The sequence below is a fragment of the Pseudomonas sp. LS_2 genome (assembly GCF_042709235.1).
GTDB lineage: Bacteria > Pseudomonadota > Gammaproteobacteria > Pseudomonadales > Pseudomonadaceae > Aquipseudomonas.
In genome coordinates this window covers 108,702-162,960 of record NZ_JAVAYC010000006.1, presented here as the reverse complement: position 1 = coordinate 162,960, position 54,259 = coordinate 108,702, and the positions used below count along the sequence as shown (strand labels likewise).

Annotated in this window: 58 protein-coding genes (3 of these 58 cut by a window edge); 33 read left to right on the top strand and 25 right to left on the bottom strand. The window is 65.6% G+C overall.

From position 1 onward, the window contains the following. Positions 1 to 138 carry the 3' end of a histone deacetylase gene (locus RAC97_RS08080; RefSeq protein WP_375098735.1) on the top strand. The gene continues 777 nt to the left of window position 1, outside the view, so 138 of the gene's 915 nt are visible here — the last part of the coding sequence; its start codon lies off the left edge, out of view; the stop codon is at positions 136 to 138. Between the two features lie 148 nt (positions 139 to 286). Next, positions 287 to 1,528: a TIGR03862 family flavoprotein gene (locus RAC97_RS08075; RefSeq protein ID WP_375098601.1), complete on the top strand. Its 1,242-nt coding sequence runs from the start codon at positions 287 to 289 to the stop codon at positions 1,526 to 1,528. A gap of 115 nt (positions 1,529 to 1,643) precedes the next feature. Here the strand turns inward: RAC97_RS08075 and RAC97_RS08070 are convergent, their stop codons facing one another. From RAC97_RS08070 to RAC97_RS08055, 4 genes are all read right to left on the bottom strand, one after another. Then, positions 1,644 to 2,957, bottom strand: a complete 1,314-nt coding sequence (locus tag RAC97_RS08070) for a DEAD/DEAH box helicase (protein ID WP_375098600.1) — start codon at positions 2,955 to 2,957, stop codon at positions 1,644 to 1,646. A gap of 63 nt (positions 2,958 to 3,020) precedes the next feature. Beyond that, positions 3,021 to 3,920 (bottom strand): drug/metabolite exporter YedA, encoded by a 900-nt coding sequence (yedA, locus tag RAC97_RS08065; RefSeq protein ID WP_375098599.1) that lies wholly within the window; start codon positions 3,918 to 3,920, stop codon positions 3,021 to 3,023. 115 nt (positions 3,921 to 4,035) lie between these two features. Further along, on the bottom strand, positions 4,036 to 4,515 hold the full coding sequence (locus tag RAC97_RS08060; protein WP_375098598.1) for an NYN domain-containing protein: 480 nt from the start codon (positions 4,513 to 4,515) through the stop codon (positions 4,036 to 4,038). Positions 4,516 to 4,577: 62 nt separating this feature from the next. Further along, entirely contained in the window at positions 4,578 to 5,291 is a 714-nt protein-coding gene (locus tag RAC97_RS08055) for a DUF2076 domain-containing protein (protein WP_375098597.1), read from the bottom strand. 163 nt (positions 5,292 to 5,454) lie between these two features. Here RAC97_RS08055 and RAC97_RS08050 point away from each other — a divergent pair, with 163 nt between their 5' ends. Both RAC97_RS08050 and RAC97_RS08045 read left to right on the top strand, forming a co-directional pair. Beyond that, entirely contained in the window at positions 5,455 to 6,111 is a 657-nt protein-coding gene (locus tag RAC97_RS08050; protein WP_375098596.1) for a YciC family protein, read from the top strand. 106 nt (positions 6,112 to 6,217) lie between these two features. Next, positions 6,218 to 6,721, top strand: a complete 504-nt coding sequence (locus RAC97_RS08045; protein ID WP_375098595.1) for a hypothetical protein — start codon at positions 6,218 to 6,220, stop codon at positions 6,719 to 6,721. A gap of 57 nt (positions 6,722 to 6,778) precedes the next feature. Here RAC97_RS08045 and RAC97_RS08040 read toward each other — a convergent pair whose 3' ends face one another. Beyond that, on the bottom strand, positions 6,779 to 8,230 hold the full coding sequence (locus RAC97_RS08040) for an HD domain-containing phosphohydrolase (RefSeq protein ID WP_375098594.1): 1,452 nt from the start codon (positions 8,228 to 8,230) through the stop codon (positions 6,779 to 6,781). Positions 8,231 to 8,341: 111 nt separating this feature from the next. Here RAC97_RS08040 and RAC97_RS08035 point away from each other — a divergent pair, with 111 nt between their 5' ends. Further along, on the top strand, positions 8,342 to 9,115 hold the full coding sequence (locus tag RAC97_RS08035) for an alpha/beta hydrolase (protein ID WP_375098593.1): 774 nt from the start codon (positions 8,342 to 8,344) through the stop codon (positions 9,113 to 9,115). Between the two features lie 54 nt (positions 9,116 to 9,169). On the opposite strand, the gene hrpB is transcribed toward RAC97_RS08035, so the two are convergent. Then, entirely contained in the window at positions 9,170 to 11,689 is a 2,520-nt protein-coding gene (gene hrpB / locus RAC97_RS08030) for an ATP-dependent helicase HrpB (RefSeq protein ID WP_375098592.1), read from the bottom strand. Between the two features lie 372 nt (positions 11,690 to 12,061). Between hrpB and RAC97_RS08025 the strand changes: the two genes are divergently transcribed. The 13 genes from RAC97_RS08025 to RAC97_RS07965 all read left to right on the top strand — a co-directional run bounded on the left by RAC97_RS08025 (position 12,062) and on the right by RAC97_RS07965 (position 20,739). Beyond that, positions 12,062 to 12,985, top strand: coding sequence for a sigma 54-interacting transcriptional regulator (locus tag RAC97_RS08025; RefSeq protein WP_375098591.1), 924 nt, complete (start codon positions 12,062 to 12,064; stop codon positions 12,983 to 12,985). 93 nt (positions 12,986 to 13,078) lie between these two features. Then, a complete protein-coding gene (locus RAC97_RS08020) occupies positions 13,079 to 13,288 on the top strand; it encodes a hypothetical protein (RefSeq protein WP_375098590.1) in 210 nt (69 codons plus the stop codon). Positions 13,289 to 13,346: 58 nt separating this feature from the next. Then, positions 13,347 to 14,264, top strand: coding sequence for a type III secretion protein (locus RAC97_RS08015; protein WP_375098589.1), 918 nt, complete (start codon positions 13,347 to 13,349; stop codon positions 14,262 to 14,264). 45 nt (positions 14,265 to 14,309) lie between these two features. Continuing rightward, positions 14,310 to 14,684, top strand: coding sequence for a type III secretion system inner rod subunit SctI (gene sctI / locus RAC97_RS08010; RefSeq protein WP_375098588.1), 375 nt, complete (start codon positions 14,310 to 14,312; stop codon positions 14,682 to 14,684). A 14-nt stretch (positions 14,685 to 14,698) separates the two neighbouring features. Next, the gene (gene sctJ, locus RAC97_RS08005) at positions 14,699 to 15,583 is read left to right on the top strand and encodes a type III secretion system inner membrane ring lipoprotein SctJ (protein ID WP_375098587.1); all 885 of its coding nucleotides are present in this window, start codon (positions 14,699 to 14,701) and stop codon (positions 15,581 to 15,583) included. Continuing rightward, positions 15,580 to 16,173: a type III secretion protein gene (locus tag RAC97_RS08000; protein WP_375098586.1), complete on the top strand. Its 594-nt coding sequence runs from the start codon at positions 15,580 to 15,582 to the stop codon at positions 16,171 to 16,173. The genes sctJ and RAC97_RS08000 overlap by 4 nt, the downstream gene beginning before the upstream one ends. After that, on the top strand, positions 16,151 to 16,744 hold the full coding sequence (sctL, locus tag RAC97_RS07995) for a type III secretion system stator protein SctL (protein WP_375098585.1): 594 nt from the start codon (positions 16,151 to 16,153) through the stop codon (positions 16,742 to 16,744). Before RAC97_RS08000 ends, sctL begins: the two co-directional genes overlap by 23 nt. A gap of 158 nt (positions 16,745 to 16,902) precedes the next feature. Beyond that, entirely contained in the window at positions 16,903 to 17,127 is a 225-nt protein-coding gene (locus RAC97_RS07990; protein WP_375098584.1) for a hypothetical protein, read from the top strand. Then, positions 17,114 to 17,551, top strand: coding sequence for a type III secretion system chaperone (locus RAC97_RS07985; protein WP_375098583.1), 438 nt, complete (start codon positions 17,114 to 17,116; stop codon positions 17,549 to 17,551). Before RAC97_RS07990 ends, RAC97_RS07985 begins: the two co-directional genes overlap by 14 nt. Beyond that, on the top strand, positions 17,544 to 19,691 hold the full coding sequence (gene sctC / locus RAC97_RS07980) for a type III secretion system outer membrane ring subunit SctC (protein WP_375098582.1): 2,148 nt from the start codon (positions 17,544 to 17,546) through the stop codon (positions 19,689 to 19,691). The genes RAC97_RS07985 and sctC overlap by 8 nt, the downstream gene beginning before the upstream one ends. Beyond that, positions 19,688 to 19,897: an HrpT family type III secretion system protein gene (gene hrpT / locus RAC97_RS07975; RefSeq protein ID WP_375098581.1), complete on the top strand. Its 210-nt coding sequence runs from the start codon at positions 19,688 to 19,690 to the stop codon at positions 19,895 to 19,897. Before sctC ends, hrpT begins: the two co-directional genes overlap by 4 nt. A gap of 6 nt (positions 19,898 to 19,903) precedes the next feature. After that, positions 19,904 to 20,281, top strand: a complete 378-nt coding sequence (locus RAC97_RS07970) for a transcriptional regulator (protein WP_375098580.1) — start codon at positions 19,904 to 19,906, stop codon at positions 20,279 to 20,281. An 8-nt stretch (positions 20,282 to 20,289) separates the two neighbouring features. After that, on the top strand, positions 20,290 to 20,739 hold the full coding sequence (locus RAC97_RS07965) for a type III secretion system chaperone (protein ID WP_375098579.1): 450 nt from the start codon (positions 20,290 to 20,292) through the stop codon (positions 20,737 to 20,739). A gap of 56 nt (positions 20,740 to 20,795) precedes the next feature. Here RAC97_RS07965 and RAC97_RS07960 read toward each other — a convergent pair whose 3' ends face one another. The 12 genes from RAC97_RS07960 to sctW all read right to left on the bottom strand — a co-directional run bounded on the left by RAC97_RS07960 (position 20,796) and on the right by sctW (position 31,826). Then, on the bottom strand, positions 20,796 to 20,966 hold the full coding sequence (locus RAC97_RS07960; RefSeq protein WP_375098578.1) for a hypothetical protein: 171 nt from the start codon (positions 20,964 to 20,966) through the stop codon (positions 20,796 to 20,798). Between the two features lie 465 nt (positions 20,967 to 21,431). Further along, entirely contained in the window at positions 21,432 to 22,532 is a 1,101-nt protein-coding gene (gene sctU / locus RAC97_RS07955) for a type III secretion system export apparatus subunit SctU (RefSeq protein WP_375098577.1), read from the bottom strand. 15 nt (positions 22,533 to 22,547) lie between these two features. Then, complete coding sequence (sctT, locus tag RAC97_RS07950; RefSeq protein ID WP_379671407.1) at positions 22,548 to 23,345, bottom strand: type III secretion system export apparatus subunit SctT; 798 nt, start codon at positions 23,343 to 23,345, stop codon at positions 22,548 to 22,550. Continuing rightward, positions 23,345 to 23,599 (bottom strand): type III secretion system export apparatus subunit SctS, encoded by a 255-nt coding sequence (gene sctS, locus RAC97_RS07945; protein ID WP_379671406.1) that lies wholly within the window; start codon positions 23,597 to 23,599, stop codon positions 23,345 to 23,347. The genes sctT and sctS overlap by 1 nt, the downstream gene beginning before the upstream one ends. A gap of 10 nt (positions 23,600 to 23,609) precedes the next feature. Further along, positions 23,610 to 24,263 carry a type III secretion system export apparatus subunit SctR gene (sctR, locus tag RAC97_RS07940; RefSeq protein ID WP_375099264.1) on the bottom strand — a complete coding sequence of 218 codons (654 nt, stop codon included), beginning with the start codon at positions 24,261 to 24,263 and terminating at the stop codon, positions 23,610 to 23,612. Beyond that, complete coding sequence (locus tag RAC97_RS07935; RefSeq protein ID WP_375099263.1) at positions 24,260 to 25,366, bottom strand: FliM/FliN family flagellar motor switch protein; 1,107 nt, start codon at positions 25,364 to 25,366, stop codon at positions 24,260 to 24,262. The genes sctR and RAC97_RS07935 overlap by 4 nt, the downstream gene beginning before the upstream one ends. A 1-nt stretch (position 25,367) precedes the next feature. Next, complete coding sequence (locus tag RAC97_RS07930; RefSeq protein ID WP_375099262.1) at positions 25,368 to 25,928, bottom strand: type III secretion protein; 561 nt, start codon at positions 25,926 to 25,928, stop codon at positions 25,368 to 25,370. Next, complete coding sequence (locus RAC97_RS07925) at positions 25,921 to 26,340, bottom strand: hypothetical protein (RefSeq protein WP_375099261.1); 420 nt, start codon at positions 26,338 to 26,340, stop codon at positions 25,921 to 25,923. Before RAC97_RS07925 ends, RAC97_RS07930 begins: the two co-directional genes overlap by 8 nt. Next, the gene (locus RAC97_RS07920; RefSeq protein WP_375099260.1) at positions 26,327 to 27,685 is read right to left on the bottom strand and encodes a FliI/YscN family ATPase; all 1,359 of its coding nucleotides are present in this window, start codon (positions 27,683 to 27,685) and stop codon (positions 26,327 to 26,329) included. Before RAC97_RS07920 ends, RAC97_RS07925 begins: the two co-directional genes overlap by 14 nt. Then, positions 27,685 to 28,578 (bottom strand): FHA domain-containing protein, encoded by an 894-nt coding sequence (locus RAC97_RS07915; RefSeq protein WP_375099259.1) that lies wholly within the window; start codon positions 28,576 to 28,578, stop codon positions 27,685 to 27,687. Before RAC97_RS07915 ends, RAC97_RS07920 begins: the two co-directional genes overlap by 1 nt. A 60-nt stretch (positions 28,579 to 28,638) precedes the next feature. Beyond that, positions 28,639 to 30,726 (bottom strand): type III secretion system export apparatus subunit SctV, encoded by a 2,088-nt coding sequence (gene sctV, locus RAC97_RS07910; protein WP_375099258.1) that lies wholly within the window; start codon positions 30,724 to 30,726, stop codon positions 28,639 to 28,641. Further along, positions 30,723 to 31,826, bottom strand: a complete 1,104-nt coding sequence (gene sctW / locus RAC97_RS07905) for a type III secretion system gatekeeper subunit SctW (protein ID WP_375099257.1) — start codon at positions 31,824 to 31,826, stop codon at positions 30,723 to 30,725. Before sctW ends, sctV begins: the two co-directional genes overlap by 4 nt. 339 nt (positions 31,827 to 32,165) lie before the next feature. Here sctW and RAC97_RS07900 point away from each other — a divergent pair, with 339 nt between their 5' ends. Together RAC97_RS07900 and RAC97_RS07895 are read left to right on the top strand one after the other, a co-directional pair. Then, positions 32,166 to 32,702 carry an RNA polymerase sigma factor gene (locus RAC97_RS07900; RefSeq protein ID WP_375099256.1) on the top strand — a complete coding sequence of 179 codons (537 nt, stop codon included), beginning with the start codon at positions 32,166 to 32,168 and terminating at the stop codon, positions 32,700 to 32,702. Then, positions 32,699 to 33,289, top strand: a complete 591-nt coding sequence (locus RAC97_RS07895) for a GNAT family N-acetyltransferase (RefSeq protein ID WP_375099255.1) — start codon at positions 32,699 to 32,701, stop codon at positions 33,287 to 33,289. Before RAC97_RS07900 ends, RAC97_RS07895 begins: the two co-directional genes overlap by 4 nt. 50 nt (positions 33,290 to 33,339) lie before the next feature. Here RAC97_RS07895 and RAC97_RS07890 read toward each other — a convergent pair whose 3' ends face one another. Continuing rightward, positions 33,340 to 34,569, bottom strand: coding sequence for a cytochrome P450 (locus RAC97_RS07890; protein WP_375099254.1), 1,230 nt, complete (start codon positions 34,567 to 34,569; stop codon positions 33,340 to 33,342). 145 nt (positions 34,570 to 34,714) lie between these two features. Here RAC97_RS07890 and RAC97_RS07885 point away from each other — a divergent pair, with 145 nt between their 5' ends. Continuing rightward, positions 34,715 to 35,872 (top strand): serine hydrolase domain-containing protein, encoded by a 1,158-nt coding sequence (locus RAC97_RS07885; protein ID WP_375099253.1) that lies wholly within the window; start codon positions 34,715 to 34,717, stop codon positions 35,870 to 35,872. A 7-nt stretch (positions 35,873 to 35,879) separates the two neighbouring features. On the opposite strand, the gene RAC97_RS07880 is transcribed toward RAC97_RS07885, so the two are convergent. After that, entirely contained in the window at positions 35,880 to 36,935 is a 1,056-nt protein-coding gene (locus tag RAC97_RS07880) for a transglycosylase SLT domain-containing protein (protein ID WP_375099252.1), read from the bottom strand. A 221-nt stretch (positions 36,936 to 37,156) separates the two neighbouring features. Here RAC97_RS07880 and RAC97_RS07875 point away from each other — a divergent pair, with 221 nt between their 5' ends. The 4 genes from RAC97_RS07875 to RAC97_RS07860 all read left to right on the top strand — a co-directional run bounded on the left by RAC97_RS07875 (position 37,157) and on the right by RAC97_RS07860 (position 41,311). Further along, the gene (locus RAC97_RS07875; RefSeq protein ID WP_375099251.1) at positions 37,157 to 37,636 is read left to right on the top strand and encodes a CesT family type III secretion system chaperone; all 480 of its coding nucleotides are present in this window, start codon (positions 37,157 to 37,159) and stop codon (positions 37,634 to 37,636) included. A 10-nt stretch (positions 37,637 to 37,646) separates the two neighbouring features. Continuing rightward, positions 37,647 to 39,770 carry a type III effector gene (locus tag RAC97_RS07870; protein ID WP_375099250.1) on the top strand — a complete coding sequence of 708 codons (2,124 nt, stop codon included), beginning with the start codon at positions 37,647 to 37,649 and terminating at the stop codon, positions 39,768 to 39,770. Positions 39,771 to 39,996: 226 nt separating this feature from the next. After that, on the top strand, positions 39,997 to 40,416 hold the full coding sequence (locus tag RAC97_RS07865; RefSeq protein ID WP_375099249.1) for a polyribonucleotide nucleotidyltransferase: 420 nt from the start codon (positions 39,997 to 39,999) through the stop codon (positions 40,414 to 40,416). A gap of 25 nt (positions 40,417 to 40,441) precedes the next feature. Then, positions 40,442 to 41,311, top strand: a complete 870-nt coding sequence (locus RAC97_RS07860) for a cation diffusion facilitator family transporter (RefSeq protein WP_375099248.1) — start codon at positions 40,442 to 40,444, stop codon at positions 41,309 to 41,311. A 21-nt stretch (positions 41,312 to 41,332) separates the two neighbouring features. Here the strand turns inward: RAC97_RS07860 and RAC97_RS07855 are convergent, their stop codons facing one another. Then, positions 41,333 to 42,172 (bottom strand): DUF6515 family protein, encoded by an 840-nt coding sequence (locus tag RAC97_RS07855; protein ID WP_375099247.1) that lies wholly within the window; start codon positions 42,170 to 42,172, stop codon positions 41,333 to 41,335. Between the two features lie 398 nt (positions 42,173 to 42,570). Between RAC97_RS07855 and RAC97_RS07850 the strand changes: the two genes are divergently transcribed. Beyond that, a complete protein-coding gene (locus RAC97_RS07850) occupies positions 42,571 to 43,047 on the top strand; it encodes an Lrp/AsnC family transcriptional regulator (protein WP_016712159.1) in 477 nt (158 codons plus the stop codon). Between the two features lie 18 nt (positions 43,048 to 43,065). Continuing rightward, positions 43,066 to 43,269, top strand: a complete 204-nt coding sequence (locus tag RAC97_RS07845) for a DUF2788 domain-containing protein (protein WP_375099246.1) — start codon at positions 43,066 to 43,068, stop codon at positions 43,267 to 43,269. 34 nt (positions 43,270 to 43,303) lie between these two features. Here RAC97_RS07845 and RAC97_RS07840 read toward each other — a convergent pair whose 3' ends face one another. The 4 genes from RAC97_RS07840 to RAC97_RS07825 form a co-directional block, all read right to left on the bottom strand. After that, complete coding sequence (locus tag RAC97_RS07840; protein WP_375099245.1) at positions 43,304 to 43,933, bottom strand: pseudouridine synthase; 630 nt, start codon at positions 43,931 to 43,933, stop codon at positions 43,304 to 43,306. Between the two features lie 6 nt (positions 43,934 to 43,939). Then, on the bottom strand, positions 43,940 to 45,403 hold the full coding sequence (gene amn, locus RAC97_RS07835; protein WP_375099244.1) for an AMP nucleosidase: 1,464 nt from the start codon (positions 45,401 to 45,403) through the stop codon (positions 43,940 to 43,942). A 157-nt stretch (positions 45,404 to 45,560) separates the two neighbouring features. Then, entirely contained in the window at positions 45,561 to 47,204 is a 1,644-nt protein-coding gene (locus RAC97_RS07830) for an acyl-CoA dehydrogenase family protein (protein WP_375099243.1), read from the bottom strand. A gap of 90 nt (positions 47,205 to 47,294) precedes the next feature. Then, on the bottom strand, positions 47,295 to 49,289 hold the full coding sequence (locus RAC97_RS07825) for a 7TM diverse intracellular signaling domain-containing protein (RefSeq protein WP_375099242.1): 1,995 nt from the start codon (positions 49,287 to 49,289) through the stop codon (positions 47,295 to 47,297). Positions 49,290 to 49,554: 265 nt separating this feature from the next. Here RAC97_RS07825 and RAC97_RS07820 point away from each other — a divergent pair, with 265 nt between their 5' ends. After that, on the top strand, positions 49,555 to 50,352 hold the full coding sequence (locus RAC97_RS07820) for a hydroxymethylpyrimidine/phosphomethylpyrimidine kinase (protein WP_375099241.1): 798 nt from the start codon (positions 49,555 to 49,557) through the stop codon (positions 50,350 to 50,352). Positions 50,353 to 50,366: 14 nt separating this feature from the next. After that, entirely contained in the window at positions 50,367 to 50,990 is a 624-nt protein-coding gene (thiE, locus tag RAC97_RS07815; RefSeq protein WP_375099240.1) for a thiamine phosphate synthase, read from the top strand. A gap of 17 nt (positions 50,991 to 51,007) precedes the next feature. Beyond that, the gene (hemL, locus tag RAC97_RS07810; RefSeq protein ID WP_375099239.1) at positions 51,008 to 52,291 is read left to right on the top strand and encodes a glutamate-1-semialdehyde 2,1-aminomutase; all 1,284 of its coding nucleotides are present in this window, start codon (positions 51,008 to 51,010) and stop codon (positions 52,289 to 52,291) included. A gap of 168 nt (positions 52,292 to 52,459) precedes the next feature. Next, positions 52,460 to 53,011 (top strand): tetratricopeptide repeat protein, encoded by a 552-nt coding sequence (locus RAC97_RS07805; RefSeq protein ID WP_375099238.1) that lies wholly within the window; start codon positions 52,460 to 52,462, stop codon positions 53,009 to 53,011. 250 nt (positions 53,012 to 53,261) lie between these two features. Then, a protein-coding gene (locus tag RAC97_RS07800; RefSeq protein ID WP_375099237.1) for a PhoH family protein crosses the window boundary here: on the top strand, positions 53,262 to 54,259 show its 5' portion. Its footprint extends 1 nt past the window's final position; the window shows 998 of its 999 coding nt (coding positions 1-998); its start codon is at positions 53,262 to 53,264; the stop codon is cut by the window's right edge — 2 of its three bases fall inside, at positions 54,258 to 54,259. After that, positions 54,253 to 54,259: the 5' portion of an rRNA maturation RNase YbeY gene (gene ybeY / locus RAC97_RS07795; RefSeq protein ID WP_375099236.1), read on the top strand. It continues 467 nt past the right edge of the window; the window shows 7 of its 474 coding nt (coding positions 1-7); its start codon is at positions 54,253 to 54,255; the stop codon falls past the right edge of the window. Before RAC97_RS07800 ends, ybeY begins: the two co-directional genes overlap by 8 nt.

The following is a 54,259-nucleotide window of genomic DNA, read 5'->3' as shown; positions in this document are numbered from 1 at the left end:
TTGCGCCACTGCCTGGGCCGCGACATTCCTGTGATGGGGGTGATCGGCGGCGGCTACAGCAAGGACCGCAAAGCCTTGGCGCGCCGTCACGGCATCCTCCACCACAGCGCTGCACGGGTACTAGGTTGTGCACAATGACTGTGGAACCGCCTGTGGATAACCTGCGGGAAAGCGGCTACAGCCCTTTAACTGCCTGATCCGCAAGGGTCTGTTCATTTTTTGTACAGTGCCTGCACGCCCATGGCTGGGGTAGAATGCGCGCTCTTTTCCACAGCCTGCCGCCGCCATGACCGACCCTCGCTCCCCTACCCGCCCCTTGGTTGCCGTGATCGGCGGCGGCCCCGCCGGCCTGATGGCCGCCGAGACCCTGGCCCAGGCCGGGGTGGCGGTCGAAGTGTTCGATGCCATGCCCTCGGTGGGGCGCAAGTTCCTGCTGGCGGGCGTCGGCGGCATGAACATCACCCACTCCGAGCCCTACCCGGCGTTTGTAGCGCGTTATGCCGCACGCAGCAGCGAGGTGGATGCCCTGCTGCAAGGCTTCGACGCCGATGCCCTGCGCCAGTGGATTCACGGCCTGGGTATCGAGACCTTTGTCGGCACCTCCGGCCGGGTGTTCCCCCGCGACATGAAAGCGGCGCCGCTGCTACGCGCCTGGCTCAAGCGCCTGCGCGATGCCGGGGTGGTTATCCACACCCGTCACCGCTGGCTGGGCTGGAACGCCGATGGCTCGCTGCGGGTGGCTTATCCACAGGGTGAACTACAGGTACGCGCCGATGCCGTGGTGCTTGCCCTGGGCGGCGCCAGCTGGGCGCGCCTGGGTTCGGACGGCGCCTGGCTGACGCCGCTGGCCGAGCGGGGTGTGGATATCTCGCCGTTGCAGCCGAGCAACTGTGGCTTCGAGGTGGCGGGCTGGAGCGAGGTGCTGACCCGTAGGTTCGCCGGTGCGCCGTTGAAGAACATCGCCTTGAGCCTGCCTGGCACGGCGCCGCGCAGGGGTGAATTCATCCTGACTGCGCAGGGTGTGGAAGGCAGCCTGGTATATGCCTGGTCGGCACCGCTGCGCGAAGCGATCAACCGCGACGGGCGGGCAACGCTGTTGCTCGACCTGCTGCCGGACCGGCCTGTGGACAAAATCGCCCAGGCCCTGGCCAAGCCGCGCGGTTCACGGTCGATGGCCAAGCATCTGCAGGGCCAGTTGGGTATCGATGGGGTGAAGGCGGCGCTGCTGCGCGAGCTGACCGGCCCCGAGACCTTCGCCGACCCGCTGCGCCTGGCCCAGGCGATCAAGGCATTGCCGATGGAGCTGGTGCGCACGCGGCCGCTGGACGAGGCGATCAGCACGGCGGGCGGGGTGCGCTTCGAGGCGCTGGATGAGGGGCTGATGCTGCGCCATTTGCCGGGGGTGTTCTGTGCCGGGGAGATGCTGGACTGGGAGGCGCCGACGGGGGGTTATCTGCTGACGGCTTGCTTTGCCAGCGGTTTGAAAGCCGGGCGGGCGGCGGCGGCTTGGCTTGAAGGGAAAGGCTGAAAAAACCCAGCGGCTTCTTCGCGGGTAAACCCGCTCCTACAGGTATTGCGCCGCTCTCAAGGGCAGTGCAGAACCTGTGGGAGCGGGTTCACCCGCGAAGAAACCAACACCAACCTCAAGGCTTGCGCTTGTTGAAACTCGGCACCTTGCGCACCGCCTTCACTGGCGCCGCCGGCTCGGCACTGCTGTCCATCCACTTGCCCAACCCACGCTTGGCGCTGTTCTCCTTGGGCTTCTTGGGCTTTTTCGGTTTCTTCAGTACCTGGCCATTGGCATCGGTCTGCGGCACCCGGTGATCGGGAATGAAATCCGGTTCTTCATGGCGCGGCAGGGTCTGGCGTGTCAACGTCTCGATCGCGGCCAGCAACTGCACCTCGTCGGCACACACCAGGGAAATCGCTTCGCCCTTGTTGCCCGCCCGCCCGGTACGGCCGATACGATGCACGTAGTCTTCAGCGTTGATCGGCAGGTCGAGGTTGACCACCAGCGGCAGGTCGTCGATATCCAGGCCTCGGGCAGCCACGTCGGTCGCCACCAGCACCTGGATTTCACGGGCCTTGAAGGTATCGAGCGCACGCTGGCGGGTCGCCTGGGGCCGGTCGCCATGAATACCGTCCGCGTTCACGCCCTCGCCCAGTAGACGCTCCACCAGCTGGTCCACGCCGTTGCGGGTCTTGGCGAACACCAGCACCTGCTTCCAGCGCTGCTTGCGCATCAGGTGCACGAACAGGTCGGCCTTGCGCTTCTTGTCCACCGGCACCAGCCATTGCTTGACGGTGCTGGCGGCGGCGTTGCGCGGGCTTACCTCGATGCTCAGCGGGTCGTTCAGGGCAAGCCCGGCGAGCAGGCGGATCTGCTCGGAGAAGGTGGCCGAGAACAGCAGGGTCTGGCGCTTGCGCGGCAGCGCGGCGTACACCGCCTGCAGCTCTTCGGCAAAGCCCAGGTCGAGCATGCGGTCGGCTTCGTCGAGCACCAGGGTCTGCACCTGACCGAACTTCACGGCGTTCTGGCGGAACAGGTCGAGCAGCCGGCCAGGGGTGGCCACCAGCAGGTCGACGCCGCGGCGCAGACGCATCATCTGCGGATTGAGGCTGACACCGCCGTACACCGCGTAAGTGCTCAGCGGCAGGTTCTCGGCGTACTGGCGGATATTGGCGTGCACCTGCTCGGCCAGCTCGCGCGTCGGCACCAGCACCAGCGCGCGGATCGAGTTGCTGGCCACCTTCTCACCTTCCAGGGCCAGGCGTTGCAGCACCGGCAGGGCAAAGCCCGCGGTCTTGCCGGTGCCGGTCTGGGCGGCGGCCATCAGGTCGCGGCCGGCCAGTACGGCGGGAATGGCCTGGGCCTGGACCGGGGTCGGGGTGGTGTAGTCCAGCTGCTGCAAGGTGCGCAGCAGCGGTTCGATCAGGCCGAGCTTGGCGAAATTCATGGCAATACCGTGTAGGGGTTCAGCGACGGCGCGCAGTGTACCTGAGGGCCGCGCTTCGCGCCCCTACGAGGCACGAACGGCAGGTACCTTGCGCCACTGCGGCAGGCCGATCAGGACCACCGCGCCGACGATCACCGCCATGGCCATGCACTCCTCGGCACCAATGTGCTCGTCGGCGAAGGCGATGCCCAGCAGCACCGCCACCACGGGGTTGACGTAGGCATAGCTGGTAGCAGCTGCAGGGCGGACGTTCTTGAGCAGATACAGGTACGAACTGAACGCGACGATCGAGCCGAACAGCACCAGGTAGGCCAGTGCGCCCCAGCCCGCTGCGGTGGGCATCTGGGTCAGGCGCTCGCCGCTGAGCGCACTGCCCAGCAGCAGCGCGGCGCCGCCTACCAGCATCTGCGCGGCGCTGGCCATGGCGCCCTGGGGCAGCGGCAGGCTCTTGCTCCACACCGAGCCAAAGGCCCAGGCAGCTGCCGCGAACAGGATAATCGCCGCGCCCATGGGGCTGGCCTGCAGGTTGGAACCGAGATTGAGCAGGCCGATGCCGGCAAGGCCGAGGAAGATGCCAGCCCACTCCAGGCGCGAGTTGCGGTGCCCGAACAGCAGGCCGAACAGCAAGGTGAACAGCGGCACGGTCGCCACCGCCAGGGCCGCTACGCCCGAGGCCACACCGGCATGCTCGGCCAGGGTCACGCCGCCGTTACCGCAGCTGAGCAATAAGAAGCCGATCGCCCCTGCCGAGCGCCACTGCGGCCAGGTCGGGGCCGGCACACCGCGCCAGCGCAGGAAGGCGTACATCAGGCTACCCGCGATGACGAAACGCACCCCAGCCATCAACAGCGGCGGCCACGACTCGATACCGATGCGAATGGCCAGGTAGGTGGAGCCCCAGACCAGGTACAAGGCCAGGAAGGCGCCAATCAACAGCAGCGGGAAACGACGGGGGGCAGTCATGCAGGGTCACTCGAAATCCGTTTACAGGTGACCCAGTTTAAGAAGGGCATGACGCAAAATTAAGTTACAAAACCGGTTTAAAACACCGCAACACTTTGCAGGTGAACACAGGCACTCAGTGACGCAGCAACAGCTTGCCCTCGATCGGCACGTAGCGGTTGGCCGCACGGATCAGAGAAAGCGCGGTCAGCCCCGGCACCCCGTACACCACCGTCTCGGTGCCATGGCGTTGCACCACACGCTCCATCAGCAGGTCGAAATCGCCATCACCGGAAGCCAGCACCACCTGGTCGACCCGCGCGGCGGCATCGATCACATCGAGGGTGATACCTACGTCCCAATCGCCTTTGGCCGAGCCATCGCTGCGCTGGATGAAGGGTTTCAGGCGCACATCGAAACCCAGGTTGCGCAGGATGCGCTGGAACTGCTGCTGCTTGCTGTCGCCGCGGTCGATGGCATAGGCCACCGCCTCGACGATCTCGCCTTCGCGGCTGACATCGGCCCACAGGGCGGTGTAGTCGAAATGGCAGCCGTGGGCCTGGCGCACGGTGTAGTAGAGGTTCTGCACGTCGGCGAACAGCGCGATCTTCTTCAACCCCAGGCACCTCGTTGCACGAAGAAAGGGGCGCAAAGCGCCCCTGGATGCCACGCAGTATGTCAGACGAAGCTGTCGTCGTCCGAGAAGAAGTCGCCGCCGCTGTCGTAGTCGGTGTCGGCCAAACCGCCCTGGTCAGCGTTCCAGTCTTGCTGGTCGGCGACCTGCTGTTGGCCGCCCTGCTCATTCCAGCCACCGCTGTCGCTGGCGGGAGCGGGCTCCTCGCGGATCACCTCGGTCACTTCTTCAGGTTGTGATGGGTGCCTGAACAGGCTGCTGATGCCCTGCGCCAGCAACACCCCACCGGCCACGCCCGCCGCCGTCTGCATGGCGCCGCCGAGAAAGCTGCTGGCACCGCCACGGGCCGGGGCGGCGTTGAACGCCTGCTGCTGTGGCGGCTGCGCTTGAACGGGGCGCTGGGGCGTATCGCGCCAGCCACCCGCGCTGGGCGGCGCCACCGAACGCTGGGGCTCGGCTGCGCGGTTGCTGCTGCCGAAGATGCTTGAAAGGAAACCACCCCCGGAAGGGGCGGCCGGCTGCTGCGCGCGGGCCTGCTGGAGCTCGGCCTGAAGCTGCTTGTTCTGCTCGTCCAACTGCTTGAGCGCCGCTTCCTGTACCAGGATTGCCTGGGCCATGTAGTACGGCGCCGCGGGCTGCTGGCGCAGATGCTCCTCGATACGCGCCTGGGCCTGCGCATCGCGCGGCTGGCTGGGGTTCTCGGCCTGCTTGATGCGGTTGAACAGGCCGTCGATCAGGGTTTGTTCTTCAGTATTCATGGCTACCTCTCGTGCCGGGCGAAACGGCGGACAAGGTCAAAGATGGGGGGCCTGCTACAGGGATTCAATCACGCTCCTGATGAAACTTTCTTCAGCAGACCGTGCGACCAGGCCTGCTACTGGGCTAAAGTTAGGCCCTGCTTTTTCCATACGATGTAGACCCATGAACCCGCTGAACATCCTGCGCGACTCCCTGTATTTCTTCCGCCGCCACCTCGCCAGCATCGTCCAGCTGTGCCTGCCGCTGGTGGTGCTCGAGGCCCTGAGCACCCAGCTGCTGTACAGCCAGCTGGGCGAGCAGGCCTCGCCCGCCTACGGCATGCTGCTGGGCGTGCTGTTCTATCCGCTGTACAGCGCGGCGTTGATCCTCTACCTCGATACCCGCAGCAACGGCCAGGACACCCGCAAGCGCGACCTGTTCGCCCGGGCCGTGCAGCTGTGGCCAACGCTGGCCTTGCTGATTCTCATCAGCTCGCTGCTGATCGTGGCGGGCCTGGCGCTGTTCGTGCTGCCCGGTATCTGGGTGATGATCAACCTGGTGTTCGCCGAGTACCTGCTGGTGCTACGTGGCTTCCCGGTGCTCCAGTCGATGCGCGAGAGCGCGCGCATGACCAGCGGCAACTTCATGCGCATCCTGCTGCTGGTGCTGGCCGTGCTGGCGCCGCTGTGGCTGCTCGACGGCCTGCTGCTGGCCGCCTTCAGCGAGCCGCAACCAGCGGTACAGCTGGCCCTGAGCAGCCTCAGCGGTTTCCTGCAACTGTTCAGCACCGTGGTGTTGTACCGCCTGTTCATGTTGCTCGAGGGCCAAGCCGGCGCCTGAGCCGGTACCCTCAGGGGTGCTGTTTCCAAATCGTCTCGTCCAGGCCGGCCCGTACTCTGGACGCGGGTCGGCGAAGCCTTCGCCGACATCGCGCAGAGGTATCACGATGGACGACGAATGGACGAATTTCTGGGCGCGGCACGACGACAGCTTTCTCGGCAGGATCTACACGCGGGAAGCCCCGTCCCGCGACAGGGCGGTCTACCTGAGCCGCTTCACCGACCGTGTTGGCAAGGCGGTCATAGGGCAAAGCGACTGGGTGATCGCTGGCCTTGAACAGCAAGCCTATACGTTTCGCTTCACACTGCATTCGCAGAGCGCGGATCGCTTGCACTTCATGATCACCGGCAGCGGCGCCGACCAGGACAAGAAGCTGGGAATCAGCCGCAATGGCTACCTGGGCCTGTATTACTACGCCGATGTCACGGACTTCCTGAAACTCGAGGCGCTGGAATGGCAAGACCACGGGGTGCTTGGCCGCCTGCGTGACCATCTGGGCCACCAGGTCAAGGCGACCCACGACCCCAATGTCGCGACCCCGCGCTTTTCCTACTTGAATGTTCAGCAGGGCGAGCCCCTGACCTTCTTCATCGAGCGGGTGCTCACCTGACCCGCCTACCTCGCCTTCCAGCCATAACGGGCCGTGCATCACGGCCCATCGTGCCGGTCACAGCAGGCCCAGCGTGAGCGCCTTGAGGGTCGCCGCCGCACGGGTCGTGCACTCGAGCTTGCGGAAGGTGCTTTCCACATGGGTACGCACGGTACTGGGGCTGATACCCAGCAAGCGCGCGGTTTCCTTGTTGCTGTTGCCCAGGCTGATCAGCCGCAGCACCTCGCTTTCACGCTCGCTCAGCACGCCATTGCTCGCCTTGCCCACCTCCAGCTGACGCTCGCCACGCGCGGCAGCAATCACCGCTTCGCAGCACTGGGCATCGAAACGGCCCTTGCCTGCTTCATCCCGTAGCACCTGGGCAGCCGTGTGCTCGTCGAACGCCGGGCGCCAAGGCCGCTCGCCACGCAAGGCCTGCCAGGCCAGGGTCGCCGCCAGCAGGCGGTGCTCTGGTTGCAGGCTCTCGGCGCCCACGCCCCGAAAATAGCCACTGCCATCGAGCCTTTCATAGGCATGGGCGGCCAGTGGCCCGATATCGGCAAGTGCCGGCACCTGGGCACACACGCGCTGGGTCCAGTAGGGCACCAGGTGAGTCTGGTCGCGGTCGCTTTCCAGCAGGCTGCCCGGCGTGTTCCACAACCGGTTGGGCACCGCTGCGCGGCCCATGCCGTGCACCAGCGCCGCTCGGCCCAGGCGCTCGCCACTGGCTTGTGACAGATGCAGCAGGTCGGCCGCCTGGCGGGCCAGTTCGGCGGCGGCGCGTGAGTAGCCTGCCAGCCATGACAACTTCAGGTCGATGACATCGCCCAGCAAGGTCAGGCGCACCGGCGCCGGCGTGCCGCTCGCGGCCACGGCCTGGCCAGGTGCCTGCAAGCTGTGCAGCCAGTCCTCGGCATGGCGCGAGAGTTCGGCCACCAGGGTGGCCGGGTAGCGCCGGTCGGCCTGTTCGGCGATCCACGCCAACGCGGCCTCCACACCATGCACGCGCGAGAGAATTTCCAGATCCCCCGCCAACACTACCTGGTAGACCACCTCGGGAATCTGCGGGTGGCTCAGCCCGTAGGGCCGGCCGCTGCCATCGAAATGCTCGAACACATGCCGCAGGCCCTGCTCTACCGGCTCGGCCAGCGCCAGGGCCACTGCTACCTCACCGGCCACCTCGCAGTGCACCCGGGCCAACGGCGAAGTCTTGCGCATCGCTCGCTGCCCGGCAGGGCCGAGGGTCTGGCTAAGCATGGCCTGGCGCCCCAGCACGTCGTCACCGAGCAAGCGGGTGAAGCCTTCGGCGTTGGCCGTGCAGCCCGACCAGCGCAGCAAGGCGACGTGGTCGGCCACCTGCAAGTGCTCGCCGGCGCCGGCACAGTTGTGGGCCAGCAAGCGCGCAAGTCGGGCGGTGCGGCGCGACTGGTCGATGGGTTGGCCCATGCTCAGGTCGCCGACCATGGACAGCGCCAGCAGGGCGTCTTCGAGGGGGATGCTATCAATGGCAGGCAATGAGGTATCGGACATGAGGCTTCCATGGGTTCACGGTCGATCGGTAGCCAGGCTCGGACAATCGACCGATACCCAGGCAAGCGCGCACTCCCGACAATCACCACATCAACCACAGGAGGCACCGCCATGTTCCGATTCAAAACGCTTGCAGCCGCAATGGCAATGACCGCGTCGATCTTCACCGTGGCGGCCAGCCACGCCGACACCGCCAAACCCTCGGTGGTAATCGTCCACGGCGCCTTCGCCGACGGCTCCGACTGGGCCAAGGTAGTGCCGCTGCTGCAGGCCAAAGGCGTCAAGGTCACCGTCGTGCAGAACCCGCTGACTTCGCTGGCCGAGGACGTCGCCGCCACCCGCCGCGTGCTGAACAACCAGGACGGCGACGTGGTGCTGGTCGGCCACTCGTGGGGCGGCACGGTCATCAGCCAGGCAGGTACCGACGCCAAGGTACGTGGGCTGGTGTACGTCGCAGCCTTCGCCCCGGACGCAGGCCAGGCCACCGGCCAACTGGGCAAGGGCTACCCGACCCCGTCCGGCATCGCGCAGATCACCCCTGACCGCAACGGCTACCTGTACCTGACTCCGCAAGGCATGGCGACCGACTTCGCCCAGGACCTGAGCGCCGCGCAGACCGCCATCATGACCGCCACCCAGGGCCCGATCCGCGCCTCGGCGTTCGAAGACAAAACCAGCGCCGCGGCCTGGACCGGCAAGCCGTCCTGGTACCTGGTGGCCGGTGAGGACCGCATGATCGACCCAGGCCTGCAGCGCGACTTCGCCAAGAAGATCAAGGCCACCACCACCGAGCTTGCCACCAGCCACGTACCGCAGCAGTCCAAGCCTGCGGAAACGGCCCAGGTGATCCTCGATGCCGTGAACAAGGTTGGCCAAGGCAAGTGATGCCTGGCCCAGGGGCCCCTCGATGCATCGCGTCGCGGGGCCCCGTCACATTCCTCAACGCGGCCTGGGCTTGGCCCGTGCGGTGGCCTCGGCCACCAGCGGGTCGTCCGGCCAGTAGTGCTTGGGGTAGCGGCCCTTGAGATCCTTCTTCACTTCGGCATAGGTGGTGCGCCAGAAGTTGGCCAGGTCCTGGGTTACCTGTACCGGTCGACGTGCTGGCGACAGCAGGTGCAACTTGACCTGCTGACGGCCCTGGGCGATGCGCGGTGTATCAGCCAGGCCGAACAGCTCCTGCAAGCGCACGGCGAGGACCGGCGGATGCTCGCTGTAGTCCAGGCGGATGTTCGAGCCCGATGGCACTTCCAGGGTTTGCGGCGCTTGCGCCTCCAATTGCTGAGGCAGCGGCCAGGGCAACAGGTTGCGCAGTATCGACGACAGGTCCAGCTGGGCGAAGTGGCTCAGGCGCGAGACCTTGCCCAGGTAGGGCTGCAACCAGTCTTCCAGGGTCGTCAGCAGTGCGTCGTCAGCCAGGTCCGGCCAATCGCTGTGGCCGAGCTGTTCGAAGTCCAGCCCGCGCAGCAGCGCCACGCGCGCCTGCCATTGGCGCAATTCCGGGGTCCAGGGCAGCAGAGCCAAGCCCTTGCGCCGCACCAGGCCGACCAGGGCCTTGGCGCGGGCTTCGTCGTTCAGGCCCGGCAGCGGCTCGCGGCTGAGCACCAGTTCCCCTACTCGACGCTGGCGTTCGGCGCGCAACACCTGCTCGCGTTCATCCCAATCGAGCACATCGAGGTGCTGCACCTGCTCGGCCAGTACGCCATCGAGCAGTGTCGGGTCGAACTCGGCGGCCAGGTAGATACGCTCCTCGCGTTGGCCCTGGCGACTGCCCAGGTCGGCCACGACCAGCCAGGGGCATTTCATCAACGCATCGACGTCGCCGAACAGCGCCGCCCGGCCATTGGCCAAGCGGTATTCGGCACCGCCTTCGCGGCGTTGCTGGGCGACGCGGTCGGGGTAGGCCAGCGCCAGCAGCGCGCCCAGCCAGCGCGGATGATCGGGCTCGGCCACCGGCGTTACCGGCTGGCCGCGCAGCAGGCTGCGATATTGCCGTGCCAGCTGTCGCGCACGTTGCACGCCGCCACGGCTACCTTTGGACTCACCACTGAGCAGCGCCAGGCGCGTGTGCAGGTCGGCGCCACCGCCGCGCTGGATATCGCGCTCGCCCAGCAGCGCGGCGACGTCGCAGGCCATGGCGACCAGGCCCAGGGCCTGGCCGCGCAACAGCAAGTGGGCGATGCGTGGGTGCGCAGGCAATTCGGCCATCGCCTGGCCGTGGTCGCTGAGGTTGTCGCGGCTGTCCGCGCGCAGCGCGCCAAGCCGCGCCAGCAGGTCATGGGCCTGGGCGTAGGCAGCAGCGGGTGGCTGGTCGAGCCAGCGCAGCTGGTCAGGGGCAACGCCCCAGCGCGCCAGTTGCAGCGCCAGCCCGGCGAGGTCGGCTTGCAGGATCTCGGCACTGGCGTGGGCGGCCAGTTGCTCGTGCTGGGCTTCGGACCACAACCGGTAGCACACCCCCGGCTCCAGGCGCCCGGCACGTCCAGCGCGCTGGGTGGCGCTGGCGCGGGAAATACGCTGGGTGTCCAGACGGGTCATGCCACTGCCGGGGTCGAAGCGTGGCACGCGCGCCAGGCCAGCGTCGATAACTACCCTTACGCCTTCGATGGTCAGGCTGGTTTCCGCGATATTGGTGGCCAGCACCACCTTGCGCAGGCCTTTGGGCGCAGGCTCGATGGCTGCGCGCTGGGCATCGAGGTCGAGTTCGCCGTGCAATGGGCACAGCAGCACGTCACCGCGCCCGCCGAGGGCCTCCTGCAACGCCTGGTGCACGCGACGAATCTCCACCTGGCCGGGCAGGAACACCAGCAGGCTGCCGGCTTCATCGGCCAGCGCCAGCAGCACGCAGTCGACCACCCGCGGCTCGATGAACTCGCCCGGCTGGAACGGTCGCCCCCACTGGATGACCACCGGGTGCATGCGCCCTTCGCTGCTGACCACCGGGGCGTCGTCGAGCAGACGCGACAGGCGCTCGCCCTCGAGCGTGGCCGACATCAGCAAGATCTTCAGCGGCGGCTCGTCGCGCAGCAGCTCGCGGCCATTGAGGCTCAGGGCCAGGGCCAGGTCGGCGTCCAGACTGCGCTCATGAAACTCATCGAATATCAGCAGGCCCACGCCTTCGAGCGCCGGGTCGCTTTGCAGGCGGCGGGTGAGTATGCCTTCGGTGACCACTTCGATTCGCGTGTTCGGGCCGACCTTGCTGTCCAGTCGGATGCGATAGCCCACGGTCTCGCCGAGCTTTTCTCCCAACTCGCTCGCCATACGCTGCGCGGCAGCTCGGGCAGCGAGACGGCGAGGCTCGAGCATGACGATGGTCTGGCCTTCAAGCCACGGCTCATCCAGCAAGGCAAGGGGCACGCGGGTGGTTTTACCTGCGCCAGGCGGTGCCTGGAGCACGACCTCATCACGCTCGTTCAGGGCTTTAAGAAGGGCCGGCAAGGCGGCATCGATTGGCAACGAACTCATAGGGTCTCCCGAAGAACCGCGCGAGTATATCGAATCGGAAGATGGCGACTTGCCTCAGCCCTGGCCCCAGCGTTGACCGGTCGTCAGACGGGCTCGACGCCGTGCAAGGGCGTCTGCCTGCCCTGCCAACCCGCCAGGCCAGGGCCTGCCGCGGCTTTCGCACAATCGGGGTTATAGCGTCAAGCTGCCGTTTAGCTGAAACGATGAACTTCTGCCGCTCAAGCATGAACTTTTTTTTAATCGAGTCTCTAACCCTGCGTGGAAAACCGAAGGTGGTCTCAAGTCGATCATGCCGCGGCGCGGGAAATTTCTACGCGCCTTTGATCCTGAAATTGTCGACCTCCTAGTAGAACAAGAATGGAGTCGCCAGGGATGCAAAAGATGCTTTGCGCTGCACTTTCCGCTACCCATAAAGAGGATGATCTCAACCTGGAGGCCTTCGCCCAAAGCGTGGCGCCGCTGATGGTCGACGTGCTCTTGCGTGGCGAAACCGGCACCGGAAAAGACACGCTGGCGGAGAAAATCCACCGCATGTCCGGCCGCTCCGGCAAGTTCGTCGCCATCAACTGCGCAGCCATTCCCGAGAGCCTGGCAGAGAGCCAATTGTTCGGGGCCAACTCCGGTGCGTTTACCGGTGCCAGCCAGAGCCGCGCCGGGTTCATCGAGGCTGCGCACAATGGAACGCTGTACCTGGACGAGGTCGACAGCATGCCCCTGACGCTGCAAGCCAAGCTGCTGCGTGTGCTGGAATCCAGGACCGTCCAACGCCTGGGCTCGACCCAGAACATCCCGGTGGACATGCGGGTGATCGCCTCCGCCCAGTGCCCTCTGGGAGAGATGGTCGAACGAGGCGAATTTCGCCGGGACCTGTACTTCCGGCTGAACATCGTCAGCCTCAAGCTGCCGCCGCTGCGTAGCCGCCGCGAGCGTATCGTGCCGCTGTTCCAGTCACTGGTGCAGCGCGAATCCAAGGCCCTGGGCAAGCCTCACGTCGCCCCGTCGCCGGGGCTGCTGTGCCACCTGATCGGCTACGCCTGGCCTGGGAACATCCGCGAACTGCAATCGGCCGCCAAGCGCTACGTGCTCGGCCTGCCGGCGCTTCCCCGCGCCGAACAGTCGGAGCCCTGCAGCACTACGTTCAACTTGAAGGAACAACTGCAGCAGTTCGAGAAAGTGCTCATCGAAGACTGCATGCGCCGCCACCATCGTCATATCGACAAGGTCATCGCCGAACTGGGCATCGCCCGCCGCACGCTCTACTACCGGATGAAGTGCCTGGAAATATCGATGGGTTGAGTGCCCGGCATGGAACCGTTTCCACCCACGCCGCCACCTAACACTCGAGACACTCACAAGCGTCTTGCCATTCCAGAATCCGGAGATACGACTATGAGTTTTGGTGGAGCTTCTCTTGCCGCCTCCATGGCGGCCATGCAGCAGATGGACCAGACCGCGGCCGCGATGACGACCATGAAATCCCAATTCGACCAGGCGAAACTGGTCGCCGACACCATGAACGCCATCTCGGCCGAGTCCATGGACAGTGCCACCAAGGCCATTACGGCCATGGGGGAGGCGTCCAAGAACATACGATACTGACAATCCGCTGCAAGCCCCGCCGCGGCGGGGTCTCTTCAAGCGCGATGAGATCAGGCCCATGTATATCGATCGGCTGAACAGCCTTCGTCCTTCCGCAACCCTGTCCCGTGACGACCCCACGCCGCGCCGTGCCTCGATTCTCCAAGGCCTGGCAGACGCGCTGAGCGAGCACCTGACGCAGCATGCAGGCAGCGACCGGTTAAAGGAGTCGCTGGTGCGCTGGAGTGCCGAACATGGCTCGGCAGGCGGGCGCTCGCCCTTCGGCTGGCAACCCCTGCAGCACGATCTGGATGCGCCAACGCAAAGCCCGCTGAACCAGGTACTGACCGACATCCTGGAAGAGATCAATGGCGGCACCGGCCAGAACCTGGAAGTCGATATCGACGACGCCTATCGCGATGAAGACCTGCTTGGCGACCTGGCGCAGATGTTCGCCCATCGCCGGACGCCCATCGGCGGCAACGACATCGGTAACCAGAGCGATTTCGGCAGTGCGAACAACCCCTTCTGCGGTGCCCTGTTCGGCGACTGGGAATCCTATGGCCCGCTCGATCGGCGTAACGCGAGCCTGCGCCTGTTGCTCAGGCTCGTCGCGGTCCTGGGCCGACGCAAGCTCTTGACCTTGCTGGACATCGACGACAGCGCGGGCCAGGCGCGCTACGCGCCGGACGACCAGGACCTGCTGTTCGAGGTTGCCAGCTTCATGGATCAACACCCGCTGCGCTACCCACCGCCGATCGACGACGACGGCCAAGCCTGGACATGGACCGACCGCATCGCCCTTGGCACGCCGTTGCAAGCCCGCGAAACCCGGCTGTTCCAGCTGGCCCTGGAACAACTGGACCTGGCGCTGGCTCGCCTCGCCGGCCAATACCCGGCCACACGTCGGCGAGCCAGGCGCAGCCGCGAGGAAATCGAGTTTCACCTGAGCGTCACCGGCAGTACCCGCAACGTTCTGCGGTTGATGTGCGCCTGAAGGCATCCGCCCCTTTTGATTCGCCCCTCTAGATTGGAGAAGCCCATGGAAATACAAGCCGTCGACGCCAGCCAGCTGGCCTCCTCCGCCGCCAAGACTGGCGCAAGGCCACAGCCCAGCGCCGAGAGCAGCGACGTGAGCTGGTTCAACGCCCAGATGCAAGAGAAAGCGCCGGCGCCGACCAGCGAAAACAACGTCGCGGCACGCATCATCGATTCGCTGTCGAGCCGCTCCGGCGAGCTGAAGCGACTGGACGAGCGCGCCAACCGCGACATGCTCAAGGCCATCCGCACCGCCGACCCACAGGACATGTTGCAGTCGAACCGGTCGTTGTCGTCGTTCCATCTGGAAAGCCTGATGACCGCGAAGCTGGTCAGCAAAGGTTCCCAGGCGATCGAGAAGCTCACCAACCTTCAGTAAAGGAAATGCCGGCCATGTTCATGCGCGCATGCTCATCGTTGTTACTGTGCCTGCTGCTCACCGCTTGCGAGGAGCGCTCGGCGCTGCACAGCCGCCTCTCCGAGCAGGATGCCAACGAAGTGATCGCGGCGTTGGCGGACAAGAACGTCCACGCGAGCAAGCAAGTCGACAAGGACGGCATGACCGTCCTGGTCGAGCCCGCCGACATGAACAGCGCCGTCCACGTACTCGAAGCTGCCGGCCTGCCGCGGCGCTCGCGCTCGAGCCTTGGGGATATCTTCCGTAAAGAAGGGGTCATTTCCACGCCGCTGGAAGAGCGGGCCCGCTACATCTATGCATTGTCCCAGGAGCTGGAATCGACCCTGTCGCAGATCGATGGCGTGGTGCTCGCCCGGGTCCATGTGGTGCTGCCGGAGCGGGTCGCGCCCGGCGAACCGGTGCAACCGGCGTCGGCCTCGGTGTTCATCAAGCACACCGGGGCGCTGGAGCCCGACAGCATCACGCCACGGGTGCGCAACCTGATCGCCAGCGGGATCCCGGGCATGGCCGATGCGGCTCACAAGGCGAGCAAGTTGTCGGTGGTATTCGTGCCCACGGCGCCCTATCAGGAGCGGCGCAAGATGGCGCAATTCGGGCCGTTCATCATGCAGGCCGAGGAAGTTGCCTATTGGCGAACGGTCACGCTGGCGACGGGCATCATCTTGCTGAGCCTTCTGCTGGGCGCCGGCTATGGTCTTTACCGCTTGTGGCGCAAGGGCGCGCTGACACTGCCGCGGGCCCTGCAACAGAAACTCTTCCGGCCGGGCGCACCCGCAGCGCCAGCGGGCAGCGCAGCGGCGCCGCTGTTCGCGGTCAAGGCACCGGGCACGAGCGCTCATGACAAAGGGGCTGCGGCATGAGCACCGCGCTGGAGTGGGTGCACTGGTGGCACCACGCCTGGCGCCAGGCAGCCGCCGAATGGCAGCCTCCCGGCCTCGAACGGCTGGGCGCCTCACACCTCGACGCCCTCGCCCGCGGGCACCACGCTGCGCTGGCACGGTGCTTCGGCGTGACACCCTGCACGCCACCCAAGCCGAACCCGGCGATGCAAACCGTGCTGTGCGCGCCGGCTACATTGGCACTGGCCTGTGAACTGGTGGCAGCCACCTGTTCGCCGCTGGCGCCAGCCCCGGCACTGTCGTCGCAGGACCGCGCCTGGTGTGAACGCACGGCCAAGGCACTGCGCCCCGGTCACTGGCTCGAGCCGCACCAGGACCCGCTCGCGCTGCTGCGAGCCTGGCTGGGCGAACCGACCTGGCAACGCGCGCGCCTGGCGTTCCCTCGCGCAAGGGTCATGGCCGTCGAGCGCAGCGCCGCGCCGCAACCGCCCGCAGCCCGGCTCGATACACTCTGGCAGTCCGCCTGCTGGAAAGCCGGGCAAAGCCTGGCGCCCCCCGCCCCCACCGGCAACGACAAGGAGATGCACGATGCTCGCCCGGCGCTCGCTTGAACTACGCCCCGACGGTCAGGGCCTGTTGCAGCCCTATATCGCGCGCGAAACCCTGCTCGACTGCGCCCGTGCGCAACGTGTCATCGAACACGCCAGGGAGCAGGCCGCGCAGTTGCTGGAGCAGGCCAGCGCAGTGGCCGAGGCCAGGGTACTCGAGGCCCAGGCGCAATTCTGGGAAAGCGCCCATACCCTGCTCGCCACCTGGGAAACGCAGCGCCAGGCGATGTGGGAGCAGATCGAAAGCAGCGCTGCGCGGCTGGTCAACGAGGCGCTGCAAACGCTTCTGGACGAGGTGCCTGAAGCCGCGCGCATCGACGCACTGGTGCGCCAGCTCAGCTGCGGGCAGCGCGATCCGAGCGATGCCACCCTGCACTGTCATCCCGACGACCTGGCGAGCCTGACCCGCAGCCTCGGCAAGGCCGAGCCCCAGCCCTGGACGCTGATGGCAGATGCCAGCCTGGGCCGTCAACAAGTCAAACTGCAGACCCCTGGCGGCACCTTCCAGCTCGACTGGCCCAGCGCCGTGCAAGCGCTGCGCCTGCCAGAGCCGCAACCCGACACGCACCCCTGACCTGTGCACCCCTGACCTGTAGCAGCGGGCTTGCCCGCGAAGGGATGCAACGCGTCCCCAGTTCGGCTTGAAGCCGTCGTCTTTTCTCTCCTGCGCGGAACCGCCTTGGGCGTTACCACCACTCATCGAGTGAACCCGCCCAGCCCGGAGATCCGTTCATGTCTTCTATCGATGCCCTGCAACGCCGCCTCGACACCTACTTCCAGCGCGCGACCGACAACGTCAACAACGCGGCGCTGAACGCTGCGCAAACGCAGTCCCTGGACGACCTGCACACCTTTCACGCCAGCATGAACGGGATGTCGGTCGCGGTGACGGCAGCCACCCAGCAGACCTCGGCCCACCACAACCTCGCCAAGGCGATCATCGATGCAATGCCATGAGCTGCGTGCGCAGCTCATCCGCTGGAGCACCGGCGCCGACGAGCCCGCACCCTTGAGCCTGGTCATCGACGACGGCGACGTCACTTTCGAAAAACTCGAAGACGCGTTGCTGCTGTCGGTCGAGCTGCCCGCCGGCGTGTCCGGCGAGGCGTCCCTGGAAGAGATGCTCCGGCTGGCCCACCCGAGCCTTTCGCGATTCCCCGGTGCACTGGCGCGCTCTCCCATCGATGCACGGTTGTGGCTGATGGCGCAGTCGGCCCCTGATGGGCACGTCGACGACCTGGTCGAATTGCTCGAAGCGTTGCTCAACCAGCGCGACACCTGGCAATCGATTCTGCAAAAAAAACCACGTGGTGCGGCGACGACCGTGGCGCAACGGCCATCGCACGCTCACTTCCTCAACACAGGACTCCGACATGCCTAACCCGTGGTTCATGCCCTTGCGCCTGCTCACCGAAGGCAACGCTCGCCTTCGCCAGTCGATCGCGCAGCGCTGGGCGTCACCCTCGCTGGTCGCCCTGCTGCTGGCCGGCTCGCTTGGCCTGGCAGGGCCGACACAGGCGGCCGTGCCTACCGATTGGAAGAACACCCCCTATGCCTACGACGCCCAGGCCACGCTGCTGGCCAAGGTCCTCGACGACTTCGCCAATACCTTCGGCGTGCAGCTGGTGATCGACGGCACGGTCAACGGCACGGTGGACGGCCGGATGCGTGCGGAAAGCCCCCAGGCGTTCCTCGACCGGCTCGGGTTGGAAAATCGCTTCCAGTGGTTCGTGTACGGCAGCAGCCTGTACGTCAGCCCCTTGCAGAACCAGCGCTCCAAACGCCTGGAGGTGTCCGCCGATGCGGTGTCGGACATGAAACAGGCGCTGACCGACATCGGTCTGCTGGACCCGCGTTTCGGCTGGGGTGAATTGCCCGATGAAGGCGTGGTGTTGATTACCGGCCCCGAACGCTACGTGCGCCTGGTGACGCAGTTCGCCAGGGCGCGCAAGACCCCCGAGGAGAAACAGGAAGTCATCAGCTTCCCGCTGCGCTACGCCAGCGCGGCCGACCGCAACATCAAATACCGCGGCGACACCCTGGTCATCCCCGGGGTCGCCAGTATTCTCCAGGGCCTGCTGGAAAACCGCGGCTCGACCTCCGGCGTGGCGCCAACGGCCCTGCCCAATGGGGCCTTCCAGAACATGCAGAACCACCAATCGATGGCCATGGGCAATATCGAACAGTTGGCCTTCAACGGCATGGGGCGCCCGAACACCAGTCGTGTGCAGCCTGGTCAGAGCAAAGGCGGTGGCCGCGGCAAGATCCGCGTCGAAGCCGACGTACGCAACAACGCCGTGCTCATCTACGACGCACCGAAGCGACGGGCAATCTATGCACCTCTGATCCGCGACGTGGACGTGCCGCGCAAGTTGGTGGAGATCGACGCGATCATCCTGGATATCGACCGCACGCAACTGGCCGAGCTGGCCGCCAACTGGAACGTCGAGAGCGGCGACCTGATCGGCGGCGCCTCGATGCTGCGTCCAGGTGCAAGCTCGACGGTGTTCATCCAGGACTACGGCGACTTTTCTGCGCAACTGCGCGCGCTGGAAGGCCGCGGCCTCGCCTCGGTGGTCGCCAACCCTTCGGTACTGACCTTGGAGAACCAGCCAGCGGTGATCGACTTCAGCCGTACCGAGTACCTGTCTGCCATCGGCGAACGGGTGGCCAACATCGAGCCCATCACCGCCGGCACCAGCCTGCAAGTGGTGCCGCACGCCATCGAGACCCGCGGGCACAAGCAGATCCAGATGGCCCTGGACATCGAAGACGGCCGCATCGAGCCCTCCGAAGTAGGCCAACAAACGCCCAGCGTGCGCCGTGGGGTGGTCAGCACCCAGGCGGTGGTCGGCGAAAGCCGCTCGCTGGTGGTGGGCGGTTTCCACACCGAGGAAACCGGCGACAACCTGGAGCGGGTGCCGTGGCTGGGACGCATCCCGCTGCTGGGGCCGCTGCTGTTCTCGTCGACCACCCGCCAGACCAGCCGCCGCGAGCGGGTGTTCATCCTCACGCCACGGCTGATAGGCGACCAGGTGGACCCGGCCCGCTACATCTCCACCCTCGACCGCCAGCAGGTCGACAGCGCCATGGCGCGTGTACAGGAGCGGCGCAACGGCAAGCGCCCGGTCGGTCGCCTGGAGGTCGGCGAAGTGCTCGCCAGCCTGGCCGACGGCAACATCCCGGCCTCGTTCAAGCAGGCCGATTCGATTCCCTACGCCCCCGAGACGCTTTGCGCCTTGCCAGCCGGGCTGACGCTGGACGCCTCGCGCGCCCAATGGTTCGCCGGCCCCGACTACGGCATCGCCGTGGGCGTGGTGCGCAACGAGGGCGAGCGGCGGTTGCGCTTCGATGAGGCGAGCTGCGGTAGCCGCTGGACCCTCGCGGCCTCTGCCTGGCCGAGAGTGTGGCTGGAGCCCGGCGAGGAAACCGAAGTGTTCGTGGTCATGAACCAGCCCGCTCGCGTGCCGGGCGGTGGACGCCCGTCCCTACTGCAAACCACTGCGAGGATGACCCCATGAGTCGTACACCGCTGCTGCTCGCCGTTTTCCTGAGCCTTCCGGTATTCGCCGGCTGCGCGAGCCGCTCGGGCTGCCAGGCCGACGCCTGTGAGCGTGCCGAGCCCGACCACGCGCGCATCGTCGTCTGGTGGGCGCCCGACATGCGCGGCGGCCTCGGGTCCCCGGAAAACCCACTCGACCACAGCGTCGTCCCCTTGGAGAACTGAATCGGCATGACTTTCTCGGTGCACAGCGCAAGCACTCGCCAAGCTTTTCAAAAGAACATCATCGCCGGCATCGCGACGTATTGGGAGATTGCCCCCGGCATCGAGTTCGGCTTGAGACGCGAGCCCCACAGCGTGGGGCTCGCACTGCAAGTACAAAGCCAGGTGCTACGCGCCAACCAGATCCAGCAAGCGCTCGAACGGCGTTTCGCCAACCCGTTGGAATACGCCCATCTGTCCGTGTTCCTCGACCCACAGCGCGCGCTCGTGGTGTGGCAGGCGCTGCCGGACTCGGCCATCACCGCTGAACTGCTCGACCAGATCCAGTCCCGCCAGCTGTCGCTGCTGGGCCTGGAAGACCTCGACGAGCGTCCCGCCACCTACTGAGGTTAATCATGACCGCCGCACCGCTCGCCCAACGTTTGATCTCGGCCCTCTCCGACCACCTGCATGCGGACTTGCAACTGGAGCAAGGCGTGTGCGCGCTCTATGACAAGAGCAACCGCGAGGCGGTGGTCATCGAGTTGCCCGAACACAGCGACATGGCCATCCTGCATTGTGCGATCGAGGTGACGGCCCACGCCCCAGGCCTGCACAAGCGCCTGCTGGAGCTCAACTTTCGCCTGGACCTGCTCGGCGGCAGTTGGCTTGCCCTGGACGACAAGGCCTGTGTTCGCCTGTGCGCCCACAGCATGTTGTCGGCCCTCGACGAGACCCGCTTCTGTCACTGGGTGGTGGGCTTCGTCGCCCAGGTCAACGACGTGCGCCCTCGCATCCTCGAGCTGGCCAAGCCTGGCGAGCCGCGTCCGGCAAGCCTGGCCATGAACCGCACGCGCCTGGGTTGACGCGCGCCATAGAGCCCCCCAGGCAAGCCTGGCGGGGCCGTGGTCCACGTCGGAGCTCAACGCAGTTTCATGGCGTCGCCACCTTTCTCCATGACCTTCTTGGCGCTGTCCATGAAGCCGTTGGTGATCTCCGCCAACGTGTCGCTCATGAGTTTGGTCATGTCGGCAGCCGTCTTCACTTCCAGCATCGCTGCCTGGTAGTTGCTCGAAATTGTCTGGAGCTTCATCTGACGCTCCATCAACTGGTGCTGATGGAGCTCCATGTCGTGCATGAGCGTCTGCTCGGAGGTGGGCGCTACCGGATCCGTTGCGGCAAATGGCCTTGGTTCAGGGGAGTGGGACCTGGCACGGGGTACGCGGTTGTCCTCACGCGTGCGGGTTCGACCGCGCTGATGCAACTGGGGCGGCGTCGAGGACGCGCGCCCTCGTGCCCCCAAGCTCTGGGTAGCGAAGCGTTGCTGGGCCTCGAGGCGCTGCTGATGCAACGAGGATGAGTGGGACAACGGAGGGTTGTCGACCCCGCGCAGGGCGCCTGTACTTCCGACAGGGCTTGAACTAAGGGGCATGGGGGATTCTCCTGTGAGTCGTTCAGGGAAGGTTGGCGGGCAACAACGGCAAGCCGGCAGCGCCCGGACGAATCCGGCTCATCCCCTGAGTGGCAGCCACCGGTGCATCGGTTCCTTCGCGGGGCCTCAGCGCAGGTTCAACTCCGGAATCTCGATCACCTCGTCCTTGGCCTCGTCGTCCAGTTCGCGCAGCACCCGGTAGATGTGCGCCACGGCCTGCAGCGTCTCGCGGGGGATCAAGCCTCCGACGTCCTCGCGGTAGATCGTGCGGGCCAGCCAGATGCACTGGATAACCGGGACCCGCGCCGCCTTGGCCCGCTCGATCAGCGCGCGCGCCTCGGCGTCCACGCCTTTGACGATGAGCTGCGGCAGCGCCGTCTCCTCTGGCCGGTAGCGCAGCGCGACGGCGAAGTGAGTGGGGTTGACCACCAACATGTCGGCGTCTTCCACCGGCTTGGTTTCCTTTTCCTCGGATTGGCCGGCCAACTGCCGGGCCAGGCTGCGGCGATGCATCTTGACGTGCGGGTCGCCCTCCATTTCCTTGAACTCCTTGCGCACCTCTTCCTCGCTCATGCGCAGGCGCTTGAAGAAAAAGTATTTCTGCAGGCCGAAGTCGATGATCGCCAGCACCAGCAACACCGCCAGGCAGGTATGCATGATGTGCCGGAACAGGCTGGCCAACCCGCGCCAGTAGGTTTGCAGGTCGCTGTTGACCAGGCTGATCAGTCCCCCCAGCGCAGGCATGGTGATCAGGTACAACACGGCGGCGATGAACACGGCCTTGAGCAACCCCATGAGCACGTTGATCAGCGCCTGACCGGAAAACATCTGCTGGGCCTGGTTCAGCGGGTTCAGGCGATTCGGGTCAGGCCGCAGGGCCTCGGGGGAAAACAGGAAACCGAACTGTATCCAGCCAGCCACCAGGCGCGTGGCGATCGCCAGCCCTACGGTCATCAGGGTGAAACCGAGCAACACGCTGCCGGCGTGGGCCAGGGTTTCCTCGAAAGCCCGCGTGAAGTCTTGATCCAGCCGGTGCAGCGGGAAAGCCACCAGGTCCTGCAGCGTCTGCATGCTGTCGTCGGCCAGCGTCAATGCCACCTCGGTGACCGCCGCGAGCACCAGCAAGCTACTCAGGTCCTGGCTCTGGCCGACCTGGCCTTTGTTGCGGGCGTCGCGAATCTTCTTCGGTGTCGCGCTCTTGGTTTTCTCGCCACTGTCTTCGCTCATCGACGCGCTTCTCCCTCAGGGCGCCTGCAGCAGCAGGTCGAGCAGGTGACGGATTTCCCCATAGCGCATGAGACGGCCGGTCATCGCGTCCCATAGCGTGGGCAGGTAGAACAGCAAGAAGGCCAGACCGATCAGGCTCTTGGCCGGCATGGCGAGGATGAACACCTGCAGCTGCGGGCTGTACAGGCTCAGCAGCGCCAGGCTGAATTCCACCAGCAACAGCAGGGCAATGAAGGGCGCGGCGTACAGCAGCATGTGCATGAACATCTCGGCGAGCAGGCCGAGGAACACGCCGAAGCCATCCGCCCCGGGCAACGGGAACCAGGTCGTGGGCGACCAGACCAGGTAACTGTCCCAGATCACCTGGGTCAGGGTGCCGAGGCCCAACGTGGCGACCAGCAGCAGCACGAGCATCTCCTTGAACAGGTGGCCCAAGGGCGTGGTGTCGGTACCCAGCGCCGGGTTCAACTGGCCGCCGATCAGCGCACCGCGCTGGTTGTCCAGCAAGGCCCCTACCGATTCGTACAGCCAGAACGGCATCGCCAGCAACACCCCGAGCAACAAGCCCAGCACCAGTTCCTTGAGCATCAGGCCGCCCAGGGACAGCCAGTTGGCCTGAGCGTCGAGCAGCGCCTGGCGGATACCGGGGGCCGGCAACATGGCCAGGGCGAACACCACGGCATGGCGTGGCAGGCCGCGCAGGTGCTGGAAGCAGAACACCGGCACCAGGTAGGCGACCGGATAGATGCGCGCCATGCCGAGCGCCACCGACAGCAACAGGTCGAAATAGGACTGGAACGTCGAAGCCACCATCAGGTATTGGCCATCATGACAAAGGCCCGGCGCAGCAGGCCCAAAAGCTCCCCGCCCACCCAGCGCCCGGTCACCAGCAGCGTCAGCCCCACCGCCACCAGCTTGATGCCGAACGGCAGGGTCTGGTCCTGGATCTGCATCAGCGCCTGCACCAGCGAAGTCAGCACGCCGACCAGCACCGCCACGATCAGCGGCGGCGCGGAAAGCAGGACCACCAGCAACATGCCTTCCTTGAACAGCGTCATCGCGTCCATCGCAGGGTCCTCACAGGTAGGAATAGAAGAGGCTGTCGAGGAGCTGCGTCCAGCCCTGGGCAAGCACGAAGACCAGCAACTTGAGCGGCAACGAGATGGTCATGGGCGCAACCATCTGCATGCCGAGCGCCAGCAGCAGGTTGGACACGATCAGGTCGATGACGATGAACGGTATGTAGATCAAAAAGCCCATCTGGAAGCCGGCCTCCAGCTCCGACAGCATGAACGCTGGGATCAGCAGCATCAGGTCATCGCGACTGGCTTGCTCGGCGTGTTCCTTGGGCCACATGCGCTGGGTGTTCTCCAGCAGGTGGGTAAGGATGTCCGGGTTGGTGTTGCGCGCCATGAACGCTTGCAGCGGCTTGATGGCATTCAGGGCCGAATCCTGCAATGCCTCGGTGTTGCTGAAGTCCAGCGGCCGCTCTTTGAGCGCCTGGGCAACGTTGTGGCCTACCGGCGCCATGATGAACAGGGTCGCGGCCAACGCGATGGCATACAGCGCCATGTTCGGCGGTACCTGCTGCACCCCGATGGCGTTGCGGGTGATCGACAGCACGATGGCGATCTTGAGGAATGCGCTGCAGATGATCAGCAGCAGCGGAACCAGGGAAATCCCCCCGATGAACAACGCCAGCAGGAAGGGGTCGACCCCGTGGAAGCTCATCCAGCCACATCCATGCGGACGATCTGCAGGCCCAGCCGGCCATCGATCTCCACCAGCTCGCCATGGGCCACGGGCCGCTCGCCATAGAACAAGACCCCGGCCCCCGCCGCCACGCCTTGTACTTGCAGCACGGCGCCGGGGGCCAGGTTGCGCAGCTCACCCAAGCTCAGTTGCAGATGACCGCAACGCACCGTGAGCGCCAGGGGCAAGTCGTCAAAACGTGCATGGCCATCGACAACGGGCTGCCGCGCAGCCGATGGCTCCGCGGTCTCGAGCTCGGCCTGGGCCAAGGTGGCCGGGTCGAATGCCCCGGCGTCCTGTTCGTCATGGACAGCGTGGGAGCTGTCGTCCCATTCGGGTGCCAGGATGTCGGTGTCGGCAGTGCTGCTCATAGCGGTCTCCTCAAGCGCGAGTACGGTCAGGTGCAACGGCGCGGCAGGGTCGTGCACCTGCACATGCAGGCAATGGCGGCCCAGGCGAACCAGGCCTTGGCCGGATGAATCGAACAGGTGTGTCTCAGGTATCAGCACATCGCCGGGGCGCAGGGCGGCGAGCTGTGCGCTGGCCAGTACCAGGTGCCCGACCAGCAGCGGCACGCGGCACACGAAGCGCTCGCTCCAGGGCGGCGCCTGGCGCTGCCAGGGGGCGGCATCGAGCAGGCCCAGCAGGGTCTGGCCAGGCACCTCCAGGTGACTGGCTACGCGCGCGTCCCCCAGGCGCACGTCGAGCCGACAGGCGATGCCGCCGACCCCGGTCGCAGCCAGCGGCGTGAGAAAACCGAAGGCCAGGCGCAAGGGCTCGCTCAGGCACTGGTGGAACAGCGACCAGAACCACTGGTCATCCGGCCCCGGCTCGGCGGGCAAGGCCACCGGGCATTCCCCGAACAGGCTCAGGACCGGGCCGGGCTCGCCCAGGAGCAAAGCCCCATGGGCGCATTCGAGCACCGCTGGCGCCGTGCTCGCGGGGCCGTTGCCCAGGGTCAGCAGCAGCCGCCCCGCCTGCCCCGCTACCGCGAACGGCAACTCGACGCCAGCGCCCAGCCGTTGGCGGGCCACGGCTTCTCCAGCGCTGACCGATGGCAGCGACAATGCACAGACGCTCATGTCAGTCGTGCTCCTCTATGCGTGCCACATGCACGCTTACCGGTTGTCCCAGGCTCTGTGCCAAGGCGTCTTCGAGGTGGCCGCGTCGGCTCGACAAGCGCGCCTGCACCTCGGCGCTTTCGCTGCTCAGGCCGATGTCCCAGCCGGGGCCGGCGTCCGGCCGTCGTGCCAGTACCTTGATCCGCCCCAACTGCGGCAGGTGCAGCAACAGCTCCAGTTGCAGGTCCTGGGTGGCGCCCAGACGCGGCGCGAGCTGGTCGACGAATGCCTCTTCGAGGCTGCCCTCAAGGCTCCCCAGGCGCGACAGCGAACCCGCCCCGGCGGTGTCCTGCTGCAAGCTGCCCTCGGGCGCTTCGACCCATTGGCGAAACCAGTAGCCGTCGCTGCGAGCGACAGGGGCCTCGGGATCGCGATCGGTGCCGGGCGTGACATCGCGCGACGTCAAGCGTGCCGCCCGGCTTGCCTGGGGCGGCGGCTCGTGGCCGCGCAGCGGGTGACGCCCCCCTGTGCTCGGCGGTTCGTGCCGAGGCGAAGGTTGATGACGTACGGGACGTTCATTCATCGCATGGCTCCTGCGTCACGCGCTCCATCAATGCCTTGAGCTTTTCCAGGTCGCGGCGCCGCCCACGCAGGCGCTGCTGGGCCGCCTCGGTATCCTGGGCCTGTCGCGCCTGGGCTGCCTCCAGCGCCTGCACACCTTGGGCTTGCTCGGCCAGCTCGGCCATCAGGCGGCGCTCCTGGGTACTCCAGGCATTCAACTCGACCATGCTCAACGCCCGCCCCCGGTGTTCGTCGCACAATGCCGCGCGCTGCGCAGCCTGGCGCTCGGAGGTGGCCTGCCATTGCGCCCGCGCCGCCGCCGCGATGGCTTCGCGTTCGCGCAGCAGCTCACGGGCTTGTCGCCACGCCCGCTCGGCCTGCGCTTCACGGTGACGACGCACCGGCGCCAGGGCATCCAGGTCAGCTAGGGACATAGGCGGTCAACTGCTGCAGGTGAGCGAGGGTCGAGGGCATTGGCTCCGGCTCGCGAAGGTCCTGGCGCAGAAAGCCGTCCAGGGCCCCGCGTGACTCCACGGCCAGGTCGGTCAGCGGGTCGGCGCCGGCCTGGTACTCGCCCAGGCGCAGCATCAGTTCGATCTGGTCGTAGGCCGACAGCAACCGGCGCAGGTTGATGCCCGCGCGCAGGTGCTCGGCCTCGGCCACATTGGCCAGGGTCCGCGACAGGCTGGCCAGCACGTCGATGGCCGGGTAGTGCCCGCGCTCGGCCAGTTTTCGCGACAGGACGATGTGGCCGTCGAGCAACGAGCGCACTTCGTCGGCCACCGGGTCGTTCATCGAGTCCTGCTCGATCAGCACGGTATACAACGCGGTGATGGCGCCGTCGTTGGTCAACCCCGCCCGCTCCACCAGACGCGGCAGCAGGCTGTACACCGACGGCGGCAGGCCACCACGCCCCAGCGGCTCACCGGCAGCCAGGCCGATTTCCCGCTGGGCGCGGGCAAACCGGGTCAGCGAATCGATCAGCAACAGGACACGCCGGCCGTCGGCGCGAAAACCCTCGGCCAGTGCCGTCGCCGTGAAGGCTGCGCGGGCGCGCTCCATGCTGGAGCGGTCGGAGGTGGCGCACACCAGCACCGCCCGTGCCCGTAGCTCGTCGTCGAGTTCGTGATCGAGGAACTCGCGCAGTTCGCGCCCGCGCTCGCCAATCAGGCCGAACACGATCACGTCGCAATCGACGTTGCGGGCGATTTCCGCCAGCAGTGTGGTCTTGCCGCAGCCGGCGCCGGCGAACAACCCCACGCGCTGGCCTTCGCCAAGGGTCAGAGGCCCGTCGATGGCGCGCACGCCGGTGGTCAGGGCGTGCTGGATGCGAGGCCGAGCGGTGGGCGCGGGGGCTTCGCCGATCACCACCGAGGCGTGCAACACGGACGCATCGGCAAACGCCCCGGCACCACCGTCCACCAGCGGTCGGCCAAACCCATCGAGGACCTGGCCCAGCAATTGCGAACCCACCTGTACCCGGTGCGGCATGCCCAGGGGTTCCACCGAGGCACCGACCCGCACGCCTTCCAGGCCGCCCAGCGCACTGAGCAAGGCATCGTGCTGGTCGAAGCCAACGATCTCGGCGAGCAGTGGCTCGCGGGCATCGCGCTCTACCCGGCAAAGATCGCCGATCTGCGCCTCGGGCAGGCGGCATTGCAGCAGGATGCCGTTGACCCGTTGCACCCGCCCGCGCACCGCGACCGGGGCAAACCGTTGCAGGCGCGCTCGCTGTACGCTTTCCCAGGCCTGCAAACGTGCGGCCGCCGCAGGCGCCATCACCAGGTGACCTCGTAGCGCTGGTCACCTTCGAAGGTCACCTTGTCATTGCCAATAGCGGTCAGGCGCAAGCCGTCGATCTGGTCGCCGAGAAACAACCGGCGGCCATCGGAGGTGACGACATGGCCGCGCTTGCCGCCGACGATCTGGGTGATCTGGAACGGCAACTGCGTTTGCTGTTCCCGCACATTGGCGGTGACCGCCACCGAGGTTTGGTAACGCTCGTTGAAACGCTCGACCAGGCGCTCGACCACCGCCAGGCGCTGGCGTGGCAGCTCGCCCACCAGCACAAGGCGATCGTCGCGGGACTCGACCTGCACCTGCGCGGCGAGGTCGCGTTCCTGCAACATGCGGTGCAGTTCCAGGCGCACAGCCGTGAGGTTGTCCAAGGTCACCTTGCCGCGGCCCAGCGCCTGGGCCGGGCCGGTCTCCACGGGCTTCGCCGGTTGACTGGTAAAGGCCCAGGCACTGGACGCCACGGTAATCACACCGGCAGCGATGAGCAGGCGCCTGGACCATGATGGCCGGGCCGCAGGCTTCGGGTTGTCGGCGCTACCCGGCGGGGGCGTTGCGCTCTCCAGCGTCGCCTCCTGGGGCCACGGCTGCTCGGCCGGGGCGAGGCACAGCCAGATACCGGCGACGGCAAATGGGGCGTTGACCGGCAATGGCTGCGTCGGCGTCCAGGGTTGGCCCTGGGCATCGCTCGCCGCGCCGTCCAGCAGCGCCAGCCGCCACTGCTGTTCCACCCGTTCCAGGCGCAGGTGCCGGGCACAGACGCCTGGGTCGTAGAGCGCCAGGTCGGCATCCTCCGCCGCCCCGACCACCCATTGATCGCCCACCAGCGGCAAGGCCGCTCCACGGTGCAGACCACTCAATACCCTCAGCTCGAACATGGTCGATTCCTTCCCTTTCTATGTGCTGTTGCCCCGTGACGCTGCCCGAGCCGACGGCGATCAGGCGGCATCCTCTACCCGCAGTTGATCCTGCTCGAGGTCGAAGCGGCCCAGGACGTTGACCTGGGCGTTGCTGTTCAGCTCGCTATAGGCGAGCACCGGTACGTGGTTGAATTCGTCGCGCAACAGGTCACGCAACGGTGCGCGCAGGTCCTGGGCCACCAACAGCACGGCCACGCGCTTGGCGCGCAGCGGAAAACCTTCGCGCAGTTGCAAGACCAGCGCGCGGGTATGCCCGCTTTCCAGGGCAAAGAAGGTTTCCGTCTGCGTCTGGCGCAGCGCCTCACGCAACAGCGTTTCGGTTTCCGGCGTCAGCAGCCAGGCGTGCAGGCCCTCGGCGTCGCGGTACTGGTGGTAGATCTGCGACTTCAGGGCGATGCGCGCGTAGTCGGTCAGGGCGCCGACATCACGTTCGTGTTGCCCGTGCTCGATCAACGACTCGGCGATCAGGCGCACCGCCCGCAACGGCACCCCTTCCCCGGCCAGGCGTTGCAGCACCGCCGCAAAACGCGCCAACGGCATGGTCCGCTGCAACTCCTGCACGAGCTCCGGCTGGCCGGCTTCGAGCCAACTGAGGATCGACTTGCTTTCCTGAAGACCAAGGAACTGCGGGCCGGTGGCGAACATGGCGCGGCTCATGCGTTCCACCAGCAGTTCGGTGGCAGATACCGCCTCCACCCGCTCGTCCGTCAGCAATGGGTCATCGGGCAGCAACCACAGCCACTGCTGCTCGTCCCGCACCTCGCTGCCGGTCCGTGCCTCGCGCGGTTCGAAGGGCAGCGGCCCACGCGCGACGGCCACGCGCTCGCCAAAGGTGGCGCGCAACATCGGCACCTCATGCACGCAGAAGCGACATTCGTCGTCCTCCAGCAGCGCGCTGTATTCGATTTCGAAGGGCGGCAAGGTCAGGCCAAACCCGGCCACCAACCCGTTGCGCTTCTTGCGGATGATGCGGATCGCTTCTTCGGTGACCGGGTTTGCCTGCATGGCCTTGGAAAACTGCAAGACATAGGCGCGGGTCGGGTCGAAGCTGCGCACGTCTTCCGTACCGTTTTGCTCGGGCGACAACGCCGTCGGCGCCTCGTCGTCCTCCCGCGCCTGCCGCGCGCGGCCATACAGCTGGACGATCCCGGCGCTGCCGGTGATCAGCGCAATCACGATAAACACCAGCGTCGGCATGCCGGGCAGCGCGGCGAAGCCCAGCATCCCCACCGACGCGATCACCCAGGCCTTGGGCTCGGCGGTCAACTGGCTGGCAATCTCGGTGCCGATGCTGCTGCCGGCCGCCTGCCCGTCCGGCGCTACACGGGTGATGATCATGCCGGCGGTGAGGGAAATCAGCAGTGCAGGAATTTGCGCGATCAGGCCATCGCCGATGGTCAGCACCGAATACAGGTGCATCGCCTCGGAGGCACCCATGTCGCGCTGCATCATGCCCACCGAGAAACCCCCGATGAGGTTGATCACGACGATCACCAGGCCGGCGATAGCGTCGCCCTTGACGAACTTCATCGCCCCGTCCATCGCCCCGAACAACTGGCTTTCCTTGTTCAGCTCTTCGCGTCGGCGACGAGCTTCGTCGACATCGATCAGGTTGGCGCGCAAATCGCTGTCGATGGACATCTGCTTGCCTGGCAGGGCATCCAGGGTGAAGCGTGCCGCTACCTCGGCGACACGCTCGGAGCCTTTGGTGATGACCAGGAAGTTGACCACCGTCAGGATCAAAAAAATGACCAAGCCGACGGCCAGGTTTCCGCCGACCACGAAGTTGCCGAACGCCTCGACGATATGCCCGGCATCGCCCTGGAGCAGGATCAGCCGGGTGGTCGCCACCGACAACGCCAGGCGGAACAACGTGGTCAACAGCAGCACCGCCGGGAAGGAAGAAAACGCCAACGGGCGGGGCAGGTACAGCGAAAGCACGATCAGCAGGCAGGAAATGCAGATGTTGACCGCAATCAGCACGTCGACCACCGCGGTCGGCAGCGGCAGGATCAACATGAACACGATACCCAGCACCACGAACGCGCCGGCCACTTCCATGCGCCGCGCCGCGGCACCTGCGACCTTGTTCAACACCGCGATCATGGCTGCAATACCGCTATCGGTGCGGCGGTCTGCCCGCGAACTTCGCCACGGGAACGCTCATCCAGCAGCACCAACACATTCTTCAACGCGCTCTGGCGACTTTTGCCGTCACGCCAGAGCGCCAGCGGCAGGCGCTTGAGCATCGAATAGAAGCCGTTCAGCGAAACCAGTTGATCGCGCTCCTCTTCACCGCCGAGCTCACGTGCGATGCGGCGTACTTCGGCCGCAGGCAAGCCGCTGGCCGCCACTCCGAGCAGGCGCTGGAGCAACAACACCGCCGTGAGCTGGCTGGTCGGGCAACTGCCTGCCAACTGCTCCAGTAGTTGCCGACAACTGTGCAGCACGCTGCCGAGCTGGGTCGAAGCGGCCAGCCCGATCAGCAGCACACGCAGCTTGGCGGTGGGGCTCGAGGGGGTCTGCGCGGCGATGTCGTCGGCCAGGGCCCGGCGCATCATGTCCAGCCCCGACACGAATGCGGCGTCGCCGAACAGGCCGAGCAGCGCCTGCATCATGGTGGGCAGCGATTGCTTGAGCACCACGGTGTCGTAGTAGAGCCGGCGCACTGCCTGGCGCAGTTGCGGATCGCCGCCCGCCGCACGCAGCGCCTCGGCGATGTTCATGCCGGCCTGGATCTGCGCGCCATACTGTTCGCGCAGCAACGCCAGGTAATCGCGTGCACGCTTGGCTTCGACCTGTCGGCCCTGCGCCTGGGCCTCGCGCAATACTTCTTGCAGGATCAGGTCGGTACGGGCCGGATCGCCACCGGTGGCTTGCACCACGTCCTCAAGCACCGGCTCGCCGTAGAGCAGGGTCCCGGCCTGGGCCGCCATCGCGCTCAGGCTTTGCTTGCCGGGGTGGCCGAGTTGGTCGTACCACTCCTCCAGTTGCTTGCGCGTCTCGACCCGCGCCTGGCCCACCTCTGCGCGCGCACTGCGTATGCGCCGCTGACTCAAGGCCTTGGTATTGCGCTCCACGTGATGGCTGAAGGTCATGCCGACCTCCTCCAGCGAATTGGACTGCACGGCCTGGTGCGCTTCGACAGGCTTGCCCACGCCGCCCAATGCCGAAGCGGCCTGGGCAAGATTGACGGCAATGCGCATGTTTGTCGGTGCTTCTACTTTCATGATGACCATGAGCGTGGTTTCGGATGCTCAATGGGTGGCAGCGGTTCGCCGTTCGGTTCAATCACTCCTGAAAACTTTTTCAGCCGAATCCGCAGGGTGGCGGGAGCGCGCTTTTTTAGCGGGCCAGGCAGTGCAAATTCTTGCAGTGGCGTTCGGCCGAGCTGTGCAGCCCCCTGCACGAATAGAGCCACAGCTCTAACGTAAAACTCTTATTTATCAACTAGATAGATCATTAAATCGGTTTGGCACAGGTCCTGCTGATAGGGGTTGTCGACATCCGGTCGGCTCAACACACCTATTCAGAGAGATTCATCGATGACCAGCTTGAACCTTGTTTCACCCCCGCAAACTCCCTCGCCCAGCATGACGTTTGGCGGGGAGCGCAAGCTGCGCCTGTTCGTGCAAAAGCGAGTGCTCAACCAGGACGACGCCGACGATCTTATTCAGCTCACGTACCTGGAGGCCTGGCGCAACCAGGAGAAATTCAAGGGCCTGGCAAAGCCGGACACCTGGCTGTGCGGGATCGCCCTGAACCTGATCCGCAACCACTTCCGCCGCTACTACGCGCAGCCGCCACTGAGCACCTTCGATGAGAGCGAGTTCCTGGAAGCCTGCGACGACACCGACCTGAGCGAGCTGTGCGACAACCACCGGCTGCTGGACCGCACGCTGTCGGCCATGGATGCGCTACCCAAGGAGATGCGCGAAACGCTATGGACCGCCGTGGACACCGAGAGCAGCTACCGCGACGCCGCCGAACGCCTGGGCGTGCCCATCGGGACCGTGCGCTCGCGGTTGTTCCGGGCCCGCGAGCAACTCAAGCGAAACGTCTATGGAGAAGCCCGATCATGATCAGCAATCGCTTGAACAGCCGATCCGACCTGCCCCATGGGGTACGTCGCTACACGTCCGACGACCTGCCGGTGATGACCGATATCTTCAACGAAAGCGCTCTGGGGGGCACCAGTTCCCCTGTGCTCAGAGCGTTTTCCCTGAAGGAAATGACCTTCTTCGTCGACTGCTTCGTCAAGGAGGGCGACCCGATCTACGTATTGGAACGTGGGGGCGAGGTCGTCGCCTGGCTGATCGTCAACCGCTTCAGCTGGGGCGCCCAGGCCTGCCGGTTGACCGGGGAGGTGTCGATCTATGTGCGCCGCGACCACGTGGGCAGCGGCGTTGGCATTCGCCTCGGGCAAGCCGCCGTGGTGTTGGCCAGGCGCTATGGTTTCGAGACGCTGGTGGCCTGGATCATCGAGCATAACGAAGCCAGCAAACGCGGCGTGCAAGGCCTGGGCGCGACACAGTGGGGGCGCTTTCCAGGCATAGCCCGGTTCGCCGACACGCGCGCCGACGTGGTCCTCTACGGGCTGCACCTGACATCGGACGCCGCCCCCCCCGCCAGCGCACACCCGCAGGAGGCGCACGCGGCACTGGCGTAACGCTACGGCTCGCCCAGCCGGGTTTTCGGGCGAGCCTCACCTACCCGCTGTCAGTCCACCGACCAGCGCACCGGCAAGGCCTGCGGCCCCCTGAAATTGGGGACATAGCGCCAGCGCACGGCCTCGGGCGCCACCGCCAGTTGCAGCCCGGGACAGCGCTTGAGCAAGGTGTTCAGCGCGATCTCCAGCTCCTGCCGGGCCAGCGATGCCCCCAGGCAATGGTGAATGCCTTTGCCGAACGACAGGTGCGGGCAAGCCGGGCGAGTGATGTCCAGGGTATCGGGATGGGGGCACAGCGCTTCGTCACGATTGGCCGACCCCACCACCGCCATCAGTAACTGGCCCCGCTGCAAGCGCTGCCCCGCCAGCTGGGTATCCTGGGTCACGAAGCGGACCATGGCGCGCTCCACCGACGAGTCATAGCGCAGCAATTCCTCGACAGCGTTGGGCATCAACCCTGGCGTGTCGCGCAAGCGGGCGAGCGCCTGGGGATGTTGCACGAGCAGGTACACCGCATTGCCGATCATCGACGCTGCCGTTTCATGCCCGGCGATGATCAACAGCGCGATCATGCTGCACAGCTCGCTGCAACTGAGCACGTTGCCCTCTTCCTCGACCTGCACCAGCGCGGACACCAGGTCGTCGGCGGGCTCGGCCCGGCGCTGCTCGATCAAGGCCAGCATGTACGCGGCGAACTCGTCGTAGCAGCGCTGCAACTCGCTCAAATCGTGCCCGACCTGCTGGACGATCATGTGCGACCAGCGGCGAAAATCGTCCCGGTCCCGGGCGGGGACGCCGAGCAGTTCGGCAATGACGATGATCGACAAGGGAAATGCGTATTGGCTCACCACGTCCATGTGCCCGCCCGGCCCGGCCTGGTCCAGCAAGGTCTCGGCGACCTGCTCGATGCGCGGGCGCATGGCATTGACCGCCTTGAGCGTGAATGCCTTGTTCACCAGCCGACGCAAGCGGCGATGGCGCTCGCCGTCGCGGTTGAGCATGTGGTCGTTGAGAAACGCGATGGACTGCTCGCCGCCCATCATCGCCGCGAACTGCGGGCTGATCCGGGCAGGGTCACGGGCGAAACGCTCGCTGTCCATCAGCACTGTCTCGACTTCCCGCGCTCCGGTGACGTACCAGATCGGCAACTGCCCGGGCGGCTGGCTGAGGAACACCGGCGCGACTTCGCGCAGCGCCGCATAGTGTCGGTATGCGGCACTGCGAAAGGCATCGCTGTCGAGATCGAGGCTGTTGAGGTCAAAGCTGCGCGCTTGCGCCATGGACATACTCCAGAAACAGGATCGTTGCCCTTGAGTGGCCTGGCGTGCAGAAAAGATCCATCACCCCGCCCTCGGACAAGCCTCTGAACCGATTTCACTGCCGCGCTCACTCAGGAGGGAGCCTTTCCTCTTTCTGGAGCTGAACATGACGCGCGCACCCGTGGTACATGGCCATTGCGAGCCTCGCTTCGAGCCGGTCAGGGCGGCCTTTGCCGAACTGATGCAAAGCCCCTTCGAACGCGGCGCCGCCCTGTGCATGCAGGTCGACGGCGACACCGTGATCGATCTCTGGGCAGGCATGGCCGGGCCCGAACCGGACCGCCATTGGCAGCACGACACCCTGCTCAACCTGTTCTCCTGCACCAAGCCCTTCACTGCGGTGGCGGTCATGCAACTGGTGGGCGAAGGCTACCTGGAGCTGGACGCCCCGCTGTGCCAGTACTGGCCGGATTTCGCCGACGCCGGCAAGGCATCGATCACCCTACGCCAGGTGCTGTGCCACCGGGCCGGGCTGCCGGCATTGCGCGCAACGCTGGCGCCGGAAACCCTCTACGACTGGGACACCATGGCGCAGCTGATTGCCGGCGAACAGCCCTGGGCCGGCGCCGGTGAACGGCAGACCTACTCGCCCTTGCTGTTCGGCTGGATCCTGGGTGAACTGCTGCGCCGCGTGGACGGCCTGCCCCCTGCCACCAGTATCTGCCGCCGGGTGGCCGCACCACTGGGGCTGGACTTCCACCTCGGCCTGGACGAAGCAACCATGGCGCGCTGTGCATACATGGCGCGGACCAAGGAGCAGGTCGACGACCCAGCTTTCGCACGGGTGCTGCAGGATGTGCTCACCGCGCCGACGGCGATGAGTGCCCTGGCTTTTGCCAACCCACCGATGGTACTTGGCCGCAGCAATGAACCCGGCTGGAAGCGCATGACCCAACCGGCCGCCAATGGGCATGGCAATGCGCGCAGCCTGGCGAGGTTCTACACGGGTCTGCTCGACGGACGCTTGCTGGAGTCGCCGTTGCTCAATGAAATGCTGCGCGAACACAGCGCCGAGTACGACCCGACGCTGCAGACACAGACGCGTTTTGGCCTGGGCATCATGCTCGACCAGCCGAACGTGACCAATGGCAGCTATGGCATGGGCAGCGAGGCGTTCGGCCACATGGGTGCCGGCGGCACCGTCGGTTTCGCCGACCCTGAGCGCGGCGTCTCGTTCGGCTTCGCGTGCAATACGATCGGTTCCTACGTGCTGATGGACCCGCGCGGCCGACACCTGGCCAGCGTCGCGGCGGGCTGCCTGTAGCGTTGGTTCACGCCCCTGGCGGCGCGTCGGCCTGCGCGACTGCGCCGGCCTCGGGCGTGACGGTCCGTTGTTCTTCGCTACCCGGTCCCTTGGGTTGCGCCGCCCGCACGATCATGTCCGGCTGCGCGCTCAACCGGCGCGAGGCCGCCATGGGCATCAGCAAACGTCCAGTGGCACGGCCTCGTTCGGCCGGGTTGAGCATGCGCAACTCCCGCTCATGTACGCCGGACAACGCCGCCAGGTGCGCCAGGTCCACCGGCTGCGCCAGGGCGAGCATCTGGAAGTACGGCTGGTCGGCGATGGGCACCAGATCGACGCCATAGTCCGCCGGCGCATGCACCAACTGCGACAGTGCCAGCAAGCGCGGCACGTAGTTCTGCGTCTCGAGGGGCAGCGACAGGTCCCAGTAGCGCGTGCCCAGGCCACGGGCCTGGTTACGCGTAATAGCGCTGCGCACGCGCCCTTCCCCGGCGTTGTAGGCGGCCAGCGCCAACAGCCAGTCGCCATCGAAGTAGTCGTGCAGGTAGGACAGGTAATCCAGGGCGGCGCGGGTCGAGGACGGAATATCCCGGCGCTCGTCATAGCCGGCCCGCTGCTGCAACTGGTAACGCCGCCCCGTCGCCGGAACGAACTGCCACAGTCCCATGGCCTGGGCCGGCGATTGCGCGTTCGGGTTGAAACCGCTCTCGATGGCCGGCAACAGCGCCAGCTCCAGTGGCATGTTGCGCTTGTTCAACTCACCCACGATGAAATGCAGGTAGCGGCTGCCGGCGCGTCCGGTCTGGGTCAGAAAGCCTGGGCGCTCGATCAGCCAGCGGCGCTGCTCGTCGATGCGCGCCACGCCGCGGGTGTCGGCCTGTAGCGAGAACCCCTGGCGCATGCGCGCCCACAGGCTGCCGTTACCGTGGGCGGACAGCGCTTCGACCTGCACGATGGTGTCCGTCGGCGCGGGCGTGCGCCAGCGCAACTGCGACCGGTAGGGCTCGTTGGCGAACGGGTCGCCGATGGTCAGCTGCGGTTCGAGGTGCTGACAGCCGTACAGCAGGACCCCCATGGCCAACATGGACAACCCCCTGGGGGCAAGGCGAAGGGCCGGCGAAGGTGAAAGTGAACGGGGCATGGGCGATCAACCTTGAATGAGGTGGCGCCAATGGGTGGCAGATCCCGGTCCGGCGGTTCCCACCCCAGGCGACATGACAATGCCCTTGGAACCGAAACGCCGCCGGTGTCACTCACCAGGTGCAGCAGGCGCTCGTCGCGCCTGGATGACAATACGAGGCAATCATGGCGGCACCTAACTATTGCAAGCTGATCGACGAGCTCTGCGCGCTCACGATGATCCCTACCCCATCCGCGTTCTACGAACAGGCGAACCTGTCGGTCAAGGAGGTCGACTTTTCCCTCAAGCACACACCCAGCGTGGGCGAGGGTGACGTGTTCATCTACTCAAGCTTCGGTGCTCTGCCGACAGCCCACCGCGAAGCGGTCCTGCAACGGCTGCTGGAAACCAATCTCTACCTGCTGAGCGGGCCCTTCTGCCCGTCCCTGTCCTACAACAGCGACAGCGAGCTGGTGATCCTGATCGGCCATATGCCGCTGGAAAACCTGACGGCCGACCACCTGCTGAGCCTCATGGGAGGTATCGCCGACATGGCGCTCGCCTGGCGCAACGGCTATTTCCTCGATGGCCCAGCAACCCAGCCTGCCCGGGCGCCAACCCCCGCCAAGCGTCACTCAGGGCTCAACAACGCCTTGTCACTCTAGGAGAAACACCATGCCAGACTTATCAGTAAGCCAGAGCCAGAACCTGGCGGCCTTGCAAGCTCAGCAGGATGCAATTACCCCGGTGAGCCATCCCCTCGCCGAGCATGTCCGCCCCTCCACCACGCCCCTTGTGCCTTACCATTTCACCGGCAAGCCCAGCTCGGATGCGCAAAAAGCGTTGGCCAGCAACACCAAGGACCTGCAGACGCAGATCGCCAGCCTTGGCAAGCAGGACCTTGCTGCCAATCCGCTTGGCTATGCCCGCGAGCATATGAAACTGGAAGGCATGGCACTGGGCTTTGCGCCCGGCACCGGCTACCAGGACATGCACCAGCACCTGGCCGGACTGGGCGGCAAAACCCATCCGATGCTGTCGGGGCACGAGGAAACCAAAGCCTTCGAGAACGACCTCAACGCCTACCTGAGAAAACCTGCGCCAGACCGTAAAAAAGACGGGGGTTTCGCGGCGGTCTGGGGTGCCCACTGCGCACGCGTAGGCGACACCCTCGGTGCCTACCACTCGTTGTGCCAGGAAGTGATCGACACATCCGAGGGACATGAGGACCTGCCGCACCTGCAGCGCAGCCATGCTGCCTTCCGTGGGTACGCCAAGGGTGTCATAAAGGCCATAACGAAGGATCTGCCCGAACGCCTGAACACCTTCCTGGACAGCCGTATCGCCCTTGCGCAAGAGGCCTCGGGTAACAACGATCTGCCCAAGACAAAGCAGGACGATGCGCGCTACGAACTGGTTCAGCTGCGGGCAGTGCGCACGGAACTCGCTGAGTTGATCAAAAAGGACGAGGACGATGAAAAAGCCCCGACCCTGCTCGATAAGGCGACTAAGGCTAACGAGGGCCTGGACATCGCCCTGAAGAACGTCGCCCGCGAGGACCACATCGCCGACCTCAAGACCCAACCCAGCTTTTTCACCGGCCTGGCGGTCTTCGCCGACGCGGGAATCCCTCAAGGCATTGCGTCCGCCGGCCATTTCGGCGCGATCACCGCAGCGATCGATGAGGAAATGAAGGATGCCTCCTTCACCGCACACGTTGCGACGACCTCCGCGGTCCTTGGCGCCTCTCACAAGTTTATCAGCGACGGCATTCGCCCATTTGTCCAGGCGTTCGTCGACAAAACCATTGGCGGAGCCCTGGCCAAGGTCGATCCGACGGCCGTATACCCCAAGCCGTTAAGGGTCGTTAGCGAGAATGGGAAACAGGTCATCCGCACAGAAGAACAACTCAATGAACTTGGCGCTGTCCAGCAGAAGAAGCGTGACGATTTCAAACTGAAACAGAACGCCAACAACTTTGGTACCGTAAGCGGTGACTTCACCGGCTACCTGTCCTTCGGAGCCGCCCAGGCGGTGCGGGAAACGGTGAATCAATTCACCTCGGTAAACGCTTCAGGTATCGCCGCGCGCACTATTGCCTCGGCAGTGGGTGGTACTTTCATGGCTGGCGGTCATGCAGTGGCGAAATACGTGCAAACCCATGGAGAGGAGCAGATTCCCACCTATCGCATCAAGGCGGAAACCAAGACCTGGAGCGAATTGCTGCCGGAGACGGCTTCCGGAGCGTTTGGAAAGGTCAACCCATTCAACATGGCCAATGCCAGCGACTACGCCAACCGGATCCTTGGCGTAGGCGGAGGGATCGCTATGCGTGATGGGGTAGCGAACAGCTCGTCGGCAAGCGAAGACGCGGACGCGACGGCCAAAATGCACGAGGTCGTCAAGGCGTTTTTCATCTCGGGCTTGAACCTATTCCCGTTCTTCTCGAACAGCCCATCGGCCCCTTTGGAAAACACGGCATTGCACGGTACGGATAAACTCTCTCGACGGGTGCAAGTACCGTTGAACAACATCATGGATCCAAACCGTGAAGGCCTCCCCCACACCCAGCCGGACGGTGGCTTGCCGCGCAACCTGGAAAACGTCTATCACATGCTTCGTGGCGCTGCCCAGCTCCCTACACAAGGCACCATCAGTTTCGTCAATACGCTTCATGACATGGCGACTAGCCCCAAGAGCACGGCCCCGACCAATAACATCGAACTGGCGGAACTCGGCGAGGCGCCAGCCTTGAGCAATCCGAGCGGCGAAGGACCATCCGGCACGAAACCTACCTGATGAAACCGTTGGGCCATCCCTCGCGGATGGCTCGACGCCTATCAATTTCCATTCACCTCCAAGGTGCAGACGGCCGATCGCCGTCAAGTAGTGACAGGCTATGACCAGACCCTGGCCCTCGAACAATCGACCGCGTATAACGGCGAACCGAGCCTGCCTTATCATGGTCTGAAATACAGGTGCAGGCCCTTAGCCTTCCCTCTGTCGCAACCTTCCGGAGATTCACATGCGCATCCCTTCTCGCGTCATCGGTGGCGCCCTCGTTGCCACCCTGCTGACCCAACTGACGGCCTGCGGCTCCATCTTCTACCCCGACCGACGCGGCCAGATCGAAGGCAAGCTGGACCCGGTGATCGTCGCGCTCGACGCCGTCGGCCTGCTGTTCTATGTGATTCCCGGCCTGATCGCCTTTGGTGTGGACTTCGCCACCGGCGCCATCTACTACCCTGGCGGCCTGACCTCGCATGTCGACCCGGCGCTGCTCAAGCCCGCCATCAAGGCCGACGGCACGGTCGACAACCTGCGCTTGCAGGCTATTCTCGAAAGCGAACTGGGCCAGCGCCTGCCGCTGAACGACCCGCGGCTCATCCAGCACCGCGGCAGCGTCGAGCAACTGGCCGCCTACGGCCTGGTACCGGCTGCCTGATCGCCACAAGGACATTGCCCCGCGCATGACGCCCCCGGCCGAACATCAACGCCTGCTGCGCCTGGTCACGCGCGCATCGCTGGCGGTCGCGAGCCTGCTGGTGCTGAGCAAGGCACTGGCCTGGTGGTTCAGCGGCTCGGTGAGCCTGCTGGCCGGGCTCACCGACTCGGCACTGGATGCCGTGGCCTCGCTGCTCAACCTGCTCGCCGTGCACTATGCGTTGCGCCCGGCCGACGATGACCATCGTTTCGGCCATGGCAAGGCCGAGGCCTTGGCCGGTATGGCCCAAGCGCTGTTCATCGGGGTGAGCGCGGTGCTGATCGGGGTGCAGGCTTTCGAGCGCCTGCAGAACCCACAACCCTTGGGCGACACGGCCATCGGAATCGCCGTGATGCTGCTGTCGCTGGCGCTGACCCTGGCCTTGCTGGCCTTCCAGCGCAAGGTCATTCGCATCACCGGCTCCACCGCCGTGCGCGCCGATTCGCTGCACTACCGCTCCGACCTCCTGCTCAATGGCAGCATCCTGCTGGCGTTGCTGCTGGCGCGCTTCGGCTGGCCGCAGCTCGACGCGCTGTTCGGACTGGGGATCGCCCTGTACATCCTCTGGAGCGCGTTGCAGATCGCCCGGGAGAGTACGGGCATCCTGATGGACCAGGAACTGCCCGCCGACATCGGCGAGCGCATGCTCGAACTGGTGCTGGCGATTCCTGGCGTACAAGGCGCCCATGATTTGCGCACGCGGGTGTCGGGCGGCCAGTGGTTCGTGCAGGTGCATCTGGAGCTGCCGGCGGAGTTGCCGCTGCACAAGGCCCATGGGCTATGCGTGGCGGCGTCGGAGGCGATCCGCGCGCGGTACCCGCGGGCGGATGTGCTGGTGCATGCCGATCCGGTCTAGTTTTGTTGGGTCAGTGGCGGCCTAGTTGACGCTGTAGCCGCGCCCAGTCAGGCAAGCCCCCAGCGCCCTGCGGTAGTTGCTGGCCACATTGGCCGGCGGCGCATAGGTCGCTGTAGCCGGGTCGAACCCGGACTCGCTCACTGCCCAGCGGTGGCACTGGTAACGGTCTTCGTCCTGCTGATCGGGGCCTTGCCCGCTCACCGGGTAGGCGATGACGTCATAGCCGTTGCCAGGCTGCTGGGCGATCGGCTCGGGGGCTGCGGTGGGCGGGTTGACCACCACGTATTCGCCGCTGCCAGCCTGGTACTGGTAGTAGGTGTCCGTCACCAGGAAGTACAAGGCGTTGTTTATCCAGATCTCACGCGCATACGGCGGCAGGTAGTTCACGCGCACGCCGTAGGGCGGGCGCACCACCACGTAGCCCGGGCCTTGCGGGCTGTACCAGTAGCCATTGGAGAAGAAGTAGTCGCGCCCGCGATAGGGCACCTTCCAGTAGCGGTCGGGGAAGCGATCGATGGTATGCCCGGGTCGGTACTGCGGGCCTGGCCCCCAACCATTGCCATGCCCATCGGGACGGTCTTGCCAGTCACCGCCGGGCCGTTGGCCAGGGCCGCCTGCCTGCCAGTGCCGGTTGTCGCCGTTGCGCCGGGGAATGTCCTGGTAGTAGCCCTGGCGCGGCGGCTCGGTCTGATACACCTCGGGGCGGCTGTTCAGCGGCGAACTGCCCGCTGCGTTGGCGCCGGGGTCTTGCGGGCCGCCATGGCCACCGCGCTCATCGCCAGGCCCCTGGGCCATCGCGCCGAGGCTGATGCCCAGCCCAAACAATCCAACACCTGCCAACTGCCAGATGCGCGCCCTCATGGTGACCCTCTCGGTGAAGAAAACAGCGTAGGAATTGTGCGCAGTCTAACGTGGCCGACGAGCATCGGTATGAAAAAGCGGACATAAAAAAGGGAGGCCGCGGGCCTCCCTCTGGGAATATTCGTCCGTGCTCGACGCTTGTGGCGTCGGCTCACCTCACGGCGTCTTGTGGTCGCCGTGTCGCCCGGGGGCCAGGCGGATCCGATAGGATGGCTGGCCGCGAGCGCCCGTCTGGGGCGCATCGCCGTGGACTGATGTCCGGGCAGTGATTCTGGTGATAAAGATACGGCACAGGCCGCGACAGGCGATTGCGAAGATTGCTCTGATAAATAGCACTTGCGCAATTTTTCACCCTGGATTGATAATTCGCCGCAATTAGAACAGAACAGGCTTCATCCATGAGCAAGCTCGACCGCTACGACCTGAGCATCCTCGCCGAATTGCAGCGCGATGCCCGCATTTCCAACCAGGAGCTCGCCGAGCGCATCGGCCTCTCGCCCTCCCCCTGTTCGCGACGGGTCAAGCAACTGGAAGACGACGGCTATATCTCACGTCAGGTGGCGCTGCTCGACCGCAAGAAGCTCGGCCTGAGCCTGACCGCCTACGTGTTGATCGGGATGGACCGCCACACCCCGGAGCGCTTCGAGACCTTCGAGGCGGCCATCCGCAACCTGCCGCAAGTGCTGGAGTGCAGCCTGGTCACCGGCATGGACGCGGACTACCAGCTCAAAGTGGTGGTGCCGGACATGGACCATTACCAGAAACTGCTGCTGGGCAGCCTGACCCGCATCGAAGGCGTCACCAGCGTGCGCTCGAGCTTCGTGCTCAACCAGGTGCTGGCCAGCACCGAGATGCCCCTGACCCACCTGCGCTGACACGCCTGGAGCACATCGATGGATCCTGCAAAATTCGAAGAGTGGATGATGATCATCCTGGTCACCGTGCTGATCGGTTTCATGGGCTTCATCGTCTGGGACCTGGCGAAGAAGTCCAAGGCCGGGAAGTTCGGCACGCTGATCCTGTTCTTCGTGCTGGGGCTGGGGGTGCTGGCCTTTATCATCAAGAGCGTGGTGGTGGGGATGCTTGAAGGGGTGTAGCGGTTCTGCTGGCCTCTTCGCGGCCAGCACCACCCTACAGCCTGGCCGGCACCTCGCGCCAACTGCCCTGCTCCAGCCCATCCAGCGCCCAGTCGCCAATCCTCACCCGCACCAGACGCAAGGTCGGCAACCCCACTGCCGCAGTCATGCGCCGCACCTGGCGGTTGCGCCCCTCGCGAATCACCAACTCCAGCCAGGCGGTCGGCACGCTCTTGCGAAAACGCACCGGCGGGTTGCGCGGCCATAGCTGCGGCTCGTCCAGCAACCGCGCCTGGGCGGGCAAGGTCGGGCCGTCGTTGAGCTCGACCCCTTCACGCAGGCACCGCAGTTGCTCCTCGCTCGGCTCACCCTCCACCTGCACCCAGTAGGTCTTGGGCAGCTTGTGCTTAGGGTCGGCGATGCGCGCCTGCAACCGACCATCGTTGGTCAGCAGCAACAGGCCTTCGCTGTCGCGATCCAGCCGTCCGGCCGGGTAGACGCCAGGAATATCGATGTAGTCCTTGAGGGTCGCGCGGCCCTCGCCGTCGCTGAACTGGGTCAGTACGTCGAAGGGTTTGTTGAACAGGATCAGGCGCGGCTCGGCCGGCGGCGCCTTCGGCGGGCGGCGCGGACCGGTTGGCCGCGCCGTGGGATGACGCGGCTTGGAGCGGGGTGGCAGGGGCATGGATCCTCAGCGGAACGGCGGCTCATCGAAGCTGCGCAGTTTACGCGAGTGCAGCGAGTTGAGCTCGGTGCGCAACAGGTCGAGGGCGGCGATACCGATCTTCAGGTGCTGACTGACCGCGCGGTTGTAGAAGGCGTTGGCCGACCCGGGCAGCTTGATCTCGCTGTGCAGCGGTTTGTCCGAAACACACAGCAAGGTGCCGTAGGGCACCCGCAGACGGTAGCCTTGCGCGGCGATGGTGCCGCTCTCCATGTCGACCGCGACGGCGCGCGACAGGTTGATCAGCGGGCGTTCCTGGGCCCAGCGCAGCTCCCAGTTGCGGTCGTCATAGGTCAGCACGGTGCCGGTGCGCAGGCGTTTTTTAAGCTGCTCGCCACGCTCGCCGGTAACCTGCGCCGCTGCTTCCTGCAACGCCAGCTGAACCTCGGCCAGCGCCGGGATCGGGATGTTCGGCGGTACCACCCGATCGAGAATGCCATCACGACGCATGTAGGCGTGGGCCAGCACGTAGTCGCCGATGGTCTGGGATTGGCGCAGGCCACCGCAGTGGCCGATCATCAGCCAGCAGTGCGGACGCAGCACGGCCAGGTGGTCGGTGATGTTCTTGGCGTTGGACGGGCCAACGCCGATGTTGACCAGGGTGATGCCGTCGCCATCGGCGGCGATCAGGTGGTAGGCCGGCATCTGGTAGCGGTGCCAGACCACGCTGGCCACCAGGGCCTGGGTCTCGCCATCGTCCATGCCCTTCTCGATCACCACGTTGCCCGGCAGCACCATGCGCACGAAGCGCGGGTCGTCGCGCAGTTGCTCCAGGCCATGGCCGATGAACTGGTCGACGTAGCGGTGGTAGTTGGTCAGCAGGATCCACGGCTGCATGTGGCGCCAGTCGCTGCCGGTGTAGTGCACCAGGCGGCGCAGCGAGAAGTCCACGCGGGCCGCATCGAACAGCGCCAGCGGCAGGGTGTCGGCGTTACCCCAGTCGCACAGGCCGTCGGCGATATTGTCGGTGGCGGCGGACAGGTCGGTGCTGGGGAATACCCGGGCCAGCTGGGCTGCGGTAATGCCGCTGCCGGCCAGTTCATCGCCTTGGTCGACGACATAGGGGTACGGGATGTTCTGCTCGCTGACGCCGACCTCGAGGGTGACGGTGTAGTCGGCCATCAGCGGGCGCAGTTGCTCCAGCAGGTAGCCACGAAAAGCCGCCGGCTGGGTGACGGTGACGCTGTAGGTGCCAGCCACCTGCACCTTGGCGTAGGCGCGGGTGGTAGCGGCGACCTCGCCGTGGCTGTAGTAGGTCAGGCGCAGGGCCGGGTAGCGGAACAGCGCGCGCTGGTCCTGGTCGGGTTCGGTGCGGTCCTTGAGGTAGCGCTTGAGGGCCTGGCTGAGGGCCTCGGTGGCCTGTTCGTGCAGGGCCGCCAGACGATCGACGGCCTGTTCGGGGGTATCAACGACTACAAACGCTTGGCTCACGCTGGGCTTCCTGTCTTCTGGTCATGCAGTGTTTCCATCTTGCCTGCGATCGATTGCAATTACACCCCCACAGGTCGGCGTCGCCCAGTTCGCGGGTAAAACCGCTTGTAGGGTGATACTCGAAGGGGTGGGCTTGCCCGCGAAGAAGCCAACTCGGTTACAGGGGCGTAGCCCGGGCCACCAGCGCTGCCACATCCACACCCCGTGGCAACGCGCCGTACACCCGCCCGCCGCCGCCCAGGCGGCTGCCGATGAAGGCATCGCTGACCGTGGCATTACCGGCCTCCAGCAACAGCTTGGCCTGCAACGCCACGGCGATGTCCTCGGTCAGCTGACGAGCGCGGTACTGGATATCCTCGGTGTCGCTGAAGGCGCCCTTGAGGTTGCCGATATGCGCCGCCAGGCGCGGGTCGCCATGGCCGTCGCCCAGTTCGACGAACAGCGCATCGAGCACACCCGGCTCCTTGGACAGCGCGCGCAGCACATCCAGGCACTGTACGTTGCCCGAGCCTTCCCAGGTGGAGTTGACCGGCGCCTCGCGGTACAGCCGTGGCAGGATGCTGTCTTCCACATAGCCGGCACCGCCCAGGCACTCGGCGGCCTCGTTGATCATTGCCGGGGCGCGCTTGCAGATCCAGTACTTGCCCACCGCCGTCACCAGGCGGGCGAAATGCGCTTGCTGCGGGTCATCCAGCTGATCCAGCGCCTGGCCCATGCGCAGGCTCAAGGCCAGCGCGGCCTCGCTTTCCAGGGCCAGGTCGGCGAGCACGTTCTGCATCAATGGCTGCTCGCCGAGTACGCGCCCGCCGACCTTGCGGTGCGCGCAGTGGTGCGCAGCCTGGGTCAAGGCCTGGCGCATCAGGGCGCTGGAGCCGACCATGCAGTCGAAGCGGGTCATGGCCACCATCTCGATAATGGTCGGCACGCCGCGCCCTTCTTCGCCGATCATCCAGGCCAGGGCACCGCGGAACTCCACCTCGCTGGAGGCATTGGAGCAGTTGCCGAGCTTGTTCTTCAGGCGCTGGATGTAGAACTGGTTGCGGTTGTCGTCCGGGCGATGGCGCGGCAACAGGAAGCAGCTCAGGCCCTTCTCGGTCTGGGCCAGGGTAAGGAAGGCATCGCACATGGGCGCCGAGCAGAACCACTTGTGCCCCACCAGCTCGTAGGCCTGGCCTGGGCCCGGGGCTCCCACAGGGTAGGCCCGCGTGGTGTTGGCACGCACGTCGGTGCCCCCCTGTTTCTCGGTCATGGCCATGCCCAGGGTCACCCCCGCCTTGTGCCGGTCGCCGACGTTGCGCGGGTCGTACTCGCGGGCCAGGACCTTGGGCAGCCAGTACTGCGCCAGCTCCGGCTGCAGGCGCAGTGCCGGCACGGCGGCAAAGGTCATGGTCAGGGGGCAGCCGGTACCGGCCTCGGCCTGGCTGTGCAGGTAGGTCATCGAGGCCCTTGCCACATGGGCGCCCGGGCGCGGCTCGGCCCAAGGCAGCGAGGGCAGGCCGTGTTCGACGGCGGCGCGCATCAGCTCATGGTAGGCAGGGTGGAATTCCACTAGGTCGATGCGATGGCCAAAGCGGTCATGGCTGCTGAACGTAGGCTTGTGGGCATTGGCCAGGAAGCCGGCGGCCATCAGCGGGCCACCGGCCAGCGCACCATAGGCGTCGATCCGTGACTCGGCCCAACCGGCACCGAAGTAACGCGACCATTCCTGCAAGGGCTGGTCGAGGCGATACAGGTTGGCGCCATCGAGCGATGGCGGCTGGTTGGTGACTTCGTGGGTTTCGGCGTACTGGTGCAGGTTCATGAGGGGCTCCCTGGGTCAGGTCGGGCCTGGAAAACCCAGTGAAGCACTCATTGCACGGCTGTCAAAGTGGCAAAAGCGCCAGTCCTGCCGTCATAGAGCCCGATCCGGAGCCCACGCCTCCTGGCCCTTGGGCGCGTGCAAGGACACCATCGCCACGCCCAGCGTCAGCTCGAAACGGCTGCCCAGACCCCGTGTCGACTCGTGGGACAACGTGGCACCGATCAGATCGCCCAGTTGTCGGCAGATCGACAGACCGATGCCCAGGCCGCCATAGCGCCGGGTCATGGAGCCATCGACCTGGAAGAAGCGCTGGTAGAGGATCGCCTGGTCGATATCTTCGAAGCCGATGCCGCTGTCGCTCACCGTGATACTCAGGACAAGGCTGCCCGGCCCGGCCTCGCGCGCCCTGACCTGAATCATCACGCCCCCGTGGTGGGTGAACTTCAGCCCGTTGTCCACCAGGCAGGCCAGGCAGCGCTTGAGCTTTTGCACGTCGGCTACCAGGTTGTCGGGCAGGTCGGTGGGAATGTCCAGGCTCAGGTAGAGGCCTTTTTGCTGCGCCTTGTCGGCGTATTCACCGCGCAGGTCCTGCAACAGCCTGCGCAGGCTGAACGGTGCACCGTAGGCACGCAGGCGGCCGGCGTGCAGTTCGGTGAGGGTGAGGATATCGTCGACCATGGTCATCATGTCCTGGGCGGCCCCCTTGGCAGTACGTTGGTACTGCGCCTGCTCGGCGCACATGGGCAGGGTGTGCATCAGCTCCAGTGCACCGATCACGCCGCTCATCGGTGTACGCAGTTCGTGGGTCACGGTCGCCAGGAAGTCGTCCTTCAGGCGGTTGCTGCGCGCCAACTGCTGGTTGAGATGCTCCAGGGTCAGCCCGCTGTCGCGCAACGCCCCGGCCTGCTCCTCGCGCAAGCCATTGATGCGGTCGGCCAGGGCCAGCGACAGCAGCGCCACTTCCAGCGCGGCGCCGAGCTGGCTGGCATACATGGTGATGAATACATTGGGCAGGTAGCCCAGCACCATCAGGGTGTTGACCAGCCCGCCCGCCAGGAACGCCGACCAGGCGAAGATGAACCAGCGCGCCACGCGTACTCCGCGCAGCCAGGCGAACAGCCCGGCAGCGAAGATCGCGAGGGTGAACACCAGGGCCAGGCCCGTCGCCATTCGCAAGGCCAAGCCGTAGGGCATGCTCACAGCCATCAGAACCACCCCTACCCCAGCGGCCATCAACAGCATCAACAGGCGATCGAAACTGCGGCTGAGCCTGCCAAAGTTGAGGAAATGCCGCGCGAACTGACAACCGAACACGCCTGCCGCGCCAATGAACAGCGGCGTGGCAGCGTTGGCCCACCAAGGGTTGTTCGGCCACAGGTAGGCGACCCCGGCGCCGTTGACCGACACCTGGTAGAGGCTGAACGAGGCGATATAAAGAATGTAGTAGAGGTAGCTGACATCCCGCACGCTGAGGTAGATGAACAGGTTGTACACCAGCATCACCAGCAGCACGCCGTAGATCATGCCCAGCACGTAGAGGCGGGTAGGTTGCGCTTCTATATAGGCATCGGCGGCCCACAAGGTCAGGGGCACTTGCAGCGAGCCTTCACTTTGCACGCGCAGGTAGGCGGTCATCGTCTGCCCCGGCACCAGCGGCAGCTCGAACAGGTAGTCGTTCTGCGCAATCTGCCGACTGGCATAGGGCAATGTATCGCCCGTGCGCACCGCCAGGCGATAGCCACCCTGCTCGTCCGGCAGGTACAGGTCCGCGTGGTCCAGGGGCGGGTAGGCAAGCTCCAGCAGCCACTGGCGCGGGCTGCGCGAGCGCTGCTGGGTGAGGCGCAGGTCGAGCTTGATCCACAGCGCCGAGGTGGAATAGCCGGCGTTGAGCACGGCCTGGTCATGTGGGCGGAAACGCGCGGCGAACGCCGGGGCGCTGACCTGGGCGATGGTGGCACTGCCCTCACGGTCCTCATGGACCTGCATCAGCTTGCCCAACGGAAGTTTTCGCGTGGCGTCGTCAAAGTCGACCGCTGCGGCGAACCAGGGCAAGCAGCCCAGAAGCATAATCAGCAAATAGCGCATACAGCCCCAGCATGGCCTGTCCGGTCGCGTCGCGATTGCCTCCTATCCATTTGAGACGACGCTGATTCGGCAGGGCCGTTTATCGAGTTGTCAGAGCAATCTAGCATAGCCTCCGGCGCTGGCCAGTAGCCACATCAAATTAACTGGGAACAGCTCTAGCGCAGCACTTTCAGAATTCTCCGAATCATATAAATGACCATACGGACAGGAATTTTCGTGCAGCGCTCAACGCTCGCCAAAAGGTTTGGTGGTAAGCTCGCCGACCATGAATATCTACAGCTCCCGCCCCGTTGTCCTCTGTCTCTCCGGCCACGACCCCAGTGGCGGCGCCGGCCTGCAGGCAGATATCGAAGCCCTGATCGCCCAGGGGTGCCACGCCGCACCTGCGGTAACCGCCCTGACCGTGCAGGATACCGTCGACGTTTCCGACTTCCGCGTCCTCGACCGCGAGTGGGTGCTGGCCCAGGCCAACGCGGTGCTGGCCGACTCCACGGTGGCGGCGGTGAAGCTCGGCATGCTCGGCTCGATCGAGATGGTCGACACCGTCGCCGAGCTGCTGACCGCGCACCCTCACCTGCCGCTGGTCTGCGACCCGGTGCTGCGTGCTGGCGGCGGCGGTCGGCTGGGCAAGGACGAGGTCGGTTATGCGTTGCGTGAACGCCTGCTGCCACGGGCCACCATCGCCACGCCGAACCTGCCCGAGGCACGCATTCTCGCCGAGCTGCCAGAAGGTACGGCAGACCAGTGCGCCGAAAAGCTCCTGCCGTTCTGCAAGCACCTGTTGATTACCGGTGGCCATGGCGATGAGGAAGAAATCCACAACCGCCTGTACAGCCGCGATGGCCAACAACACACTTGGACCTGCCAGCGACTGCCGGGCAGCTACCACGGCTCGGGCTGTACCCTCGCCAGTGCCCTGGCCGGTCGCCTGGCACTGGGCGAACAACTGCAAAGCGCGGTGCGCAGTGCCCTGGACTACACCTGGCGAACGCTGCGCGATGCTGAACAGTTGGGCAAGGGCCAGTACGTGCCGCGTCGGCTCCCCCTGGACTTCTGCTCCTGAAACGAGGCGCTCCCATGAAGCTACGCGGCCTGTACGCGATTACCGACAGCCAGTTGCTCGCTGGTCATTTCCTGCCCTATGTGCAAGCGGCGCTGGAAGGCGGCGTGCGCCTGCTGCAATACCGCGACAAAAGCGACGACGCCTCCCGCCGCCTGCGTGAGGCCGAAGCGCTGAAGACCCTGTGCGAACGCTACGGCACCCAGCTCATCATCAACGACGATGCCGAGCTGGCCGCGCGCCTGGGCGTGGGCGTACACCTGGGCCAGACCGACGGCCCGCTGACCCCGGCCCGTGCCCTGCTGGGGCGCCACGCCATCATTGGCTCCACCTGCCACGCCAGTCTCGAACTGGCCGCCCAGGCCGCTGCAGAAGGCGCCAGCTACGTGGCCTTCGGCCGCTTCTTCAATTCCGTGACCAAGCCCGGCGCCCCCGCAGCCAGCCTCGAGCTGCTGGAGCAGGCCCGTGACCAGGTCAAGCAGCCGATTGCCGTGATCGGCGGCATCACCCTCGACAACGCCGCCCCGCTGGTCGCCCATGGCGCCGACCTGCTGGCGGTGATCCACGGCCTGTTCGGTGCCGACAGCGCGCAGGAAGTCACCCGCCGCGCCCGCGCCTTCAACGCCCTGTTCGCTTCCTGATTTCGAGAGAAGACCCCATGTCCCGTTCCGAAGCCCTCTTCGCCCAAGCCCAGAAACACATCCCCGGCGGCGTGAACTCGCCGGTTCGTGCCTTCAAGAGCGTTGGCGGTACGCCACTGTTCTTCAAGCACGCCGAAGGCGCCTATGTCATCGATGAAGATGACAAGCGCTACGTCGACTATGTCGGCTCCTGGGGCCCGATGATCCTTGGTCATGGCCACCCGCAGGTGCTCGACGCGGTGCGCAACCAGTTGCAGCACGGCCTGTCGTACGGCGCCCCGACCGCCATGGAAACCGAGATGGCCGACCTGGTCTGCTCGCTGGTGCCGTCGATGGAAATGGTGCGCATGGTCAGCTCCGGCACCGAGGCGACCATGAGCGCCATCCGCCTGGCCCGCGGCTATACCGGGCGCGATGCCATCATCAAGTTCGAAGGCTGCTACCACGGCCACTCCGACAGCCTGCTGGTCAAGGCCGGTTCCGGCCTGCTGACCCAGGGCGTGCCGAGCTCGGCGGGCGTGCCGGCCGACTTCGCCAAGCACACCCTGACCTTGCCGTTCAACGACCTGGCGGCGGTGGAGAAGACCTTGGCCGAGGTGGGCAAGACCGTCGCCTGCATCATCGTCGAGCCGGTGGCCGGCAACATGAACTGCGTGCCGCCGGCGCCCGGCTTCCTCGAAGGCCTGCGCGAGCAGTGCGACAAGCACGGCGTGGTGCTGATCTTCGACGAAGTGATGACCGGTTTCCGAGTGTCGCTGGGCGGCGCCCAAGGCTACTACGGCATCACCCCCGACCTGTCGACCTTCGGCAAGATCGTCGGCGGCGGCATGCCGGTCGGCTGCTTCGGCGGCAAACGCGAAATCATGGGTTGCATCGCCCCGCTGGGCCCGGTCTACCAGGCTGGCACATTGTCGGGCAACCCGCTGGCCATGGCCGCCGGCCTGACCACCCTCAAGCTCATCAGCCGCCCTGGCTTCCACGACGAGCTCAGCGACTTCACCAGCCGCATGCTCGACGGCCTGCAGCAGCGCGCCGACGCGGCAGGCGTGCCGTTCGTCACCACCCAGGCAGGTGCGATGTTCGGCCTGTACTTCAGCGGTGCCGACGATATCGTCACCTTCGATGACGTCATGGCCAGCGATGCCGAGCGCTTCAAGCGCTTCTTCCACCTGATGCTCGAAGGCGGCGTGTACCTGGCGCCAAGCGCATTCGAAGCCGGCTTCACCTCCATCGCCCATGGCGACAAGGAACTGGCCATCACCCTGGATGCAGCCGAGCGGGCGTTCGCAGCGCTGAAGTGAACCTGCGGCCTCTTTGCAGATCTACCTGCGAAGAGGCCGGCACAGCGCCAAGGCATGTGCCTGGCTGCGCTAGAAATTCGAGTAAAACTTTGTAAGGTAGGCGCTGCTTATCCCATAATGTGCCACCAGACACATTGGCCGCAGCTTTGCAGAGGTAAGTCGATCCCCATGAACCGCACCGGCCGCGCCCTGACCCTGGGCTGCCTGTTGCTTCTTCAGCCCCTGCTGGCCTTGGCGCAGGGCGGTAACTCGTTGCTGATCCCAACGACCGGGCGCTGCACGCTGGATGCAACGTCGCAAGCGCTGGAGAACGCCCTGAAGGCTTGCGAAGAGGTTGCCGGCAGCGGGGATGCCCAGGCGCAGTACGAGCTGGGCGAGTTCTACTACAGCGGTGGCCAGGCACCCAAGGACCTCGACAAGGCGCTGAACTGGTTCGGCAAGGCCTCGTTGCAAGGCCAGGCGCAGGCGCAGTACCGCCTGGGCAGCATGTTCTTCCATGGCGAAGGCGTGAAGGCCAACAACGTGCAGGCCTATATCCTGCTGAAGATCGCGGCGGTAAACGGCGCCGAGGAAGCGCTGGACATGGCCGACGAAGTCACCGAGCAGATGCCTCGCGACGAGCTCGAGCACGCCACCCAGGTGCTCGGCCAGATCTTCCGCAAGTACCTGCTGGAACTGCAAAGCGCAGACGGTCGTACACCCTTCTCGCCACTCCCCTGAGCCTCGGCACACCTGCTTCTGCGGCATTGGCCAGGGCACGCAGCGGCCCGCCACGCATCACCGAATCGTCAACTTCCAGTGCGATAATCCGTTGCCACGCGGCCAGTCACCTGTGGCTTGGTTCAGTCAGCGTTTGCCGACGGGGCCGACAACCCGTATCGACCCTTGATCGCCTCGGTGCTTCCGCCACCGCCGCTCAAGGGGTATTCTTGAACGCACTCCCATTGCCGACGAGCGGCTAAAAACGACCTTGAACGCTCCCATACAACCCCATCGTTTCACCCTCGAACCCTTCGAGGCCCACCGTTTCGCCAACCTGTGCGGCCAGTTCGACGAGCACCTGCGCCTGATCGAACAACGCCTGGCCATCGAGATCCGCAACCGTGGCAACCAGTTCGAACTGATCGGCGACACCAAGACCACGTCTGCCGCCGAGCAACTGCTGCGCCGCCTGTATCGCGAAACCAAAGCCACCGACCTGTCGCCGGAAACCGTCCACCTGTACCTGCAGGAGTCGACGGTCGAGAACATCGACAACCCCGCCGCCAACGAAGTCAGCGTTTCGCTGCGCACGCGCAAGGGCAATATCCGTCCGCGCGGTGCCAACCAGCAGCGCTACGTCAAGGAAATCCTGGCCAACGACATCAACTTCGGCATCGGCCCGGCCGGTACCGGCAAGACCTACCTGGCGGTGGCCTGCGCCGTGGATGCCCTGGAGCGCGAGCAAGTGCGCCGCATCCTGCTGGTGCGCCCAGCGGTCGAGGCGGGCGAGAAGCTCGGCTTCCTGCCCGGCGACCTGGCCCAGAAGATCGACCCGTACCTGCGCCCGCTGTACGACGCGCTCTATGAAATGCTCGGCTTCGAGCACGTGGCCAAGCTGATCGAGCGCCAGGTGATCGAGATCGCCCCGCTGGCCTACATGCGTGGCCGCACCCTGAACAACAGCTTCATCATCCTCGACGAAAGCCAGAACACCACGCTGGAGCAGATGAAGATGTTCCTCACCCGCATCGGCTTCGGCTCTACTGCGGTGATCACTGGCGACATCACCCAGGTCGACCTGCCGCGCGGCACCAAGTCAGGCCTGGCCCACGTGATCGAAGTGCTCAGGGACGTGCCAGGCATCAGCTTCACTCACTTCCAGCCCAAGGATGTGGTGCGTCACCCGCTGGTACAGCGCATCGTCGAAGCCTACGACCGCTTCGAAGCTCGCCAGGCCAAGCCCGAGGCGCCCAGCAAAGATGCTTG

Excerpts from the sequence above, each read along its gene's own strand:
- RAC97_RS08075 (WP_375098601.1), top strand. The coding sequence starts at position 287 with ATGACCGACCCTCGCTCCCCTACCCGCCCCTTGGTTGCCGTGATCGGC.
- RAC97_RS08070 (WP_375098600.1), bottom strand. The coding sequence starts at position 2,957 with ATGAATTTCGCCAAGCTCGGCCTGATCGAACCGCTGCTGCGCACCTTG.
- yedA (WP_375098599.1), bottom strand. The coding sequence starts at position 3,920 with ATGACTGCCCCCCGTCGTTTCCCGCTGCTGTTGATTGGCGCCTTCCTG.
- RAC97_RS08055 (WP_375098597.1), bottom strand. The coding sequence starts at position 5,291 with ATGAATACTGAAGAACAAACCCTGATCGACGGCCTGTTCAACCGCATC.
- RAC97_RS08050 (WP_375098596.1), top strand. The coding sequence starts at position 5,455 with ATGAACCCGCTGAACATCCTGCGCGACTCCCTGTATTTCTTCCGCCGC.
- RAC97_RS08045 (WP_375098595.1), top strand. The coding sequence starts at position 6,218 with ATGGACGACGAATGGACGAATTTCTGGGCGCGGCACGACGACAGCTTT.
- RAC97_RS08040 (WP_375098594.1), bottom strand. The coding sequence starts at position 8,230 with ATGTCCGATACCTCATTGCCTGCCATTGATAGCATCCCCCTCGAAGAC.
- RAC97_RS08035 (WP_375098593.1), top strand. The coding sequence starts at position 8,342 with ATGTTCCGATTCAAAACGCTTGCAGCCGCAATGGCAATGACCGCGTCG.
- hrpB (WP_375098592.1), bottom strand. The coding sequence starts at position 11,689 with ATGAGTTCGTTGCCAATCGATGCCGCCTTGCCGGCCCTTCTTAAAGCC.
- RAC97_RS08025 (WP_375098591.1), top strand. The coding sequence starts at position 12,062 with ATGCAAAAGATGCTTTGCGCTGCACTTTCCGCTACCCATAAAGAGGAT.
- RAC97_RS08020 (WP_375098590.1), top strand. The coding sequence starts at position 13,079 with ATGAGTTTTGGTGGAGCTTCTCTTGCCGCCTCCATGGCGGCCATGCAG.
- RAC97_RS08015 (WP_375098589.1), top strand. The coding sequence starts at position 13,347 with ATGTATATCGATCGGCTGAACAGCCTTCGTCCTTCCGCAACCCTGTCC.
- sctI (WP_375098588.1), top strand. The coding sequence starts at position 14,310 with ATGGAAATACAAGCCGTCGACGCCAGCCAGCTGGCCTCCTCCGCCGCC.
- sctJ (WP_375098587.1), top strand. The coding sequence starts at position 14,699 with ATGTTCATGCGCGCATGCTCATCGTTGTTACTGTGCCTGCTGCTCACC.
- RAC97_RS08000 (WP_375098586.1), top strand. The coding sequence starts at position 15,580 with ATGAGCACCGCGCTGGAGTGGGTGCACTGGTGGCACCACGCCTGGCGC.
- sctL (WP_375098585.1), top strand. The coding sequence starts at position 16,151 with ATGCTCGCCCGGCGCTCGCTTGAACTACGCCCCGACGGTCAGGGCCTG.
- RAC97_RS07990 (WP_375098584.1), top strand. The coding sequence starts at position 16,903 with ATGTCTTCTATCGATGCCCTGCAACGCCGCCTCGACACCTACTTCCAG.
- RAC97_RS07985 (WP_375098583.1), top strand. The coding sequence starts at position 17,114 with ATGCAATGCCATGAGCTGCGTGCGCAGCTCATCCGCTGGAGCACCGGC.
- sctC (WP_375098582.1), top strand. The coding sequence starts at position 17,544 with ATGCCTAACCCGTGGTTCATGCCCTTGCGCCTGCTCACCGAAGGCAAC.
- hrpT (WP_375098581.1), top strand. The coding sequence starts at position 19,688 with ATGAGTCGTACACCGCTGCTGCTCGCCGTTTTCCTGAGCCTTCCGGTA.
- RAC97_RS07970 (WP_375098580.1), top strand. The coding sequence starts at position 19,904 with ATGACTTTCTCGGTGCACAGCGCAAGCACTCGCCAAGCTTTTCAAAAG.
- RAC97_RS07965 (WP_375098579.1), top strand. The coding sequence starts at position 20,290 with ATGACCGCCGCACCGCTCGCCCAACGTTTGATCTCGGCCCTCTCCGAC.
- RAC97_RS07960 (WP_375098578.1), bottom strand. The coding sequence starts at position 20,966 with ATGAAGCTCCAGACAATTTCGAGCAACTACCAGGCAGCGATGCTGGAA.
- sctU (WP_375098577.1), bottom strand. The coding sequence starts at position 22,532 with ATGAGCGAAGACAGTGGCGAGAAAACCAAGAGCGCGACACCGAAGAAG.
- sctT (WP_379671407.1), bottom strand. The coding sequence starts at position 23,345 with ATGGTGGCTTCGACGTTCCAGTCCTATTTCGACCTGTTGCTGTCGGTG.
- sctS (WP_379671406.1), bottom strand. The coding sequence starts at position 23,599 with ATGGACGCGATGACGCTGTTCAAGGAAGGCATGTTGCTGGTGGTCCTG.
- sctR (WP_375099264.1), bottom strand. The coding sequence starts at position 24,263 with ATGAGCTTCCACGGGGTCGACCCCTTCCTGCTGGCGTTGTTCATCGGG.
- RAC97_RS07935 (WP_375099263.1), bottom strand. The coding sequence starts at position 25,366 with ATGAGCGTCTGTGCATTGTCGCTGCCATCGGTCAGCGCTGGAGAAGCC.
- RAC97_RS07930 (WP_375099262.1), bottom strand. The coding sequence starts at position 25,928 with ATGAATGAACGTCCCGTACGTCATCAACCTTCGCCTCGGCACGAACCG.
- RAC97_RS07925 (WP_375099261.1), bottom strand. The coding sequence starts at position 26,340 with ATGTCCCTAGCTGACCTGGATGCCCTGGCGCCGGTGCGTCGTCACCGT.
- RAC97_RS07920 (WP_375099260.1), bottom strand. The coding sequence starts at position 27,685 with ATGGCGCCTGCGGCGGCCGCACGTTTGCAGGCCTGGGAAAGCGTACAG.
- RAC97_RS07915 (WP_375099259.1), bottom strand. The coding sequence starts at position 28,578 with ATGTTCGAGCTGAGGGTATTGAGTGGTCTGCACCGTGGAGCGGCCTTG.
- sctV (WP_375099258.1), bottom strand. The coding sequence starts at position 30,726 with ATGATCGCGGTGTTGAACAAGGTCGCAGGTGCCGCGGCGCGGCGCATG.
- sctW (WP_375099257.1), bottom strand. The coding sequence starts at position 31,826 with ATGCGCATTGCCGTCAATCTTGCCCAGGCCGCTTCGGCATTGGGCGGC.
- RAC97_RS07900 (WP_375099256.1), top strand. The coding sequence starts at position 32,166 with ATGACCAGCTTGAACCTTGTTTCACCCCCGCAAACTCCCTCGCCCAGC.
- RAC97_RS07895 (WP_375099255.1), top strand. The coding sequence starts at position 32,699 with ATGATCAGCAATCGCTTGAACAGCCGATCCGACCTGCCCCATGGGGTA.
- RAC97_RS07890 (WP_375099254.1), bottom strand. The coding sequence starts at position 34,569 with ATGGCGCAAGCGCGCAGCTTTGACCTCAACAGCCTCGATCTCGACAGC.
- RAC97_RS07885 (WP_375099253.1), top strand. The coding sequence starts at position 34,715 with ATGACGCGCGCACCCGTGGTACATGGCCATTGCGAGCCTCGCTTCGAG.
- RAC97_RS07880 (WP_375099252.1), bottom strand. The coding sequence starts at position 36,935 with ATGTTGGCCATGGGGGTCCTGCTGTACGGCTGTCAGCACCTCGAACCG.
- RAC97_RS07875 (WP_375099251.1), top strand. The coding sequence starts at position 37,157 with ATGGCGGCACCTAACTATTGCAAGCTGATCGACGAGCTCTGCGCGCTC.
- RAC97_RS07870 (WP_375099250.1), top strand. The coding sequence starts at position 37,647 with ATGCCAGACTTATCAGTAAGCCAGAGCCAGAACCTGGCGGCCTTGCAA.
- RAC97_RS07865 (WP_375099249.1), top strand. The coding sequence starts at position 39,997 with ATGCGCATCCCTTCTCGCGTCATCGGTGGCGCCCTCGTTGCCACCCTG.
- RAC97_RS07860 (WP_375099248.1), top strand. The coding sequence starts at position 40,442 with ATGACGCCCCCGGCCGAACATCAACGCCTGCTGCGCCTGGTCACGCGC.
- RAC97_RS07855 (WP_375099247.1), bottom strand. The coding sequence starts at position 42,172 with ATGAGGGCGCGCATCTGGCAGTTGGCAGGTGTTGGATTGTTTGGGCTG.
- RAC97_RS07850 (WP_016712159.1), top strand. The coding sequence starts at position 42,571 with ATGAGCAAGCTCGACCGCTACGACCTGAGCATCCTCGCCGAATTGCAG.
- RAC97_RS07845 (WP_375099246.1), top strand. The coding sequence starts at position 43,066 with ATGGATCCTGCAAAATTCGAAGAGTGGATGATGATCATCCTGGTCACC.
- RAC97_RS07840 (WP_375099245.1), bottom strand. The coding sequence starts at position 43,933 with ATGCCCCTGCCACCCCGCTCCAAGCCGCGTCATCCCACGGCGCGGCCA.
- RAC97_RS07830 (WP_375099243.1), bottom strand. The coding sequence starts at position 47,204 with ATGAACCTGCACCAGTACGCCGAAACCCACGAAGTCACCAACCAGCCG.
- RAC97_RS07825 (WP_375099242.1), bottom strand. The coding sequence starts at position 49,289 with ATGCGCTATTTGCTGATTATGCTTCTGGGCTGCTTGCCCTGGTTCGCC.
- RAC97_RS07820 (WP_375099241.1), top strand. The coding sequence starts at position 49,555 with ATGAATATCTACAGCTCCCGCCCCGTTGTCCTCTGTCTCTCCGGCCAC.
- thiE (WP_375099240.1), top strand. The coding sequence starts at position 50,367 with ATGAAGCTACGCGGCCTGTACGCGATTACCGACAGCCAGTTGCTCGCT.
- hemL (WP_375099239.1), top strand. The coding sequence starts at position 51,008 with ATGTCCCGTTCCGAAGCCCTCTTCGCCCAAGCCCAGAAACACATCCCC.
- RAC97_RS07805 (WP_375099238.1), top strand. The coding sequence starts at position 52,460 with ATGAACCGCACCGGCCGCGCCCTGACCCTGGGCTGCCTGTTGCTTCTT.